This window comes from Haemophilus parahaemolyticus (assembly GCF_018373095.1).
Lineage (GTDB): Bacteria > Pseudomonadota > Gammaproteobacteria > Enterobacterales > Pasteurellaceae > Haemophilus_A > Haemophilus_A parahaemolyticus_A.
The window spans coordinates 1-47,484 of sequence record NZ_JAHAHT010000004.1; the positions used below are offsets into that span (position 1 = coordinate 1).

The 47,484-nt window shown below is 38.9% G+C and carries 42 protein-coding genes and 1 pseudogene; 26 read left to right on the top strand and 17 right to left on the bottom strand.

Annotation, left to right across the window (positions count from 1 at the left end):
• The 7 genes and pseudogenes from KH943_RS01085 to KH943_RS01115 form a co-directional block, all read left to right on the top strand.
• A pseudogene (locus KH943_RS01085) lies at positions 1-131 on the top strand (zinc metallopeptidase RseP); the annotation flags it as partial.
• 53 nt (positions 132-184) lie between these two features.
• Positions 185-2,614, top strand: a complete 2,430-nt coding sequence (gene bamA, locus KH943_RS01090; protein ID WP_304106468.1) for an outer membrane protein assembly factor BamA — start codon at positions 185-187, stop codon at positions 2,612-2,614.
• A gap of 73 nt (positions 2,615-2,687) precedes the next feature.
• On the top strand, positions 2,688-3,458 hold the full coding sequence (locus tag KH943_RS01095) for an OmpH family outer membrane protein (RefSeq protein WP_304106470.1): 771 nt from the start codon (positions 2,688-2,690) through the stop codon (positions 3,456-3,458).
• Complete coding sequence (gene lpxD, locus KH943_RS01100; RefSeq protein ID WP_304106472.1) at positions 3,458-4,480, top strand: UDP-3-O-(3-hydroxymyristoyl)glucosamine N-acyltransferase; 1,023 nt, start codon at positions 3,458-3,460, stop codon at positions 4,478-4,480. Before KH943_RS01095 ends, lpxD begins: the two co-directional genes overlap by 1 nt.
• 40 nt (positions 4,481-4,520) lie before the next feature.
• On the top strand, positions 4,521-4,985 hold the full coding sequence (gene fabZ / locus KH943_RS01105) for a 3-hydroxyacyl-ACP dehydratase FabZ (protein ID WP_304106474.1): 465 nt from the start codon (positions 4,521-4,523) through the stop codon (positions 4,983-4,985).
• A gap of 26 nt (positions 4,986-5,011) precedes the next feature.
• Complete coding sequence (gene lpxA, locus KH943_RS01110) at positions 5,012-5,806, top strand: acyl-ACP--UDP-N-acetylglucosamine O-acyltransferase (protein ID WP_304106476.1); 795 nt, start codon at positions 5,012-5,014, stop codon at positions 5,804-5,806.
• A 73-nt stretch (positions 5,807-5,879) separates the two neighbouring features.
• Complete coding sequence (locus KH943_RS01115) at positions 5,880-7,235, top strand: sodium-dependent transporter (protein ID WP_304106478.1); 1,356 nt, start codon at positions 5,880-5,882, stop codon at positions 7,233-7,235.
• A gap of 68 nt (positions 7,236-7,303) precedes the next feature.
• Here KH943_RS01115 and rdgC read toward each other — a convergent pair whose 3' ends face one another.
• The 3 genes from rdgC to KH943_RS01130 are packed head-to-tail and all read right to left on the bottom strand — an operon-like array spanning position 7,304 to position 10,329.
• On the bottom strand, positions 7,304-8,209 hold the full coding sequence (gene rdgC, locus KH943_RS01120) for a recombination-associated protein RdgC (protein ID WP_304106480.1): 906 nt from the start codon (positions 8,207-8,209) through the stop codon (positions 7,304-7,306).
• 17 nt (positions 8,210-8,226) lie between these two features.
• Entirely contained in the window at positions 8,227-8,985 is a 759-nt protein-coding gene (locus KH943_RS01125) for a class I SAM-dependent DNA methyltransferase (RefSeq protein WP_304106482.1), read from the bottom strand.
• A gap of 39 nt (positions 8,986-9,024) precedes the next feature.
• Positions 9,025-10,329 carry a cation:proton antiporter gene (locus tag KH943_RS01130; protein ID WP_304106484.1) on the bottom strand — a complete coding sequence of 435 codons (1,305 nt, stop codon included), beginning with the start codon at positions 10,327-10,329 and terminating at the stop codon, positions 9,025-9,027.
• A gap of 154 nt (positions 10,330-10,483) precedes the next feature.
• Here KH943_RS01130 and KH943_RS01135 point away from each other — a divergent pair, with 154 nt between their 5' ends.
• The 4 genes from KH943_RS01135 (at position 10,484) to priA (ending at position 16,692) form a co-directional block, all read left to right on the top strand.
• The gene (locus KH943_RS01135) at positions 10,484-12,358 is read left to right on the top strand and encodes a SurA N-terminal domain-containing protein (protein WP_304106486.1); all 1,875 of its coding nucleotides are present in this window, start codon (positions 10,484-10,486) and stop codon (positions 12,356-12,358) included.
• A 112-nt stretch (positions 12,359-12,470) separates the two neighbouring features.
• The gene (locus KH943_RS01140; RefSeq protein ID WP_304106488.1) at positions 12,471-13,220 is read left to right on the top strand and encodes an ABC transporter substrate-binding protein; all 750 of its coding nucleotides are present in this window, start codon (positions 12,471-12,473) and stop codon (positions 13,218-13,220) included.
• Between the two features lie 73 nt (positions 13,221-13,293).
• A complete protein-coding gene (apbC, locus tag KH943_RS01145) occupies positions 13,294-14,391 on the top strand; it encodes an iron-sulfur cluster carrier protein ApbC (RefSeq protein ID WP_304106490.1) in 1,098 nt (365 codons plus the stop codon).
• 87 nt (positions 14,392-14,478) lie between these two features.
• Entirely contained in the window at positions 14,479-16,692 is a 2,214-nt protein-coding gene (gene priA / locus KH943_RS01150; RefSeq protein ID WP_304106492.1) for a primosomal protein N', read from the top strand.
• On the opposite strand, the gene pyrE is transcribed toward priA, so the two are convergent.
• Both pyrE and KH943_RS01160 read right to left on the bottom strand, forming a co-directional pair.
• Complete coding sequence (gene pyrE, locus KH943_RS01155) at positions 16,689-17,333, bottom strand: orotate phosphoribosyltransferase (protein ID WP_304106494.1); 645 nt, start codon at positions 17,331-17,333, stop codon at positions 16,689-16,691. The genes priA and pyrE overlap by 4 nt on opposite strands.
• Before the next feature lie 100 nt (positions 17,334-17,433).
• On the bottom strand, positions 17,434-19,383 hold the full coding sequence (locus KH943_RS01160) for an ABC transporter ATP-binding protein (protein ID WP_304106496.1): 1,950 nt from the start codon (positions 19,381-19,383) through the stop codon (positions 17,434-17,436).
• Between the two features lie 222 nt (positions 19,384-19,605).
• Here KH943_RS01160 and KH943_RS01165 point away from each other — a divergent pair, with 222 nt between their 5' ends.
• From KH943_RS01165 to KH943_RS01175, 3 genes are all read left to right on the top strand, one after another.
• The gene (locus KH943_RS01165) at positions 19,606-20,193 is read left to right on the top strand and encodes a YajG family lipoprotein (RefSeq protein WP_304106498.1); all 588 of its coding nucleotides are present in this window, start codon (positions 19,606-19,608) and stop codon (positions 20,191-20,193) included.
• A gap of 117 nt (positions 20,194-20,310) precedes the next feature.
• Positions 20,311-21,042, top strand: a complete 732-nt coding sequence (gene rsmE, locus KH943_RS01170) for a 16S rRNA (uracil(1498)-N(3))-methyltransferase (RefSeq protein ID WP_304106499.1) — start codon at positions 20,311-20,313, stop codon at positions 21,040-21,042.
• A gap of 84 nt (positions 21,043-21,126) precedes the next feature.
• On the top strand, positions 21,127-21,690 hold the full coding sequence (locus KH943_RS01175; RefSeq protein ID WP_304106501.1) for a YqgE/AlgH family protein: 564 nt from the start codon (positions 21,127-21,129) through the stop codon (positions 21,688-21,690).
• Between the two features lie 34 nt (positions 21,691-21,724).
• Here KH943_RS01175 and hemA read toward each other — a convergent pair whose 3' ends face one another.
• Complete coding sequence (gene hemA / locus KH943_RS01180) at positions 21,725-23,026, bottom strand: glutamyl-tRNA reductase (protein ID WP_304106503.1); 1,302 nt, start codon at positions 23,024-23,026, stop codon at positions 21,725-21,727.
• Between the two features lie 238 nt (positions 23,027-23,264).
• Between hemA and greA the strand changes: the two genes are divergently transcribed.
• Positions 23,265-23,741, top strand: a complete 477-nt coding sequence (gene greA, locus KH943_RS01185; protein WP_304106505.1) for a transcription elongation factor GreA — start codon at positions 23,265-23,267, stop codon at positions 23,739-23,741.
• Between the two features lie 131 nt (positions 23,742-23,872).
• Here the strand turns inward: greA and KH943_RS01190 are convergent, their stop codons facing one another.
• The 3 genes from KH943_RS01190 to KH943_RS01200 all read right to left on the bottom strand — a co-directional run bounded on the left by KH943_RS01190 (position 23,873) and on the right by KH943_RS01200 (position 25,604).
• Entirely contained in the window at positions 23,873-24,082 is a 210-nt protein-coding gene (locus tag KH943_RS01190; protein WP_304106507.1) for a TOBE domain-containing protein, read from the bottom strand.
• Between the two features lie 98 nt (positions 24,083-24,180).
• Positions 24,181-24,885 (bottom strand): 3-deoxy-D-manno-octulosonic acid kinase, encoded by a 705-nt coding sequence (locus tag KH943_RS01195; protein ID WP_304106509.1) that lies wholly within the window; start codon positions 24,883-24,885, stop codon positions 24,181-24,183.
• 158 nt (positions 24,886-25,043) lie between these two features.
• Entirely contained in the window at positions 25,044-25,604 is a 561-nt protein-coding gene (locus KH943_RS01200; protein WP_304106511.1) for a hypothetical protein, read from the bottom strand.
• An 81-nt stretch (positions 25,605-25,685) separates the two neighbouring features.
• Here KH943_RS01200 and KH943_RS01205 point away from each other — a divergent pair, with 81 nt between their 5' ends.
• The 4 genes from KH943_RS01205 (at position 25,686) to ftsX (ending at position 29,734) form a co-directional block, all read left to right on the top strand.
• Positions 25,686-26,537, top strand: a complete 852-nt coding sequence (locus KH943_RS01205; protein ID WP_304106512.1) for a thymidylate synthase — start codon at positions 25,686-25,688, stop codon at positions 26,535-26,537.
• Between the two features lie 118 nt (positions 26,538-26,655).
• Complete coding sequence (ftsY, locus tag KH943_RS01210) at positions 26,656-28,098, top strand: signal recognition particle-docking protein FtsY (protein WP_304106514.1); 1,443 nt, start codon at positions 26,656-26,658, stop codon at positions 28,096-28,098.
• Positions 28,099-28,132: 34 nt separating this feature from the next.
• The gene (gene ftsE / locus KH943_RS01215; RefSeq protein WP_304106516.1) at positions 28,133-28,789 is read left to right on the top strand and encodes a cell division ATP-binding protein FtsE; all 657 of its coding nucleotides are present in this window, start codon (positions 28,133-28,135) and stop codon (positions 28,787-28,789) included.
• Positions 28,790-28,804: 15 nt separating this feature from the next.
• Positions 28,805-29,734 (top strand): permease-like cell division protein FtsX, encoded by a 930-nt coding sequence (ftsX, locus tag KH943_RS01220; RefSeq protein WP_304106518.1) that lies wholly within the window; start codon positions 28,805-28,807, stop codon positions 29,732-29,734.
• 268 nt (positions 29,735-30,002) lie between these two features.
• Here ftsX and KH943_RS01225 read toward each other — a convergent pair whose 3' ends face one another.
• Positions 30,003-30,530 carry an SRPBCC domain-containing protein gene (locus tag KH943_RS01225; protein WP_304106520.1) on the bottom strand — a complete coding sequence of 176 codons (528 nt, stop codon included), beginning with the start codon at positions 30,528-30,530 and terminating at the stop codon, positions 30,003-30,005.
• Positions 30,531-30,668: 138 nt separating this feature from the next.
• Between KH943_RS01225 and KH943_RS01230 the strand changes: the two genes are divergently transcribed.
• The 4 genes from KH943_RS01230 (at position 30,669) to KH943_RS01245 (ending at position 34,802) form a co-directional block, all read left to right on the top strand.
• Positions 30,669-31,577: a LysR family transcriptional regulator gene (locus KH943_RS01230; protein ID WP_304106522.1), complete on the top strand. Its 909-nt coding sequence runs from the start codon at positions 30,669-30,671 to the stop codon at positions 31,575-31,577.
• A 146-nt stretch (positions 31,578-31,723) separates the two neighbouring features.
• On the top strand, positions 31,724-32,302 hold the full coding sequence (locus KH943_RS01235; RefSeq protein ID WP_304106524.1) for an NAD(P)H-dependent oxidoreductase: 579 nt from the start codon (positions 31,724-31,726) through the stop codon (positions 32,300-32,302).
• A gap of 213 nt (positions 32,303-32,515) precedes the next feature.
• On the top strand, positions 32,516-34,147 hold the full coding sequence (locus tag KH943_RS01240) for an AAA family ATPase (RefSeq protein WP_304106526.1): 1,632 nt from the start codon (positions 32,516-32,518) through the stop codon (positions 34,145-34,147).
• A gap of 199 nt (positions 34,148-34,346) precedes the next feature.
• Entirely contained in the window at positions 34,347-34,802 is a 456-nt protein-coding gene (locus KH943_RS01245; RefSeq protein ID WP_304106529.1) for an NAD(P)H-dependent oxidoreductase, read from the top strand.
• A gap of 223 nt (positions 34,803-35,025) precedes the next feature.
• Here the strand turns inward: KH943_RS01245 and KH943_RS01250 are convergent, their stop codons facing one another.
• The gene (locus KH943_RS01250; protein WP_304106531.1) at positions 35,026-35,337 is read right to left on the bottom strand and encodes a Mu transposase C-terminal domain-containing protein; all 312 of its coding nucleotides are present in this window, start codon (positions 35,335-35,337) and stop codon (positions 35,026-35,028) included.
• A gap of 456 nt (positions 35,338-35,793) precedes the next feature.
• Positions 35,794-38,622, bottom strand: coding sequence for an excinuclease ABC subunit UvrA (uvrA, locus tag KH943_RS01255; RefSeq protein WP_304106533.1), 2,829 nt, complete (start codon positions 38,620-38,622; stop codon positions 35,794-35,796).
• 148 nt (positions 38,623-38,770) lie between these two features.
• Between uvrA and KH943_RS01260 the strand changes: the two genes are divergently transcribed.
• Positions 38,771-39,316: a single-stranded DNA-binding protein gene (locus KH943_RS01260; RefSeq protein ID WP_304106535.1), complete on the top strand. Its 546-nt coding sequence runs from the start codon at positions 38,771-38,773 to the stop codon at positions 39,314-39,316.
• 72 nt (positions 39,317-39,388) lie between these two features.
• Here the strand turns inward: KH943_RS01260 and pmbA are convergent, their stop codons facing one another.
• From pmbA to cysZ, 5 genes are all read right to left on the bottom strand, one after another.
• Entirely contained in the window at positions 39,389-40,738 is a 1,350-nt protein-coding gene (gene pmbA / locus KH943_RS01265; protein WP_304106538.1) for a metalloprotease PmbA, read from the bottom strand.
• Positions 40,739-40,818: 80 nt separating this feature from the next.
• Positions 40,819-42,657, bottom strand: a complete 1,839-nt coding sequence (locus tag KH943_RS01270; protein WP_304106540.1) for an ATP-binding protein — start codon at positions 42,655-42,657, stop codon at positions 40,819-40,821.
• Between the two features lie 6 nt (positions 42,658-42,663).
• Positions 42,664-43,533, bottom strand: a complete 870-nt coding sequence (locus KH943_RS01275) for a DMT family transporter (RefSeq protein ID WP_304106542.1) — start codon at positions 43,531-43,533, stop codon at positions 42,664-42,666.
• A gap of 140 nt (positions 43,534-43,673) precedes the next feature.
• Positions 43,674-44,213, bottom strand: a complete 540-nt coding sequence (gene smrB, locus KH943_RS01280) for an endonuclease SmrB (protein WP_304106544.1) — start codon at positions 44,211-44,213, stop codon at positions 43,674-43,676.
• 90 nt (positions 44,214-44,303) lie between these two features.
• Positions 44,304-45,080 carry a sulfate transporter CysZ gene (gene cysZ / locus KH943_RS01285; RefSeq protein ID WP_304106546.1) on the bottom strand — a complete coding sequence of 259 codons (777 nt, stop codon included), beginning with the start codon at positions 45,078-45,080 and terminating at the stop codon, positions 44,304-44,306.
• A 105-nt stretch (positions 45,081-45,185) separates the two neighbouring features.
• Here cysZ and zipA point away from each other — a divergent pair, with 105 nt between their 5' ends.
• Together zipA and ligA are read left to right on the top strand one after the other, a co-directional pair.
• Complete coding sequence (zipA, locus tag KH943_RS01290; protein WP_304106548.1) at positions 45,186-46,085, top strand: cell division protein ZipA; 900 nt, start codon at positions 45,186-45,188, stop codon at positions 46,083-46,085.
• A gap of 80 nt (positions 46,086-46,165) precedes the next feature.
• A partial coding sequence (gene ligA / locus KH943_RS01295) for an NAD-dependent DNA ligase LigA (protein ID WP_304106550.1) occupies positions 46,166-47,484 on the top strand: 1,319 nt, incomplete at its 3' end.

Below are 47,484 nucleotides of genomic sequence, written 5' to 3' on the forward strand. Positions count from 1 at the left end.
TATTAGCGTTGGAGGCGATAAAACGAAAACCTGTTTCAGAGAAATTTCAGCTACGTTTTCAACAGTTTGGAACGCTCTTTGTATTATCGCTGATGGCATTTGCGTTCATCAATGATGTTATTCATTTTTAAACAAGCGGTGTAAATCGCTTACTCTTTTACAAAACTTTCATAGGATAATTTCAATGAAAAAATTATTGCTTTCTTCTCTTTTAATTGCCAATGGTGTGATGGCGGCTCCATTCGTAGTAAAAGATATTCGTGTTGATGGTGTACAACCTGAAACGGGTAAGGCAATCATCTCTTCTTTGCCTGTTCGCATAGGCCAAACTGCGACAGATGAAGATATTTCTAATGTGGTAAGAAGTTTATTCATTCAAAATCGTTACCAAGATATACGTGCAACTCGTGAAGGCAATACACTTGTCATTAATGTTATTGAGCGTCCTCTTATTAATAAAGTTGATCTTGATGGAAACAGTGCAGTACCTAAAGATGCATTAGAGCAAAATTTAAAAGCTAATTTCATTACGAAAGGTGAAGTTTTTGATCCTCAAAAACTAGAAGCTTTTAAGCAAGGTTTAATTGAGCATTATCACTCTATTGGCCGTTATACGACTACTATAGATACGTTAACAACAAAAGATGATAACGGCGGTATGAATATCAAATTAGAGATTAAAGAAAGTGATGTAGCTTATGTTAAGCATATTACTTTTGAAGGTAATCACGCATTTAATACAAAAGAACTGATTAAACAGCTAAATATTCAGCCTGATGTTTCTTGGTTCAACATTTTTGCAAGTAGTAAATTTGAATCCCAAGAATACTCAAAAGATTTAGAGATTATCCGTGATTTCTATATGAATCGTGGATATGCAAAATTTGCTTTAACGGGAACAGATGTGAAATTTACTAATGATAAAAAAGAGGTAGATTTAATTTATCAGGTCTCAGAAGGCGAGCAATATAAAGTTAGTGATGTGCGTATTATTGGTAATACTGCTAACTTAGGAAGCCAATTAAATAGTTTTCTAAAAGATTATCAAACGGGGGAGCTTTTCCGTAAAGATGATTTACAAAAAATTGAAGAGGCTATTAAACAAAAGCTAGGTGAAAATGGTTTTGGTTCTGCTCAGGTAGAGATATATCCAAAATTTGATGAAGAAGCTAAAACCGTTCAAATAAGCTTTGTTGTTGATGCCGGACCTCGGGTTTATGTACGCAAAATTCGTTTTGAAGGTAATAATATTACAGCTGACTCAACATTGCGTCGTGAAATGCGTCAGCAAGAAGGGGCTTGGTTATCTACAAGTGATGCTTCATTAGGTAAAGTTCGCTTAGAAAGAACAGGGTTCTATGAAAGCGTTGATATGCAGATGCCTCCAGTTCCTAACACTACAGATCAGGTTGATTTGGTATACTCTATTAAAGAGCGCAATACAGGAAGCATCAACTTTGGTGTTGGTTATGGTACGGAAAGTGGTATCAGTTACCAAGCTGGTATCAAACAAGATAATTTCTTGGGAATGGGCTCTACGATTAGCTTAAACGGTACGCGTAATGACTATGGCACGAGTGTTGCTTTGGGTTATACCGAACCGTATATAACAAAAGATGGTATAAGCTTAGGAGGAAATGTTTTCTTTGAAGATTATGATAACTCTAAAAATGATAATGTATCCTCTTACAAACGTCGTAGTTATGGTACTAATTTAAACTTGAGTTTTCCCGTTAATGAATATAATTCATACTATATCGGAGCAGGTTATACACATGATAGTTTAAGTAATGTGCAACGTGAGTTTACACGTGAAAAATATGCAACTTCAATGAAATTCCCTATTTCAACCGTCGATCCAACACGCTATGGTAAGATGAAAGCTGATGATTATGACTTCTCATTTGGATGGAACTACAACAGCTTAAACCGTGGTTATTTTCCAACAGATGGCGCCTCAGCTAATTTAGGTGGAAAAATCACGATACCTGGTTCAGATAATAAATACTATCGTTTGAATGTTGATTTTGCGAAATATATTCCATTAAATCGTGAGCATAAATGGGTTATATCAACACGTGCGAATTTAGGTTATGCGAATGGATTTAGTGGTAAAGAAGTACCTTTCTACCAGCTTTATACTGCTGGTGGTATTGGTTCTATTCGAGGATTTTCTTATGGGGCAATAGGTCCAAAAGCATTGTATTATAATCGTAGTAGTGGGGTATTTAACTCTCCGAGTAATGATGTTATTGGCGGAGATGCAATGGCATCAGCAAGCCTTGAGTTAATTACACCAACACCATTTATTGCTGATAAATTTCAGCATAATGTAAGAACATCATTATTTGTAGATGTGGCTACTGTATGGAATACAAAATGGAAGCAAGACACGGTGATTGGTTATAATTCAAGTACTCATACCACCGTTACATTGAAAGATTTAGGTTTAGCTGATGCTAAAGATTGGAAACGTTATCGTGCTTCTGCGGGTCTTTCATTCCAATGGATGTCGCCAATTGGACCTCTTACATTCTCATATGCGAAACCTCTTAAAAAATATGAGAATGATGATGTTGAGCAATTCCAATTTAACATCGGTAGCACGTTCTAATTTTTTAAGCAGTTGATTTTGTAAAAAACTTATAAAAGAAGCTGCTTTAATTTGTTTAATTTAAGGATAAAAAATGAAAAAACTATTTAAAATCAGTGCATTAAGCACTTTACTTGCCACTTCCGCTGTAGCGAATTCAGCAGATACTATCGGTTTTGTTGATCCAAACTACCTAATGCAGAACAATCCTGTAATTATTGATGCTTCACTCAAATTTGAAAATTTTATGAAAGAAAATCAGGTTAAATTTGCAGATGAAGAGAAAAAATTAACAGAAGAAAATAAACAGCTCACTGAAGAACGTAATCAGCTTAATGTTGATACTCAGAATATTCAAAAAGAGCAAGCAACACTTGAGGCTACTTTGAAAAAAGATGTTGCTCAATTAGAGAAAGATGCACCGCGTTTACGTGCTAAAGAGATCCAAGCTCGCCAAGCGAAAATTGAAAGTAAAGCAAAAGCTTTTGAAAATAAAGTGGCTACTATCCAAAAACGCGAACAAGAGTTTTTGAAAAAAGCCGAAGATTTCCAAAAACGCGCCGATGCTTTTCAGAAAAAAATTGAAGAAGCGAATAAAAATAATGGTGGCTTAAATCCTCAAGAAGCACAAAAATTAGCGATTGATGAAGTGAATGCAACCATAAAAGAAGTAGCGAAAGCAAAAGGCTATACCCTAATTCTTCAACCACAAGTTGCACTTTATGCTGAAGATGAAAGCAAAGATATCACTGAAGCTGTGTTAGATGCAATTAAAGCAAAACATCCAGAAATTAAATTGCCAGAAACACCTAAAGCAAATGCAACAAAAACTGAGCAAACTAAACTAGAAGAAGCGAAAAAATAATGGCTACTTTCCGTTTAATTGAATTAGCGGAGCATATTGGTGGTACTGTCAGAGGTAGCACCGATTTGCCTATTCAAAGCATTGGCACTTTAGATAAGGCAAATGGCTCGCAAATTACCTTTATTTCTAATGCAAAATATCGCGAAAATTTAACCGCTTGCCAAGCGGGAGCGATTATTGTAACAGAAGATGATGTTCCGTTTTGTCGAGAAGATCAAAATATTGTGATCGTCGTGAATCCTTATTTAGCTTACGCCTTACTCGCTCAATATATGGATAGCACACCAAAAGCCGCAACCGATATTCATCCAAGTGCAGTTATTTCGCCTGAAGCAAAATTAGGGCAAAATGTGTCGATTGGTGCGAATACGGTCATTGAAGCTGGTGCGGAGCTTGATGATGATGTGGTTATCGGTGCAGGTTGTTTTATTGGTCAAAATAGTCAGATTGGTAAAGGTACACAGCTTTGGGCAAATGTTTCTGTTTATCATCAAGTTAAAATTGGTGAGCATTGCCTAATTCAGTCTTCAGCTGTGATTGGCTCAGATGGTTTCGGTTATGCTAATGATAAAGGGCAATGGATAAAGATCCCACAAACTGGTGGTGTCATTATTGGTAACCGTGTGGAAATAGGGGCTTGTACTTGTATTGACCGTGGTGCTCTCGATCCAACGGTAATTGAAGATAATGTCATTATTGACAATCTCTGCCAAATTGCTCATAACGTTCATATTGGTTATGGCACTGCGGTTGCAGGTGGTGTTATTATGGCAGGAAGTTTGAGGGTTGGGCGTTTCTGCCAAATTGGCGGTGCAAGCGTATTGAATGGGCATATGGAAATCTGTGATGGTGCAATTATCACAGGGATGAGTATGATTATGAAGCCAATTACTGAAAAAGGCATTTATTCATCAGGTATTCCAGCTCAAGCTAACAAGCAGTGGCGTAAAACAGCAGCTTTAACGATGAATATTGATAAGATCAATGAGCGTGTTAAAGAATTAGAAAAAAAACTAGCGTAATAAACTGAATTTAATCAAATTGATAGAGGTCTTTTAAATAATGACAATTGAAATTCAAGAAAATATAGAACCCAAGGTAATTGAAGTTACGGAAATTATGGATATGCTACCGCATCGCTATCCATTCCTTTTAGTGGATCGTGTAACAGACTATAAAGAAGGCAAATGGTTAAGAGCGGTAAAAAATGTGAGCGTAAATGAACCTTGCTTTACGGGGCATTTCCCACAAAAACCCATTTTCCCTGGCGTATTAATTTTAGAAGCAATGGCCCAAGCTACAGGTATTCTTGCTGTTGCAAGCTATGGTAAAATGAAAGAGGGCGAACTTTATTATTTTGCAGCAATTGACAATGCTCGCTTTAAACGCCCTGTTGTGCCAGGCGATCAATTAGTTTTAGAAGTTGAATTTCTAACAGAAAAACGTGGTATTACCAAATTCACAGGTAAAGCCTATGTAGATGGTAAGCTAGTTTGCGAAGCAGACTTAATGTGTGCCAGAAAATAACCCAAATTAGGAAGGGGAAGTGTATTATGCGTTTTATTGATTCAACCGCAAAAATCAGCCCATTAGCGATTGTAGAAGAAGGGGCTCAAATTGGAGCTCACGTTGAAATTGGTCCATTTTCTGTTCTCGGTAAAGACGTGAAAATTGGAGCGAGAACTAAAATTCATTCGCACGTGGTTATTAATGGTATTACTGAAATTGGTGAAGATAACCATATTTTCCAATTCGCAAGCATTGGTGAAATCAACCAAGATTTAAAATATCAGGGTGAACCAACGAAAACGATTATTGGTGATCGTAATCGTATTCGTGAGAGTGTGACTATTCACCGTGGCACAGTACAAGGTGGTGGAGTGACTCGTGTAGGAAATGATAATTTATTTATGATTAACTGCCACATTGCACACGATTGTAGCATTGGTAACCGCTGCATTATCGCAAATAACGGTACACTTGCAGGTCATGTGACTTTAGATGATTTTGTGATTGTTGGTGGGATGTCGGCTATTCATCAATTTGCTGTGATTGGTTCGCACGTAATGCTTGGTGGTGGTTCTATGGTGAGCCAAGATGTACCCCCTTATGTGATGGCACAAGGCAATCACGCTCGCCCATTCGGTATTAACTTTGAGGGCTTAAAGCGTCGCGGCTTTGATAAACCTGCAATGCACGCTATTCGTGCTGCTTATAAGTTAATCTACACTTCAAATAAGACAGTAGAAGAAATTTTACCAGAATTAGAAGAAATGGCGTTAAAAGAGCCAGTGGTTGCGGTTTATCTTGATTTCTTTAAGCGTTCAACGCGCGGTATTATTCGTTAATTTTTAGTGTGTTTTATCAGGTTTACCCTGTTGTTTAACAGGGTAAACTTGTTTTAGGAGATTTTATTTTTTTATGTCTAATCACGAAGAACGACAGTCTTGGTCGAGCCGATTAGCTTATGTAATGACCGTTGCAGGAGCAACTGTCGGTTTCGGTGCTACGTGGCGTTTTCCCTATCTAGTAGGTGAAAATGGCGGTGGTGCTTATGTTTTCTTATTCTGTGTTGCAATGATTGTGATCGGTATTCCGATGATCTTGGTTGAGAATATTATTGGTCGCCGAATGAAAGTGAATGCGATAGATGCGTTTAGCGGTTATGCAAATGGTAAAAAAATTGCCGCAGGTTGGAAAATTTTAGGTTACACTGGTTTGCTCGGGGCTTTCGGGATTCTTGCTTATTATATGGTGCTTGGTGGCTGGGTGATAGAATATATCAGCAGTCTTTTAACAGGTAAACTAGATTTTTCTCAGCCACTTAATGTGGAATACACTTCATCTTTTTTGAAAGAGAATATCCATGACAATCCGTGGGGAATTATTGCCTACACATTTCTTTTCGTTATCGTAAACTACTTTATTCTAGTGAAAGGGATCGTAGATGGTATTGAACGTTCTGTTAAATATTTAATGCCAATTCTCTTTTTATTCTTGCTTGTGATGGTGATTCGTAACGTAACCTTGCCTGGTGCAATGGAAGGGATTTCATTCTACTTAATGCCAGATTTTTCTAAAATCACCCCACAACTATTTGTTTTTGTGCTAGGTCAAGTATTCTTTGCATTAAGTCTAGGTTTCGGTGTGTTAATTACACTTTCAAGCTACTTAGACAAAAATGAAAACCTAGTAAAAACTGCCGCCATTACAGGTGTTATGAATACCATCATTGCAGTACTTGCAGGCTTTATGATTTTCCCATCGCTATTTAGCTTTGGCGTGCCGACTAATTCTGGTCCAACCCTTGTGTTCCAAAGCTTACCTATCGTATTCTCAAATATGTGGGGTGGAACGCTCTTTGCGATTATTTTTTTTGGTTTGTTAGTGGTTGCTGCATTAACTACATCATTAACAATTTATGAAGTGATTATTACCGCTTTACAAGAAAAAACGAAAATGGGACGTAAAAAAGCGATTGCAGTTACATTAGCCGTTATTTTCATCTTAGGAAATATTCCATCTGTATTAGGCGATAATCTTTGGAACGACGTCACCATTATGGGTAAAAGCATTTTTGATGCTTTTGACTACATTAGCGGTAATATTCTCTTTATTTTAACCGCATTAGGTAGTGCTATTTTCGTTGGTTTTGTCTTAAAAGAAGAGGCTAAAGAAGAATTAGGGGCAGGAAAAATGTTTACCGATCTTTGGTTTAATTACGTAAGATTTGTGATCCCAGTGATTATTCTTGTAATTTTCTTTAATTCGCTATAATTATGAATTTCTGGGGCTAATGGCTAAGTATTTTGGTATTAAGCCCCTTAATTATTTCCTAAGCTTGATTAAATCCGCTCTTCAATGCCACCGAATTCTTTAATGATTTTTTGGGTAAAGTGTTTTAATTCTTCGGTCATCAACAAGAAATCAGCATCGAAACGCTGAGCAATATCTTCTTTTAAAATATCATCATTTTTCTCATGAATTTCATCAGCAAATTTAAGGCGAGAAATAACCGCTTCTTCATTCAACACGCAAGAAAAATGATTTTCCCAGTCGATTGCAATTTTGGTCACAAATTTACCCGCTTGTAAGTGTGGGGTAATTTCCTCGCTTTCAAGCAGCTGATTTTTACAACGAATTATGCTACCACTTTCAAAAGATTTTAACTCGGCTTCTTCCAACAAATTTAACCATGCAGGCGTATAACCTTTTGCTACCCAGTCAGTCATGGCTTTATAAGGCGGAATAACAAAAGAAATTGGCACAACTGGCAACGAACCTAAGGTTTTACGCAGCAATGCAAGCGTATCTTCCGCTCGTTTACTTGAGCCCGTATTAACGTAAATTAATTGAGCATCTAAATCCAACCAAATTGCAATGAATTGATGTTTGCTAAAGGCTCGCGGTAACAATATGGAAATAACCTGATCTTTAACCGCTTGCTTCTCTGTTTTTTTGAGTTTACGAGCCTCTTTTTCCTCTAATTCTACGATGCGTTTTTCCGTCTCTTGTTTCACTACATTTGCAGGCAAAAGTTTGTTTTCCTGATGAGAAACTAGCAGAAATTGCTTACTTTGTGAAAAGAAAAGTTGATCAGAACTTGCAAGCGGTTGGCTCCAGCCAAATTTGCTTATATCGTGTGCCTCGCAAGGTGTGAAGCGATTTTCAGTTAATTGCTCATTAAGTGTTTGTTCATCTAGCATTAACTTGCTAGTGAGACGATAAATCATCACATTTTTAAACCACATAGATTATCCTTAATAAATTATTTCAATTTTTTAACCGCTTTCACAAACAATAGTGGTGGTCGGTGTTGTAAATCTTTAAATTCATTATGCCATTCGGGCTTGTTGGCAAGCATCGGTTCTTCCACTTGAGTAATTTCAAAATCTGCTTGAATAAGTTGATTAAAAATCGTTGCCATCGTACGGTGAAAGGTTTTGAATGATTGCTGAAACCAGCTGCGATCTCGTTCACCTTCATCGCGATAATAATTCAAGCGATAAGCCACTTGCTTCTTTTGCTCATTCTTTTCCCATCGATAGCCATTACGATAGCAGGTCACAATCGGATGCTCTTGCGAAAAAATTAGTGTGCCACAAGCGGTCATTTTTGAAGATATTTTTACGAGTAAATCGGCAAAATCTTCAATATAATGAAATGCGAAAGAGCTTACAACCACATTGAAATCCTGTTCAGGCATTTGATCAAGTGCTTCCATTGGTGAGCAGAAAAGGACAAAATCCCGCCCTTTTTGCCAATGCTTAGTAAGATCTTCTTCCGCTTTTTTAAGCATCAACTCCGATAAATCTAAGCCAACAACTTTACTCGCACCTTGTGCTAAATAATAGGTAAGATGTTCACCCATTCCACAACCTAAATCGAGCACTTTTTTGCCTTTGAGTTCAGGTAGCATTGCAAACATCGTTGGTTTCTCTACCATTTCATTCATACTGATGGGATTGTGCCGAAGCTGTTGGTAGCGTTTAAAAAATATGGGGGTATCATAAATGCTTTTTTTCAAATTTGCCTCATCTCTAGAACCGCTTATACCATAATAAAATTAAGGCTTACTCGGCTGTAAATATTCCTCACGATTTGGATCAATCGTTTTCGATTTTCTGATCATCGGTTCTATGGTTGAACCTTGCACGAGAATGGAGAACATTACGACTGCATAGGTCATCACAAGGATCAAATCTTTCACATCGATTGAGCCTGCGTATGCGGTTTTGCTTGGAATAGAAAGTGCCATCGCAAGTGCTAAACCGCCACGTAAGCCTCCCCATGTCATAATTTTCAGCGTATAAGGGTTGTAAGTTCTAAATTGTTGCATTCCTTTAAATGGAATCCAGAGGCTGAGATAACGCGAAACTAAACAAACTGGAATCGCAATAATCATCAACAGAATGCCGTAAAATTCAAAGTCTACCAACAACAACGCAAAGCCAATAAGGAAGAAGAGCAGTGAGTTTAAAAAGTGGTCGATCATCTCCCAGAAATGGTCTAAATAACGTTGGCTCTGTTCAGAGAAACCTGAACAGCGCGTCCAGTTACCGATCATAATCCCTGAAACAACCATTGCAAGTGCACCTGAAACGTGTAGCACATTAGAGGCAAACATAAAGCCTGCGGTTGGAATAGTAAGTGTGATGAGAATTTCCATCGAACCATCATCGGTTGAAGAAATCAGGATGTGGGCGATAAAACCAAGTAAGAAACCCAATAAAATCCCGCCAATAGCTTCGTGCATAAAGAGGCTAAAAATATTGCCTAGTGAAGCCTCTTGACCGCCAAAAGCGACCGTAAAAACCGTCACAAAAATAACTAAGCCTACGCCATCATTAAATAGTGACTCGCCTTCAACTTGCATCGATAAACGTTTTGGAGCACGTAAGTTTTTTATAATGGCTAACACAGCGATAGGGTCGGTAGGTGAAATTAATGCACCGAAAACCACGCAGTAAATAAAATTAATTGGTAAGCCGATAAGGTTTGCGGGTGCCCAAATTAATAAGGCAATCAGGAAGGTAGAAATTAGCGTTGAAATGAGAGCGAATGCGGTGATTTCCCATTTTTGATCTTTCAACATAGGCAATTTTACGCCTAAAGAGCCCGCAAAAAGTAAGAAGCCTAAAATGCCGTTGAGTAAGAAACTTTTGAAGTCGATTTGCTCCATCACATTTTTAGCAATAACGTCAATTTTGAACCAGCCGAAAGAACCTAAAACCCAGACTAATAGAGAGCAAATCATTGCAGCTGCAGTAATGGCGATAGTTGATTGCACGCGAGCAGAAATTTTGCTCGTGATAAATCCAAGTAAGATAGAAAGTGCTGCCAGAAAGCAAATATAGGCATAAATATTCATCAAGAAAATCCTGTATGTTTCTGAATAGAGAAATGAAAAGAGCGTGCATTCTATCATAAATCAATTGATAAAGAATGGAAAAATCAGATTTGAGAAAAGCTGACTTTACAGTATAATTCACAACATTTTCTGATTTTAAACCTAGGAAACTTCTATGATTGAAAAATGGCATGAAAAAAGCAATGGGATTACTTTCAAAATTATTTTTGCCCTTGTCTCGCTTTCGTTTGTATTAGCGGGCGTGGGCACAGGATTTATTGGAGTGAATACTTCAGCGGTGAAAGTGAATGGTAAAGAGATCTCTCAGCGTGAATTTAGTGATGCAAAAAATCGTCAGCAACAAACTATGGCGAATCAAATGGGATCGCAATTCTGGGATTTAATGGATAATCCGAAATTTGCTGCAGAGTTTGATCAATCTGTTCTTAATAACCTGATTAATGATGAATTACTTCGCCAATATATTGATGAATTAAAATTAGGCGTGAGCGTTGATCAAATTAAATCAGAAATTGTGCACAGTCCTTATTTCCAAAATAATGGTAAGTTTGATAATAATTTATATCAACAAACTTTACGTAATGCAGGTTTAAATGCTGATGGCTACGCTCAAATTGTGGGACAAGGTATTCTTTTTTCTCAAATGGAAGAAGGCGTTTTAGGAACGAATTTTAATGTGCCTGCTCAAGAAGAGTTGTTGGCAAAATTGTTATTCCAAAAACGCCAAGTGCGTTTAGCGTCTTACTCTTTAGCAAATGAAGTGCAAAAACAGACCGCTTCACAAGAGGAGTTGCAGGCTTTCTATGATAAGCATAAGACACAATTAGTGATGCCAGAGCAGTTTGTGGTGGAATATGTAACTTTATCTCCAAAACAAGTAGAAAATAAGGTGCAGGTTACGGATGAGCAAATTGCTACTTATTATGAAGCGAATAAAGCACAATATGTCACCAAAGGCGAATCTCAATTTGCACATATTCAAGTAACAAATGAAGCAGAAGCGCAGGCTATTGAGCAGCAATTAAAGTCAGGTGCTGATTTTGTAACCCTTGCAAAAGAAAAATCGTTAGATAAATTATCGGCAACCAAAGGCGGTGATTTAGGTTGGGCAAAAGCGGGCACATTTCCAGCTGAGTTTGAAAAGGCTGCGAACGCATTGCAAATAGGGCAAGTTAGTCAACCAGTCAAAATGGGCAATGAATATCACATTATTAAAGTGTTAGATCGTAAACCAGAAACAGCGTTACCGCTAGAGAAAGTGAAAGAAAACATTGTGAATACCTTGCGTCACGAATTAGTTGGTGCTGAATATTCAACTGTCACTCGCGATATGGCAACTAGGGCAAATGAAAATATTAGTTCATTAGAAGAAGTTGCAAAAGTAGCTGGTGTTGAGGTGCAAACAACGCCAATGTTCTCTCGTGAAACATTACCAGAAGCATTAAAATCTGATGCGGTAACTAAAGTGCTTTTTGAAGGTGATTTAGCACAATCAGGTCAAAACTCAGAGGCATTAGAAGTGGGCAATGAAAATGCCTCTCGCACGATGTTTCTCCGTGTAAAACAACACGAACCACAACGTGAGAAAACGTTTGATGAAGCGAAATCAGACGTGGAAGCGATGGTGAAACGTGAGAAAGCGGAAACAGTATTACTAGCTCAAGCGAATGCTCAGGTAAAAGCATTAAGCGAAGGTAAAAATGAGGTTACTTTCGGCGGAGTTCAAACACTTGTTTATGTTCAAGCACAAGCAGAACAACCTGCATTTGCCAAAGCGGTATTTGCAATGCCAAAACCAGCGGACAAACCAACTTTCAGTGTCACTCGTAATACTCAAGGCGATGTGCTATTAGTGGCATTAGATAAAGTAGAAGATGGTTCATTAAATGAATTTAAACCACTTCAAGCTCAATTTGATGACGCAAATCGCACCACCTTACGTGCCGATTTAATCAACAATTTACGTGAGCGTGCGTCAATTGATGTGAATGAAGAGTTTATGCAACAGCTAAATTCGACAGCACAGTAATCATCTATTACGTTATGTTAGGGCAGAGATTATGATCTCTGTCCTTTTCTTTATTAATTTCTCCAAATTAGCGTATAATAGCCATAGTTTAGAAATATACTCAGGTATTTGTATGGCTTATTCTCTTTTTCAATCTCAAGCGGTGAAATTTGCAAAAAATTTTGCAATATTTACCGCTTGTTTTTGTTTCTTTTTGCCAGCGAATGCCAAAACGGTAGAGAAAGCCGCTTCGTCAGCTAAACTTTGCACTTATTTTTACGATTTTAATTTTCACGATCCGCAGTTAAAAAAGTCTGAAGTTCGCCAAGCTATTAAAGCGATGGTCTTTTCAAATCGGATCAAATATGAAAATGGTGAAACCAATCACCATATTTTGCCGAAATCGTTACAAGTAGAAACGGAAAGTTATTGGTCGCCCATTGCGGTTGAACAGTTGCTGATGCAGAGCGGCATACGTCCCAAGTCGCCATTACATTTGAATATTCTATTTGAAAATCAAAAGCCACATAACGTTATTGGAAGACAAATCAGCCGAGCATTGGCACAATCAGATCTGATTCGTGTTAATCCGCAAGCGGTCAAAAAATCAGAGTTGATTGCACAAAGGAATAAAGGTAAATACCATATTATTCGCAATGAGCAATGTGTTGAAAAAACTAATCCAATGCTTTTTTTAGCTCGCTTTGCTTCAAAAAGCCCTGAAAATTACAACGGATACGCTAATGCTGATGTGGATAAGTTATTAGCAAAATTACAGACTAAAAAGCTAAATAGAACGAAACGTGCTACGTTAATTCAACAACTTGTTGAGATTTTAGAGCAAGATGTCGCGATCTTACCATTATACGAATTTTCTAAATAACCTCTTTTTAGGGATTGATTTCATTGTTTAAATCTCCTATTTTTTAGCGATTACCTACTAATTAAGGATAATTATGAACCAACTTACCGAACAACAACTGAACGAAATCAAGTTCGTGCTTCAAAATTTTACGCACGAAACTTTACATAAAGATTTAATTGCATTGAATGCACTGAAAAAAGCAGAGCTAGGTGCAGGTATTTTACGCCTTGAATTTACTATGCCATTTGCGTGGAATAGTGGCTTTGAAGCCTTAAAACAAGCAACGGAAGTAAAGTTAAAAGAAGTTACTGGAGCGAGCGAAATTAAATGGATTTTGCATTACAACATCGCGACCTTAAAGCGTGCAAATCATCATCCTGCAGTGAATGGAGTGAAAAATATTATTGCTGTTACTTCAGGCAAAGGTGGTGTAGGGAAATCAACCACGTCGGTAAATTTAGCGTTAGCCTTAAAAGCACAAGGGGCTAAAGTGGGTATTTTGGATGCTGATATTTACGGTCCTTCTATTCCACATATGCTAGGTGCGAAAGATCAGCGTCCAACTTCGCCAGATAACAAACATATCACGCCAATTGAAACTTACGGTATTCAATCAAACTCAATCGGCTATTTGATGGCGGAAGATAATGCAACCATTTGGCGTGGACCAATGGCAAGCAGTGCATTAAGCCAATTACTTAACGAAACTTGGTGGAATGAATTAGATTATTTGGTCATCGATATGCCACCAGGCACGGGCGATATTCAACTTACCCTTTCTCAACAAATTCCTGTGACAGGTGCGGTTGTAGTGACTACCCCGCAAGACATAGCATTGCTAGATGCGATTAAAGGGATTTCAATGTTCCAAAAAGTGTCAGTGCCAGTGTTGGGAATCATCGAAAATATGAGCGTGCACATCTGCCAAAATTGTGGACACCACGAAGATATTTTTGGCACAGGTGGAGCAGAAAAAATTGCGAAACGCTACGGCACGCAAGTATTAGGGCAAATGCCGTTGCACATTCGTTTGCGTCAAGATTTAGATGCGGGAATACCAACTGTTGAGGCAGATCCAACCCACGAAATCAGCCAAGCCTATATTGAGTTAGCGGGCAAAGTGGCTTCTGAATTATACTGGCAAGGTCAGGTTATTCCGTCTGAAATTATGATTCGTGAAGTGAAATAATTATTTTCAAAATCTTTTGAAAATTCTAAAAGGGCAATAGATAATAACGCTATTGCCTTTTCCCTTTTGAGCCGATGAAATCAGCTTATGAAACTAATCCGCGTTGCTTTACCCGTACCGTTAAATCGCTATTTCGACTACCTTTTGCCTGATTTTTTCTCTGCAGTAAAAGGGGCAAGAGTATCTGTGCCTTTTGGTTCACAAACCAAAGTCGGCATTGTGATTGATTTTCCTGAAACAAGTGACATTCCCTTCGAAAAACTCAAACCCATCAAAGCAGTGTTAGATTTAGAACCAATTTTTGATGAAGAGATATTTAAACTGCTCAACTGGGCTTCAAGCTATTACCATGCCCCAATCGGCGAAGTATTGACTAGTGCGTTACCTGTAAAACTTCGTCAAGGTGATTCAACCGAGCGTGCTCAGCCAGACTATTTTATTGTGTCTAAACTCGGACATTCCGCCCTTGAATTGGGTGAACTCAAGCGGGCGAAAAAGCAACAGGATTTACTTAATGAATTAGTTCAATTCGCAAACTTTTTCGAAAAACCGACCGCTTGCAGCTCGTCTGCGTGGAAAGGATTGATTGAAAAAGGCTTCATCGAAAAAATCAATATTCCCTTTACATCGCAATCTTGGCGAGAAAGATTGGGAAATCGACCGCTTGTAAATAATCAAAATCGCTTGGTGCTAAACAAACAGCAAACCTTGGTGGTGAGCCGTTTGAGCGTTCGCAACGGTTTTGAGGCGTTTTTACTCAATGGTGTAACAGGCTCGGGTAAGACTGAAGTTTATTTGCAAGCGATTGAACGTTCGCTCAATCGTGGCGAGCAGGTGCTTGTGCTTGTGCCTGAAATTGGTTTAACACCGCAAACTATCCAGCGTTTTAAAGCCCGTTTTAATGTGGAAATGGATGTGCTGCATTCCAATATGAATGAAACTGAACGCCTGAATGCGTGGCTTCGTGCAAGAAATGGTGAGAGTGCAATTGTGATTGGCACGCGCTCGGCACTTTTTACCCAATTCGAAAATTTAGGCTTGATTATTATTGATGAAGAGCACGATAGTTCATTCAAACAGCAAGAAGGCTGGCGTTATCACGCTCGTGATTTAGCGGTCATTCGAGCAAAAAATCTTGCGATTCCAATCATTTTAGGTTCAGCCACACCAAGTTTAGAAAGCGTGCAAAATGTACAGAAAGGCAAGTTTACTGAGCTTACTTTAACCGCTCGGGCGGGCAATTCACAGCAGGTCAAACAACAGATAATTGATTTGAAAACACAACGTGTTACTGCAGGGCTTTCTGAGCAGCTGCTTGCTAAAATGAAATCGCAGTTAGCTAAAGGCAACCAAGTGATGCTATTTTTGAACCGCCGCGGTTTCGCCCCTGTGTTGCTCTGCCACGAATGTGGTTGGGTGTGTGAATGTGAGGCCTGCGATAAACCCTACACGTACCATCAAAAACAGCGTGTGTTGCGTTGTCATCACTGCTCTTCGCAACGGATTATTCCTCGCCAATGTGGTCATTGCGGTTCAACCAATTTAGTAACAACTGGCTTAGGCACGGAACAACTTGAACAAGTACTTAGCGAACAATTCCCTGATTATAAAATTAGCCGTATTGACCGCGACTCGACTGCCCGCAGAGGCTCGTTAGAAGCTCATCTTAACGAGATTCGCGAAGGTAAAAGCCAGATTTTGATTGGTACGCAAATGCTTGCTAAAGGACACCACTTCCCGAATGTCACTTTGGTGGCGATTATCAACGTGGATTCAGCACTGTTTTCAACTGATTTTAGAGCCGAAGAGCGTTTAGCTCAACTTTATTTACAAGTTGCAGGGAGGGCTGGGCGAGCTGAAAAACAGGGGGAAGTTGTACTGCAAACTCACTATCCAGACAATCCTTTGCTAAAAAGTCTGGTTGAAAAAGGCTACACTGAATTTGCTCAAGAAGCACTCAAAATGCGTCAATTGATGATGCTTCCGCCTTTTTCATCACAAGTGCTCTTTAAAGCAACGAGCAAAAACAGTGAACAAGCGGTGCAGTTTTTACAAGAGTTAGCGAATTTCTTTGCCATAAAATCCAATGAATTGGGCTTACAGGGATTACAAATCCGTCAGCCATTTTCTGCACCGCTCGCGAAAAAAGCAGGTTATTACCGTTGGTTATTGCTTATTCAACATCCATCCCGAATGGTTTTGCAAAAATTGTTGGATTTGTTTGATGTTGAACAAGAGCGGGGGACGATGCCAAGTTCTATTAAGCTTGCAATAGATATCGATCCGCAAGATATTGGTTAACAAACTCCATATTGTTCCCGATAAGCTTTCATTGCAGGTAGAAATGGCGCATATTCAGGTGATTTCTCAATAAATTGTACAAGATCATCAAAATCTACAATAGAAAATACTTGGCAAGCGTAATCACGTTCTACTTCTTGAATTGCTGAAAGCTCACCTTTGCCTTTTTCTTTTCGATTTAATGCAATTAATACGCCCGCTAATTTTGCTTGATTTGCTTGGATAATTTCCATTGATTCGCGAATGGCTGTACCTGCAGTAATAACATCATCCACTAATAAAATGTTACCTTTTAATGGTGCACCTATTAAATTTCCACCCTCACCGTGATCTTTTGCTTCTTTGCGATTAAAGCAGCAAGGTTTATCAATATTAAAATGGTTAGCGAGTGCAACAGCGACTGTTGTTGCAATCGGAATACCTTTATAAGCAGGTCCAAATAAAACATCATAGTCTAATTGGGAAAACTGGATTGCTTGAGCATAAAACTCACCTAATTTTGCCAAGTCATAACCTGTATTAAATAAGCCTGCATTGAAAAAATATGGACTTTTTCTACCTGATTTTAAGGTAAATTCACCAAATTTAAGTACCTGACGGCTGAGAGCAAATTTAATAAAGTTGTGTTTATATTGTTCCATTTTAGTTTCCTTAAATACGCTAATAAGCGGTTGATTTTACGATGAAAAACAAAAGTTATTTAGTATATATTTTGATTGATTTTATCAAAGCAATCTTATGTTAGTTATTCAATATTCCTTCCAACGCTTCCTGCATCTCTAGCCATTCTAGCTCAATCTCTTCTACTTTCTGTTTTGCAGAGATCTGTTTGGCAAGCGTTTCTGTCAGTTGTGCTTTATTTTCCGCTTCGTAAATTTCACTGGTTGCGAGTAGCTCTTCGAGCTTATTTAACATTACTGTTGCCTTTTCTAGCTCTTTCTCAAGTTGAGTAATTTTCTTGCGAAGTGGGGCGGTTTGTTGACGAAGTTCTGCCTCTAAGCGTTTTTGCTCTTTGCGATCTTGTGCTGAAAGATTACCGCTTGCATTCACAGTTTCATTTGACGTTTCTTCGCTGCTAGCGGTCAAATTTTCCTCTTTTTTTGCAGAAGCCAATGCAAGAGCATTTTGTTCGTTTAGCCATTTTTGATAATCTTCTAAATCGCCTTTAAACTCCGCCACTTTATGGTCGTGCACTAAATAAAATTCGTTCACGGTGCTACGTAATAAGTGGCGATCGTGCGAAACTACCACGAGCGAGCCTTCATAATAGGTTAATGCATCAGTGAGGGCTTGTCGCATTTCTAAATCAAGGTGGTTGGTCGGTTCGTCCAATAAGAGTAAATTCGGGCGTTGCCACACAATCAAGGCAAGTACAAGGCGGGCTTTTTCACCGCCTGAGAAAGATCCGACCGCTTGTTTCACTTTATCACCTTTGAAATCAAATCCCCCCAAATAATTGCGTAACTCCTGTTCCGTTTTTTCAGGAGCCAACTTTTCCAGATGCCAGAGAGGGCTTTCATCAAAACGTAGCGTATCGACTTGATGCTGTGCGAAGTAGCCTAACTGCACGCCTTTTGCGAGTTGCACTTGCCCTGACTGAGCTACGATTTCCCCCGCCAGCAGTTTAATCAGTGTGGATTTACCCGCACCGTTTCGCCCCAAAAGCCCGATGCGAGAACCTGGTACAAGGTTAAGTTTAACTGATTTCAGCACTGTTTTATCGCCATAACCCGCCTCAACATTTTCCATCATCAATAGCGGGCTTGGTAAGCTCAATGGTGGACGGAACTCAAATTCAAACGGGGAATCCGCATAGGCTGGAGCAATCAGTTCCATTTTTTCCAAGGCTTTAATACGGCTTTGAGCCTGTTTGGCTTTGGTTGCTTTTGCTTTGAAGCGGTCGATAAAACTTTGTAAATGAGCTACCTTGCGTTGCTGTTGCTGATAAGCCGCATTTTGTTGACTGATTTTAGTCGCACGCTGAATTTCAAACGAGGTGTAATTACCTGTGTATTCATTCAATTTTTGGTGCTCAATATGAATAACGCGGTCGATGATTGGATCAAGAAAATCTCGGTCATGGGAAATGAGTATGAGCGTGCCACGGTAATTGGCGAGCCAGCGTTCTAGCCAAATGACGGCATCCAAATCTAAGTGGTTAGTCGGTTCATCGAGAAGGAGTAAATCTGAACGACAAATCAACGCTTGTGCTAAGTTTAAACGCATACGCCAACCGCCCGAAAAAGATTTCACAGGAAAATTGAGTTGTTCGGTGCTAAAACCTAGGCCATTTAATAATGTTGCTGCACGAGATTGAATTGTCCACGCATCAATAGTATCTAATTGGGCGTGTGTGGTAGCGATTAAATGACCATCGTTATCGTGGTTGGCTTGTTCAAGCTGTACCATTAATTGTGTGTATTCGCGATCACCTTGAATGACATAATCGATTGCGGAAATATCTAACGCAGGCGTTTCTTGGTTTACCCATGAAATTGCCCAGTTTTTCGGCAAGCTAACTTCACCGCCTTCTGGTTGTAATTCATTTTTTAAAAGGGCAAAAAGTGAAGATTTACCGCAACCATTTTTTCCCACAAGCCCAACTTTTTGACCCGTGTGGATAGTGGCGGAAGTGTTTTCTAAAAGAGTATTTAAACCGCGTTTTAAAATTAAATCTGTAAAAAAAATCATAATAAATTGTCTAAATATGCTAAAATTACTAGTATATTTTAGCATAACCAAAGAAGAGATGTTTGATTCATTCGTTTTACAATTTGTTCTATATTGAGCAGTCATATGGTTGTGTAATAGACTTGACTTTAGCCTTCGTTGCAATTAATAATCTATATCTCAAATTGAGATTTTTACACAACAAACAACACCTCTTAGTTAATTTAATTTTAAGGAAACACTATGAAATTCTCTAAAAAAGCTCTCTTTTTAGTAACAGCATTAACCTCAGCTGTGCTTGTAGGCTGCCAAGCACAATCTAATGTCTTGGTATTTAATACGCCATCTCCAACGTCAACTTTTAATACCAATAACCAAACCGCTGCAGTGAGCGTAAATACGCGCGATTTACGTACTTCACGCGAAGTTTCTTCTTACACCAAAAATGGCGAGGTGATCCGTTTAACTTCAAGCCCTGAAGTAGTGCAACTTTTACAACAAGCGGTACAGCAAGATTTAAATGCAAAAGGTTTCCAATTAGTGCAAGGTGCTGCTAATGCGAACGTAACTGTGAATGTAAAACGTTTCTTCGCAACGGTTGAACAAGGCAATCTTCGCCATAAAACTAATGCGGAAGTAAATGTTGATATTACCGTGCAAGGTGCAAAAGGTAACTTCAATAAATCCTTTAATGCTACCCGTGGTTATGAAGGTGCGTTGGGAGCAGACAATAAAGACATTCAAAAAATCTTAAACCAAGCCTATCAAGATGTGATCAACGCCATTTATAACGATAACGAAGTGGCGAATGCGATTCATCAATATAAATAATATTGTTTTTATGTGGCAACTATGTTGCTCCCATGTAGGGGCGAATTACACTCGCCCTATAGCTTCATACCAGATTATCTTCACAATAGGGCAAATATTATTTGCCTCTACAAAATTATGCGAATCCCAAGAATTTATCATCCTTCATCATTAGCTGACCAAGCAAGCTGTATTCTAAGCGAAGATGCCACCAACCACGTTGGGCGTGTATTGAGAATGAATGAGGGCGATGCCATTATTTTATTTGATGGATCTAACCATATCTTTCACGCCACGTTACAAGCGGTCGAAAAAAAACAAATTATTGCAAAAATTCACTCTAGCGAATTAGATGATCGCGAATCGCCTTTGCATATTCATTTAGGGCAAGTGATTTCACGTGGTGATCGAATGGAATTTACCATTCAGAAATCCGTAGAATTAGGCGTGAAAACCATTACTCCACTTTGGTCGGAGCGTTGTGGTGTAAAATTAAACGAAGAACGCCAAGATAAAAAATTACAACAATGGCAGAAAATTGCGATTGCGGCTTGTGAGCAGTGCGGACGTAATGAGATTCCAGAAATTCGCCCGATGATGAAACTTACTGATTGGTGCAAAGAGCAAGATGGAATGCTTAAGTTGAATTTACATCCAAGAGCTCAATATAACATTCGTCAATTGCCGAATATGCCGAAAGAGGGCGTGCGATTGCTGATTGGTTCTGAAGGCGGGCTTTCTTCCGAAGAGATCGTAATGACTGAACAGAAAGGCTTTACCGAAGTGCTGTTAGGCAAACGAATATTACGTACAGAAACAGCATCCCTTGCGGCAATTACCGCTTTGCAAGTCTGCTTTGGTGATATTTAAACAAATACAACAGAGACGGTTCCTGAGCCTGTCGAAGGACTTGAGGAGGGATTAGTCTAAGAATTTAATCGATTGAAGAATAAAATGTTAGAAAACTTACAAGGTAAATTTTTAATTGCAACCCCAGATATGGACGATCCTTATTTTGATCGTGCCGTTGTTTATATTTGTGAACACAATAACAACGGAGCCATGGGATTAATCATCAATATGCCAACCGATTTATCTGTATTGGAATTGCTCACTAGAATGGATTTCCAAATGGCAAATCAGCGTGATTATAAAAAAGATCAGATGGTCTTAAGTGGTGGTCCTGTAAGTCAAGAGCGTGGTTTTATTATCCATACTAAAACCGCCCAATCTTTCTTGCACTCTTACAAAGTAACTGATGATATTATGCTCACGACATCAGGTGATGTGCTAGATACTTTGGGTACGCCTGATGCCCCTGAACACTTTATTGTTTGCTTAGGTTGTTCTACTTGGAATAGCGAACAGTTACAACAAGAAATTTTACAGAATATGTGGATTTATTCCGATGCTAACAACAAAACTTTATTCAAAACAGGTTATCTTGACCGCTGGTTAGAAGCGAATGAGATGATGGGTATTTCATCTGGCGTGTTGGGGCGGGCAGGAAGAGCATAATATATGTCTACTAGGTTTTGTTTTTCAGTATGACTTATGATAACTTCAACGCTCTCGAAAAACTCTGTAACCCTTGTGAATTACCTTTTTTCGCCATCTCTTGTAAGGCTTGTGTTGGGGCGTGAAGGAGGTGATTAGTTAATTTATAGCTTAAATCGTGAAGCACTTTTTCGCTGTCTCGCCCTAAAGTTAAATCTTGAATCGCTTTTGCAAGTAGCTCTTGGCGTAATGCTTCCGCATCTTGGCGATAACGTTTGATTAAGTCACTTGATTGTTGTTGTTTTAACCATTCAAAAAAGGCTTTGCACTCTTCATCGACAATTTTAGCCGCTTGCTCTGCCGCTTGTTGGCGTTGGGCAAGATTGCGTTGAATAATATTTTGTAAATCATCTACGCTATAAGAATAAACAGCATCTACATCGCCCGCTTTTTCATCAATATCACGCGGCACGGCAATATCAATCAAAAGCATTGGATCGAACTGGCGATTTTTTTGTGCCTCTTTTACCATCGATTGTGTAATTAGTGTATCTGGGCTACCCGTTGAGCTAATGACCACATCAGCCTGATTCAAACCAATTTGCAATGCACTTAGCGATAAAATCTGCATCGGCGTTTCAAGCTTCTCTGAAAGCTGTTCTGCACGTTGAGCCGTACGGTTGGCAATCATTATATTTTTTGCACCGTGCTGGATTAAATAACGCGCAACAAGTTCAATTGTTTCTCCCGCTCCGACTAATAAAAAACGTAATTTGCCGAAATTATCGAAAATTTGGCGAGCCAAACCACAGGCAGCATAAGCAACAGAAACGGCACTTGCACCAATATCCGTCTCAGTTCGCACGCGTTTTGCTGTTGCAAATGTACGTTGGAACAATCGGGAAAGTTTTGTGGAAATCCCACCGCTTGTTTGATAAAAATCTTCGCTAGCGTGATAGGCTTGTTTTACTTGCCCCAAAATTTGCGGCTCACCTAAAATGAGCGAGTCTAAGCCACAAGCGACTCGCATTAAATGCTGTGCGGCTTGCATATTTTGTTTGAAATACAGACATTCGCGAAGTTCGGTATGTTCAAGCTGATGAATGTTAGCAAACCATTCAAAGCAACGTTCACGCCACGCTTGGTTCTCTTTGCTCTCTTCTTGAGGGGTAATTTCAGAATTGTGGAAATAGAGTTCGGTTCGGTTACAAGTGGAAAGAATAACTACGCTCTCAGCCAAATTCTGTTGTTGAACCTGCATTAAAGCAAGTTGGCGTTTTTGTTCATCAAACGCTACCTTTCCACGCAAATTCACTGAAGCAGTTTTATGGTTAATACCTAATGCTAGAATAGTCATTCTTATCTACAATGTGTCCCACAATAAAAAATAAAAGAAAATTCTGTGCATTCTAGCGAATAGGCGGAAGCGGCGCAAATAATTACAGAGATTGGTTTGATTTACTACAAGTCAATTACCTCTTAATAAGTAGTAGGCAAGGGCAAAAATTTGACCGCTTGCAATCACCTATTGCTATTTTTGCCAAGAAATTGAATAATAACGCCTTTATTTTATGAGAAATGCTAAGAGGTAGAGCATGAAACAAATTCCAATGACGGTACGTGGTGCAGAGCAATTACGAGAAGAGTTAGATTTCCTCAAAAATGTACGCCGTCCACAAATTATTGCTGCCATTGCTGAAGCTCGTGAACACGGTGATTTAAAAGAAAATGCGGAATATCACGCTGCTCGCGAACAGCAAGGTTTCTGTGAAGGTCGTATTCAAGAAATTGAAGGTAAATTAGGCAGTGCCCAAATTATTGATGTGACCAAAATGCAAAATAATGGTAAAGTCATTTTTGGTGCAACGGTAACATTAACTAATATTGAAACCGATGAAGAGGTGACTTATCGTATTGTAGGTGATGATGAAGCGAATATTAAAGAAGGCTTAATTTCAGTTAATTCGCCTATCGCTCGTGGTTTAGTAGGCAAAGAGGTTGATGATTCTGTAACCATTACTACCCCAGGTGGTAAGGTTGAGTTTGATATTATTGATGTGGAATATATCTAATCATCATATAATTTTACATTACAAAAATGTGAGTAAAATTAGATAGAATAAAAAAGCTGGTAAGGATTATTTAACTATAATTCTTACCAACTATTTTGTCCTATATGCCAGTTTTTTTATACGAAAACAATTTATTCTATACCAACCATTACTGAAGTTGCTTTAATAATTGCATACGCTTCTTTGCCTACTTCTAAACCCAATTCTTTTACTGCAGAGATAGAGATAGTTGAAGTAATTACATTACTACCACCTATATCAATGTGTACAATTGCGTTTACAGAACCAGTTTCGATTGAAACGATTTTTCCTTTTAATTGATTTCTTGCACTAATTTTCATTAAATATCCTTATTTGAAAAAAGATTAAAAGAATCTACCTATTAGGTAGAGTTTGAGAATAGCACAAAAAAATTATTATTTCTAATGATCTTTTCAGGTTATTTATTTTGATATCCATTCATCAAAGCTTGCCAATTTTGTTCACTAAAGCGAATATTTAGCCGACTTTTCTCTTTGTTAAATGATCTTAACAAGCGGTTTAAATTGCTTTGTTTCCAGCTATCTCTTTGCTGAATATAGCATTTGTCGAAATCTATTAACCAAAATTGACCGCTTGTATCTTGTAGAATATTGTGAATATTAAGATCAGTATGGTGTACTTGGTGATCGTGTAAGTGGCGAATCAATTTTCCTATTTGCTGATATTGTGCTTCACTTAGCATTTGTTTTTGTAAAATTTGACTTAAATCGTGAGTATTTTCAATTTTTTCAATCATAATATCAGCACGATAACAGAGAAATTTTTTCTCAATTTGAATAGAAATTGGACGAGGAACTGGTAGTCCCCATGCGTGCATTTTTTCTAGTAAGCTAAATTCTTGAAAAGCCCTAGTATGTTCAATACCACTGAAAAAGTAGTGATCTTTGATTATTTTTCCAAATAAGCCACCTCTTCGATAATGGCGTAACACGCTGTTTACACCTAATTCTGATTGAGTATGCAAAAACCATGTGATGCCTCGACCTTTTGAGAACCCAAGTAAGCGGTCAGATTTTTCAAAATTTTTACAAGTGAAAAGTTGTTCAATCAAATTTTGATAATTTTTGTGTACAAGAGTGGCATTAAAATAGTAATAAAACATAAGAATAATCAAGTTTCTATACTTAGAATTATTTTAGGGCTGTGCTAGAAATAAACAGTTCAATAAGTTTATTTTGTTTATGCTGGCTTAAGCGACTTTTTTCCATTGGGTTATTTTAACTAAAATGGGATTTTTAGTCGTTATTGAGTACAGCTCTATTACTTTTTATCTTGATTTTTTTCATTTTTAATCTCTACTTTCGGCTGTTTTTCATCATAAACAATGGTTTTTACACATAATTGAATAATTTGATCTGAACCATTGCGGATATATTCATCATCACGAACTTGATTTCTTTTTTGTAAATCGTGCATTGCATCATTAATTCCTTGGATCATACTTGGCTTATGCAGCAAGCCCCAACAACTTGGATCAAGATAATTCACTTTTTGTTGGAAAGCATCGGCAAAAAGCACACCGCTATTATAGGCATATTCTTTGTGATCGACTAAACGGTTGATGGTTAAGGCTTGAATTTGCTCAATCGGCATTGGCACACGGTTGTAATACCAATTCGTTACGCCTTGAGTAAATTGTGGGATATTGTAATCTTTAGTCACGCGGTCTTTGTAGGTTTGACCCGTTACGCTATAAGCAATGGCATAAGATTTTTGGTCTAGTTCAGTTTCACTTAAACGTGGTAATGTCGTATTTTGATTGGAACAAGCGGCAAGGAAACCAACTGTGCAAATTAAAAAGATTTTTATAAGGTTTTTCATTTTTACTCCTGATTTCTTTTTTGGAAATATTAAAACTGATACAATTCTACCCGAAATAAAATATTTTTGCTTGAGGATTGAATGAAACAGTATCTTGATTTGTGTAATCGTATCGTGAATGAAGGCAAATGGGTAGCCAATGAACGTACTGGTAAGCGTTGTTTAACAGTAATTAATGCTGATTTAACCTACAATGTTGAAAATGGCGAATTTCCTCTTGTCACTACTCGCCGTAGCTTCTGGAAAGCGGCTATTGCTGAGCTATTAGGCTATATTCGTGGTTACAGTAATGCTGCTGATTTCCGAGCCTTAGGCACAAAATCTTGGGATGCCAATGCTAACGAAAATACAGCTTGGCTTAATAACCCGTATCGAAAAGGCGAAGATGATATGGGATTAGTTTATGGAGCAATTGGACGTAACTTCCCAAAACCTAATGGCGGTTCTGTCGATCTGCTTCATCAAATTGTCGATGATTTAAAACGCGGTATTGATAATCGTGGCGAAATTTATACTTTCTATCATCCTGGTGCGTTTGAGTTAGGTTGCCTACGTCCTTGCCTACATAGCCATCACTTCTCACTTTTAGATGGCAAACTCTACTTAAATAGTACACAACGTTCTGCTGACGTGCCACTTGGATTAAACTGGAATATGATCCAATGCTACACTTTCCTTGCATTGATGGCACAAATTACAGGACATGAAGCAGGACAAGCATTCCACAAAATTGTGAATGCACATATTTACGAAGATCAGCTCGAATTAATGCGTGATGTGCAACTTAAACGAGAACCACTTTCTGCACCGAAGTTGATTATTAATCCAGATATTAAATCACTCGAAGATTTAGAAACGTGGGTTACGCTTGATGATTTCAACGTAGAAGGCTATGAATACCACCCGAGTATTCAGTATCCATTTTCGGTGTAAATAAAATCAGAGGCTTGAGCGATATCAAAGGTTCTAGCCTCTTTTATCTTTTTCATACTCATAAAATCATTTTTTTGGTACACTTAACGTACTTTTAGTATTTATTTTGGAATAGATTATGTCGGAAAAGAAAAAAGGTTTTTGGTCTTGGCTGGGCTTTGGTAAAAAAGAAAATATTGAAGAGCAAACTCAGCAAGGACAAGCTGTTGAGTTAGATTCGCAAAACATGGAAAAAAATGCACCGCTTGTAGAAGAAAAACAAGAGCGTGAAGAAACACCAGTAGAAAAATACGAAACAGTCAGCGAATTTATCGAGCAGAAATTAGATGAAGCGAAACATTTTGTTGAAGAGAAACTGGATGTTGCTGAGCATATCATTGATGAGTTAGAAGAGAAAATCGAACAATCTTTTGAAGAAGAAAAAGAAGAGAGCGTGGCGATTGTAGATACAGCTCATCACAAGATTCGTAAAGAACCACAAGCGGTTGAAATTTCAGAGAAAATTGCAGAGCCTATTGCTGAAGAAGTCGTAGAGTCAGTCGAGGAGGCTTGTGAGACCGTTGAAAATATTGAAGAAGCGGAAGATGTTAAAGAAGAAATCCAAGATGAATATCAAGAAAAGCCCACTAATAAAACAGGCTTTTTTAGTCGTTTAATTCAAGGGCTGATTAAAACGAAACAAAATATTGGTTCTGGTTTTTTAAACTTCTTCCGCGGCAAAAAAATTGATGATGATCTGTTTGAAGAGTTAGAAGAACAGCTGTTGATAGCGGATCTTGGTATGCCTACCACAACCAAAATTATCAATAGCTTAACTCAACACGCGACCAAACAACAACTTAAAGATGCTGAATTACTTTATCAGCAATTAAAACTTGAGCTTGCCGATGTGCTAAAGCCAGTGGCTCAACCACTTGAAATTGATACAACTAAAAAACCATATGTGATTTTGATGGTTGGGGTGAATGGAGTAGGTAAAACGACTACGATCGGTAAATTAGCGAAAAAATTCCAAGAGGAAGGAAAATCTGTAATGCTTGCTGCGGGCGATACTTTCCGAGCTGCAGCGGTTGAACAACTTCAAGTTTGGGGTGAGCGTAACCATATTCCTGTGATTGCACAATCTAGTGGTTCAGATTCAGCGTCGGTGATTTTTGATGCGATGCAATCTGCTTCTGCAAGAAATATTGATGTGTTGATTGCTGATACTGCGGGGCGTTTACAAAATAAAAATCACTTGATGGATGAATTGAAAAAAATTGTACGTGTGATAAAAAAATATGATGAAACTGCGCCGCACGAAATTATGCTAACGTTAGATGCGAGCACGGGGCAAAATGCGATTAGCCAAGCAAAACTCTTTAATGAAGCGGTGGGCTTAACAGGTATTACGCTTACTAAATTAGATGGAACAGCAAAAGGAGGCGTTATTTTTGCTATTGCGGATCAATTTAATATTCCAATTCGTTTTATCGGGGTAGGTGAGAAAATTGACGATTTGCGTCCGTTTAATTCGGAAGAGTTTATCGAAGCCCTGTTTAGTCACGAAGAAGAAAAATAGTTGCACAATATAAAAACGAAATAAAGGCAAAACAATGATCAAATTTAGTAATGTCAATAAAGTTTATAAAGGAAATAAAGCGGCACTGCAAGGTATCAGCTTTCATATTCCAAAAGGCGGAATGGCGTATCTCACGGGGCATTCTGGTGCAGGGAAAAGTACGTTATTGAAACTAATTATGGGCATTGAGCGTGTTAATGGAGGTAATATTGAGTTTAACGGCTACGATATTACCCGCCTTGCCTCGCACGAATTGCCGTTTTTACGTCGTCAAATTGGAATGGTGCATCAAGATTATCGCCTCCTAACAGATAGACGCATTTTAGATAACGTGGCATTACCTTTGATTATTCAAGGAATGAATCAACAAATTGTTGAGCGAGAAGCAAGATTAGCTCTTGCTCGTGTGGGATTAGCAGGAAAGGAAAACTATTTTCCCCACCACCTTTCTGGTGGGGAACAACAACGAGTAGATATTGCTCGCGCAATTGTACATCGTCCAATCTTACTACTTGCTGATGAACCAACGGGGAATTTAGATGAAAAGCTCTCATTTGAGATTTTCCGTCTGTTTGAAGAGTTTAATCAGCAAGGCACAACGGTAATTATTGCGACTCACGATACTAGCATCATTGTAAAACGTCCCAAACCTTGCCTTGTGTTAGAACAAGGGCATCTACAAACGCATTAAGCAAAAGGATTGGAAATGGCTTCTTTATTGAATACGCGATTAGGTGCACAAACTCGTTATATTTTGCGAACGGTTTGGCAGGATTTAATACAACGAAAACTGAGCACGTTCTTAACCGTGTTGGTCATTGCAGCTTCGCTTACTATTCCAACAGTCAGCTATCTTTTATGGAAAAATGTCAATCACGCTGCAACGGAATTTTACCCCGAGCCTGAATTGACTATTTATCTCAATAAAAATCTATCGGATAACGAAGCCAATATTGTGGTGGAAAAAATTCGTCAATTTGAAACAGATAAAATTGAACATCTGAATTTTATCTCACGCCAACAGAGCTTAGATGATTTCCAAACGTGGTCTGGTTTTACTGAAGCTTTGGATATTATCGAAGATAACCCGCTCCCTGCAGTGGTGGTACTTAAACCGAAAAAAAACTTTGCTAATAACGATGAAATGCTAGCACTACGCAGCGGTTTGCAAAACATCAAAGGGGTACAGGAAGTACGTTTAGATAATGGCTGGTTAGAAAAATTAACCGCTTTAACATGGCTTTTCGCACGCATTAGCACGCTTTGCACTTTATTGATGATGATTGCTGTCTTTTTAGTGATTGGCAATATGGTACGTACTGATGTTGCTAACAACCGAGCTTCCATTGAAGTGCAACAGCTTTTAGGTGCAACCGACCATTTCATTGCCCGCCCATTTTTATACAAGGGAATGATTTACGGCTTTTTAGGCAGTTTATTAGCAATCTTATTTAGCTCAGCCATTATTAGCTATTTAGTGGGTATCGTAAAATATGTGACAGATATGTTCACCGTGAAATTTGAGCTAACAGGCTTGGATTTTAGTGAAATCTTTTTGATTATCGTGATATGTATTTTTATTGGTTGGGTTTCAGCGAATATTGCAACAAATAAGCATATTATTCGGTTAAAGTAATCTAAAGTAAATTGGCATTGATAGAGGTGTAATAGATAAAACTGTCTAAATGATAGCTAACAACCTTATCTATTTTAGAATCTATCAGGACTAAAACACCTGAATAGCGATGAAAAAGGTTGTATCCATTGATGTTCAGATATCTATTTTTAAGTGGCTTTAAGGCTAAAACTCAATGACTTGTTGTTTGAAAAGAAAATTGTATTTGGTCATAAAAATCTACACCTTAGTTGGTTATTTAGTCCAACTTTTGGGGTGCAGATCACTTTTAATAAGCCGCTTTATTTTTCGCTGCTTTTGTTAAACCGTCCAACCATGCTTGATGGCCGTTGACCATTGGATTGGGCACGGTTTCTGCTAATCCTTTGGCGAGTTTGCCGATTTGGCTTTCTTCGGTTAATACACGCACGCGGTTATTCGGTAGGTTTTCTAAAATCCAAGCGTGATACACATCGCTGAAATCTTCGCCTTTACCAAAGGTGCCAGACCATGCAAGGCGAACGAGATTGTCATCTTTGCTGATATCAAATTCTTCTACTTTACAAGTCACGTGGAAACCAAACGTATCAAAAACAAAGTTAGCACCTGCTGAAAGTTGAGTGGTTGAACCATCGCCTACCACTATATTTTCCGCATTGTGATAATAAGTGCCCCATGCTTTGGTATCCGCTAAATAAGGCAGCACATTCGCCACGCTTAAGCCTTTTACAATCACTTCATTAGAAACGTAGTTGTCGGTTTCGCCCGGCGTATATTTTTCTGGCCAAATGATTGCTGGTTGTGAATAAGTTTTCATAATAAAGTCCTCTTAGTTAATGGTTAGTCGCATTTTGCTATGGAGGCATTATAGGGATGAATAAGATATAAGTTAAATCACTGTTATAAATGGTTGATATCAGATAAAATGATATTAGAAGAATAAAGCGAGCTAAAAATGAAATCCTTACAAACTCTTGATTTGAACTTATTGAAAGCCTTTTCGGTATTGATGGACGAGCGTAACGTGAGTAAAGCCGCCGAGCGTTTGGCGATTACGCAGCCGGCAATGAGTGGTATATTGACAAGATTGCGCGACAGTTTTGATGATCCGTTGTTTGTGCGAGTGCAACGGGGCGTAGTGCCAACCAATCGGGCATTGGAACTTGCTCCGCAAGTGAAAAAGGTACTGCATGAAGTAGAACAGTTATTACAGCCGCTACAGTTTGATCCGACCACAGCGGAATTAACCGTATGCATCGCCTGTACCGATTACGCAATGCGCGCCGTGATTGTACCGTTTCTGCATTTGCTGAAAATCCAAGCACCAAAAATCAAAGTAGCGGTGCTGGCGATTAACGAAAGCCTCGTACAAAATCAGCTGGAACAGCGACAAATTGACTTTGCGTTAGTCACGCCGGACTTCCAAGCACCAGATATTCACGCAAAAAATTTGTATGATGAACGCTATATCTGTGCCGTTCGACACGATCACCCCATAGCCCAACAATCCCAACTGACCCTTGAGCAGTTTTGCCAGTTAGAGCAAGCCTTGATTTCCTATCATGGCGGCAGCTTCAGCGGTGTTACCGACAATGCCCTGCAAGCGATGGGACTACAAAGAAATGTCAGCCTGTCGGTGCAAAACTTTATTGTTTTGCCTGAATTGTTGGAGCAAAGCGATTTACTGGCGGTTGTGCCTGAGCGCTTGATTACTCACTTAGATAATCTCAAACGCTTTGAGCCCCCTCTTAAAATTCAAGGTTTCACCAAAACATTGATTTGGCACGAACGGACACATAAAGATCCTGCGTATTGCTGGATCAGGGAGCTGATTGAAAAGGCTTGTTTGGTTGAAGGAAAATAATGAATATTGATGCTACGGCTTAGTTGCAATAGTTAGCATACCTTATAGTCTCAAATAGCATGGCAAGCAAATATACTTTTAAAAATTAACGTAAAAAGGCATAATTGCAGCCCCATTTTTATAATTATTTGTTTTAGGAGCAAAAGATGAATATTTTATTATTAGACGGTGGTAAGGCGTTTGGTCATTCTCACGGCGAGTTAAACCACACGCTTCATAAAAAAGCAAAAGAAGTTTTGACCGCACTTGGACACAATGTAAAAGAAACTGTGATCGATGCTGGCTATGATGTTGAAGCAGAAATCGAAAAATTCTTGTGGATGGATGCCGTAATTTGGCAGATGCCAGGTTGGTGGATGCACGAGCCTTGGACAGTAAAAAAATACATAGACGAAGTATTAACCAGCGGACACGGCAAGTTATATCACAGCGATGGCAGACACAGCGTCAGTCCGACTGAAGGCTATGGCACAGGCGGTTTGTTACAAGGCAAAAAACATATGCTTTCATTGACTTGGAATGCACCGATTGAAGCGTTCACCCGCGAAGGTGACTTCTTCGAAGGCAAAGGCGTGGATGCGTTGTATATGCACTTCCACAAACTCAACGAATTCATCGGCTTGACCCGTCTGCCGACATTCTTATGTAACGATGTGATTAAAAATCCGCAAGTGGAACAATACTTAGCGGACTACCAAGCACATTTAGAAAAAGTATTTGGTTAATTGATAATTGAGAAATATTCGTTTAGAAGGTGAGCATTTTGGCTCACCTTTTTTATATTGAGTATATTATGTAGAATAGTTTGTACTTGAATAAGCAATGACTTTCAATGGCGAATTATTGGGAACAGGATTGGCTGGTGAATGTGCCGTTGTATGCTTGTTCTATTTAAACAAATCTAATTACAGATTCCATCTTAGTTTAAAAAAGGAAAAATGATGTGTAATGTAAATATCCCCAGAAAAGACAATTCAAATTTAGAATTAACTCTAGAAGCTGGAAAAACAACAATTATTATTGGTGCAAACGGTTCAGGAAAAACTCGTCTCGCCGTATTTTTAGAAGAACAGTTAGGCGAAAAAGCGCATCGAATTGCAGCGCATAGAGCGTTAAACTTAAATCCTGATGTAAATAAAATCCCAGAATCAAAAGCTAAGAAAGCATTAATCTATGGTGCCACATGGGATACAGTCTCCATTTCTACTAGAAAAAGTGAAAGATGGGGAAATAAAGCTCCTACTAGTTTACTTAATGATTTTGACCGTCTTCTGCAATATTTATTTGCTCAACAAAATAATCTTGCTGTTGAAAATCACCAAAAACGCAATCGTGGTGAAGAAATTACCAATAGCAAAACTAAATTAGACATTTTACAAGAAGTATGGGAACGATTATTACCGCTTAAAAAATTACATATAACGGCAGATAATATAAGAGTGTCTTCTACCAGTATTGAAAGCGCTGATTATTCTGCTTCAGAGATGAGCGATGGGGAGCGAGCGGTTTTTTATATTTTAGGGCAAGTACTTTCCGCAAATGAAGATTCTATCTTAATTTTTGATGAACCAGAATTACATATTCATAAATCAATCATTTCTAATTTATGGGATGAAATTGAAAAATTACGTCCTGATTGCTCTTTTTTGATGATTACGCATGATATTGAATTTGCAGCAACGAGAGTCGCGAAAAAATATGTGGTTCGTAATTATTATTCTGATCCTGCTTGGGATATTTCAGAAATTCCAGATAGCGAACTTGATGAGCAAACGATCACTTTGATTTTAGGTAGCAGAAAACCCATTCTATTTGTAGAAGGAGACAAAACAAGTTTAGATATGGAAACCTATCGCCTTTGTTATCCTGAATGGACAGTTATACCTAAAGGATCTTGCAAAGATGTTATTCAGGCTGTTTCATCATTACGAAAATTAAATGAAGATATGCCTATATTAAATATAAAGTGTGCAGGGATTGTAGATCGAGATACACGCGACAGCTCTCAAATACAAGAGTTGGAAGAACAAGGTATCAAAGTACTACCATGTTCTGAAATTGAAAATATATTTAGTCTTTCATCTGTAGCACATAAAGTATTGGAAATAGAAGGTTTTGCTGGTGATGAATTAATTAATAAAAAAGAACAATTTAAAGCTAGTTTGCTTGATTATATAAAAAAAGAGTTATCTGATGATAAACTTGAGGAGTTTGTTGTTAAGAGAATTCATAGACGAATTGATAATTTTCTGAAAAAAATTGATTTATCAGATGTGCAGAATAGTAATAAAATGAAAGATAAACTCATTTCAGAGTTATCAAATTTAACCAATTCTAAAATCAATGAATGGATTTCTGAAATGAGAAATGAAATTCAAGCATGTATTAATAATGAAGATATAGATGGATTGCTATGTATTTATGAAAATAAAGGTTTACTGGCAAAAACGGCTTCAATATTAGCGGGTACTAGTAAATCTAATTTTAAAGACTGGTTAATGCGTCAGATGAGATCTACCAATAATAGTCTATTACAAGTTATTAAATCTATTTTGCCTGAATTGAATTAGTAACATACAGGTCGTCTGAACCTAAATCTTTCAGATGACCTTTCTACTTTCAAATATCCATTAAAAAAGTATAGTCTACGATTGTGTTTTTGTTAGATAAAACCGCTGAGTTTAGATAAAAACAAGCAGGCAGATTTTGAAGGGGATTTGCAAAAAACTTTGAAATTTAACCGCACTTGGACACAATGTACAAGAAACCGTGATTGATGCCGGCTACGATGTTGAAGCAGAAATTGAAAAATTTTTGTGGATGGATGCTGTGATTTGGCAAATGCCGAGCTGGTGGATGCACGAGCCTTGGACAGTAAAAAAATACATAGACGAAGTATTAACCAGCGGACACGGCAAGTTGTATCACAGCGATGGCAGACACAGCGTCAATCCAACTGAAGGCTATGGTACAGGCGGTTTGTTGCAAGGCAAAAAACACATGCTTTCACTGACTTGGAATGCACCGATTGAAGCCTTTACCCGCGAAGGCGATTTCTTTGAAGGCAAAGGTGTGGATGCTGTGTATATGCCTTTCCACAAACTCAATGAGTTCATCGGCTTGACCCGTCTGCCGACATTCTTATGTAACGATGTGGTTAAAAATCCACAAGTAGAACAATATTTATCAGACTACCAAGCACATTTGGAAAAAGTGTTTGGTTAATTGGGGAATTTTAGTTTAGAAGGTGGGTATTTTGGCTCACCTTTTTTATTTCAAACGCTTATCAAACTTTCTGATAGGGAGGGAAGAATAATAGACTGAGTTTAGATAAAACAAGCGGTCAAGTTTCAAGGAAAATTTGCAAAAAATAAACCCGCGCAACATAACCGCAACAAAAAAGCGAGATAAATTATTCATCTCGCTTTTTTCATATAGTGAAATAATGTTACAGTTTCTTAGAATTTAAAGACCATATTGTCACCCAGTTACGCATTGCTTTGTTGTGTTCGCGTCCTGCCATTTGGTCGCCATAGCCTGCTTTTTCGGTGATTTCCGTTTCCGCCAAGTATTCACCCAAGGCATAAACCCACACTTTGTTGTGCAGATTGGCTGGGTCGTAGCGCACCACAACTCTTTTGTGTGACGTACCGATAAGCTCCAAAGACTCGTAACAGTTTTTGTTGCTACTAATTTTGCCTGCATTGAGGTGGAAGGTGCCGTCTTGGTTGAGGCAAACTTCCTCATGCAGGGTAAGCAATAATTAGTGATAATAAGACATTCTACGACCCCGTAGATTTAACTTTTGATGATGCTTTAGATTTAGAAGTGTGGGCGTGTGGTTCATATTGGACATAGCCTGATTTAAAGATTTAAATGCCATTTAAACGTGATTTATTGGTTCGTTTAATTTTCTTAATTTTTCTGGTTCATTCTGGCAGTTTCCATCCAATTCATTATTTTTTCTTAGTTTTCCTTTCTTAGACATAAAAAAGGGCAATGCACCGCAAAGCCCCTGTTTTTAATAGTTTTAACTCAGTTAATTTCGTTATTACAACAAAATTCCGCCAATTCATTGTTTCTTTTTGTTTCTTAGTTTTAGTGGTTTTTAACACTGGCTTAAATTAGAAATTAGCTTTTGTATCTCATTTAGCACCTACCGTTGATATAAAAATGCTAATACTATTTTTGCTGAATATGAGATAAGGGATAAAATCTACCCTTTCTCTAAAATCTCTTTTAAAAATCTTGCTGTATGAGATTTTTTATCTTTAGCTATTTGCTCTGGCGTGCCTGTGGCAATAATTTGCCCACCACCAGCCCCCCCTTCAGGGCCTAAATCTACAATCCAGTCTGCAGTTTTGATCACATCTAAATTATGCTCAATCACCACAATGGTATTACCTTGATCACGCAGTTTATGTAGAACAGAAAGAAGCTGTTTAATATCGGCAAAATGCAAGCCTGTGGTGGGTTCATCTAAAATATAAAGCGTTTTGCCTGTATCGCGTTTGGAAAGTTCAGTTGCTAATTTTACACGCTGAGCTTCACCGCCCGAAAGCGAGGTTGAAGATTGCCCTAAGCGGATATAAGAGAGCCCCACATCCATTAAGGTTTGTAATTTACGTGCAATAGCTGGAATTGCATCAAAGAACTTACGGGCTTCTTCTACCGTCATATCCAAAACTTGATGGATCGTTTTGCCTTTATAACGAATTTCTAGCGTTTCACGATTATAGCGTTTTCCTTTACAATGGTCGCAAGGCACATACACATCAGGCAAAAAATGCATTTCCACTTTGATCACGCCATCGCCTTGGCACGCCTCACAGCGCCCGCCACGCACGTTAAAGCTAAAACGCCCTACGTTATAACCACGTGCACGTGCCTCTTGCGTGCCCGCAAAAAGCTCACGAATTGGGGTGAATAAGCCCGTGTAAGTCGCAGGGTTTGAACGCGGAGTTCGCCCAATCGGGCTTTGGTCAATATCGATGACTTTATCGAAATGTGCCAAGCCTTCAATGCTGTCGTAAGGGGCAACATCAGTACGTTCCGCTCGGTTTAACGCATTTTGAGCTAACGGAAATAGGGTGTCGTTAATCAAGGTTGATTTGCCTGAACCTGAAACACCTGTAATACAAGTAAATAAGCCTACAGGTACATCTAACTGCACACCTTTGAGGTTGTTGCCTCTCGCCCCTTTTAATGTGAGCACCCTGCTCTTATCGTAAGGAACACGTTTGGCAGGAATTTCAATTTTCTGTTTGCCTGATAAGAATTGCCCCGTAAGCGACTCTTCCACCTGCATAATTTCTTCTGCTGTTCCCTGTGCGATCACATTACCGCCGTGTACGCCTGCACCCGGCCCAATATCCACGATATGATCAGCAGCACGAATTGCATCTTCATCATGTTCAACTACAATCACCGTATTGCCTAAATTACGCAGATGAATCAATGTGTTTAACAAACGTTCATTGTCGCGTTGGTGCAAACCGATAGAAGGTTCATCCAACACATACATCACGCCCACTAAGCCTGCACCAATTTGGCTTGCTAAACGGATACGCTGTGCCTCACCACCCGAAAGCGTTTCTGCCGAACGAGAAAGGGAGAGATAATTCAAGCCTACATTGACAAGGAAGGATAAACGCTCACGAATTTCTTTCAGAATTTTCTCCGCAATTTTGGCTCGCTGACCTGAAAGTTCAAGCGTTTCAAAAAATTCTAATGCCTCACCAATTGATTTCTCTGCCACCATTGGCAAATTAGTGTTATCTAAGAAAACGTAGCGAGCCTCACGGCGTAAGCGTGAACCATTACAGTCCAAACAGGGGCGATTGTTGATATATTTCGCCAACTCTTCCCGCACCGCATTCGATTCGGTCTCTTTATAACGGCGAGCCATATTGTTTAACACGCCCTCAAACGCATGCTTGCGTTTAATCTTATCGCCTCTATCGTTCACATAAACAAACTCAATTTCCTCTTTCGAGCCGTTCAAAATGATATTTTGGAATTTCTTGCTTAACTGGCTAAACGGAGCTTCTATATCAAAACCGTAATGATCCGCTACCGATTTCAATAAGCCAAAATAGTAGAAACTTCTACGATCCCAGCCCTTAATTGCACCACTTGCAAGCGATACATCAGGGTTTTGCACCACTTTTTTGGGGTCAAAAAACTGCTCTACGCCCAAGCCATCACAAGTTGGACATGCACCCGCAGGGTTGTTGAATGAGAACAAGCGAGGCTCTAGCTCGTGCAACGAATAACCACAATGTGGACAAGCAAAGGAAGAAGAGAACATCAACTCTTCCGCATTAGGATCGTCCATATCCGCAATCACGGCCGTTGAGCCAGATAAATCTAATGCCGTTTCAAAGGACTCCGCCAAACGCGTTTTAATATCTTCACGCACCTTGAAACGATCTACCACCACTTCAATGGTGTGCTTTTTCTGTAATTCTAACTTCGGTGGATCAGACAAATCGCAAATTTCGCCATCAATACGGGCTCGAATGTAACCATTAGCGGTCAAATTTTCTAAAAGTTTTACATGTTCGCCTTTGCGATCTTTCACCACTGGTGCAAGCAACATCAAGCGTTTACCTTCGGGCTCTTCCAAGACACGATCGACCATTTGTGAAATGGTTTGAGCTGTAAGCGGAATATCGTGATCAGGGCAACGTGGTTCGCCCACACGAGCAAATAATAAACGCAGATAATCGTGAATTTCAGTGACCGTACCCACTGTTGAACGAGGGTTGTGAGAAGTCGATTTCTGCTCAATAGAAATCGCAGGCGAAAGCCCTTCAATATGATCCACATCGGGCTTTTCCATCAAAGAAAGAAATTGGCGAGCATAAGCAGAAAGGCTCTCTACATAGCGACGTTGCCCTTCAGCATAGAGCGTATCAAATGCCAAAGAAGACTTGCCCGAACCAGACAAGCCAGTAATAACGATAAATTTATCTCGCGGTAAAATCAGGTTGATATTTTTTAGGTTATGGGTTCTCGCCCCACGAATGTCGATTTGCTTCATACGATCCCTTAAAAGTATGGATGGGAATGTTTCCACATTATATACTAAAAATAACGCTGTACAAAATATCAGTTTATTCTAGCTTTTTTCTTTTAAAGCGGTTAAAATGCTACTCAATTTTACTAATATGAAAAGCTTAGAGGATTTTATGGCTGGAGTAAATAAAGTAATTATCGTGGGCAATTTAGGCAACGATCCTGAAATGCGCACCATGCCAAATGGTGAAGCAGTAGCAAACATTAACGTCGCAACTAGTGAAAGCTGGACAGATAAAAACACAGGCGAACGCCGTGAAGTGACTGAATGGCACCGTATTGTGCTCTATCGTCGCCCAGCAGAAGTAGCAGGTCAATACCTTCGTAAAGGTTCGAAAGTGTATGTAGAAGGTCGTTTACGTACCCGTAAATGGCAAGACCAAAATGGTCAAGATCGCTACACAACTGAAATCCAAGGTGATGTGCTACAAATGTTAGACAGCCGTAATAGTCAAGGTGGTGATTTTGGTGGTAACACTGGTGGCTGGAATCAATCTAACAACCAAAGTGGTAACTGGAACCAAGCACCAGCATCAAATAACTACAGCCAAGGTAATAGTTACAATAACAACTATTCACAAACATCACCAAAACCTGCAGCGAAACCAGTACAAGCTGAACCGCCAATGGATAATTTTGATGATGATATTCCGTTTTAATCTATATTTACCCCAGCTTTAGCTGGGGGTATTTTTATCAACATTCTAACTTATCTTTTCATTTTTAGGTATTTATTCCCCTGAAATCTTCATTTTCTCAATCAAAATCGAACCTGTTTGAATATTGGAACGATGCTCTACATCATCCGCCACCGCAACGATTTGGTTGAACATCTCTTGCAATTGTCCTGCGACAGTGATTTCTGCCACAGGGTATTGGATTTCACCCTTCTCAACCCAGAAACCTGCTGCCCCGCGCGAATATTCGCCAGTAACGGGGTTAATTGCCGAGCCTAAAAATTCAGTTAAAAGCAAGCCTGCATCCATTTCTTTTAAAAGAGTATCCAAACCACCTGTACGGTTTGGTTTAACAAGCCAGTTGTGTATACCGCCTGCGTGCCCTGTGCTTTTTAAACCCATTTTACGAGCTGAATAGCTGGTCATTAAATAGGTTTGTAACACACCATCAGTAATAATTTCACGGTCTTGCGTTATCACACCTTCGCTGTCAAATGCAGTTGAAGCAAGCTGACGTAAAAGATGCGGGCGTTCAGAAATTTCAAACCAATCTGGCAACACTTGTTTGCCTAAATGATCAAGCAAAAAGCTTGATTTTCGATACAACGCACCACCACTAATTGCTCCTGCCAAATGGCCGATTAACCCTGTTGCTACATCGTTGTAATAGATAACGGGCACTTCGCACGTTTTGATCTTTTGGGGGTTGAGACGGTCAATCGCCTTAAATGCCGCTTGCTGCCCTACCCATTGTGCTGCTTGTAACTTATCAAACTCACGCGAAATCGTGTATTCATAATCACGTTCTAGCTGTTCGCCGTGGGCTGAAATGACACTACACGAAAGTGAATAACGGCTGGAAAGGTTACTTTGCAACATTCCATATGTATTGCCATACACTCGCACACCACTATGTGAATTGAACGTTGCTCCTTCGCTATTAACGATTTTTTTATCAGCATTCAGGGCAGAATGTTCCGCTTCAATCGCCAGTGCTAACGCTTGGTCTACCGATAAATCCGCTTGATGATAGAGCTCTAAATCAGGCGCATCAAATGCCATCAACTCTTTATCTGCCAAGCCTGCACAATCATCTTCTGAGGTATGTTTTGCAATTGCTAAAGCGGATTCGACCGCTTGTTGAATTGATTTTGATTGTAAATCTGATGTGGAAGCGTTGCCCTTACGTTTGCCTAAATAGACCGAAATACCGAGTGAGCCGTCATTGTTAAATTCGATATTTTCAACCTGTTCCAAACGGCTAGAAACTGAAAGCCCTGCCACTTTTGTCACGCCCACTTCCGCTTCTGCCCCTGCTTTTTTAGCAAAATTTAACGCAAATTCAACCGCTTGGCGGAGTTCTTGTTCTTGGATTTGTAATTCTTGTTTAGTGATAAAAGACATAATTACCTTATAGCTATCCTATATAGCTGATTTACATAATTTAATTCGTGAAAATACTGCCGAGTGAATTCGGAACTTCCTTAATTCTCTATAAAATATTTTAACATCTGCAAATTTCTTTTCCATTCCTGCTGCATCTGAAAAACCCAACTAGAAATCTGACTTTCCCAATACTCCCCATCATCAGTTTGTGCTAACTGGGCAATCTCTTGTAAGCGATTTAGTCCCACAGAAGCAAATGCCCCTTTGATTTTATGAGCTTGATCTGCCACTTTTTTACGATTTTCTGATGAATTATCTTGTTGCCAACGAGAAAAATCATCATTCAGTTCTTTCAAATAGTTAGGCATCAATTGCTCGAATAGCACAAGATTGGCTAAAACACCTTGTTTTCCCATTACACTTAACAACTCCTGAACCATTTGTGGGTTATAAGGTAAAGAAGGGTCATCAACAAGCGGTGGATTTTCGGCAGTAATTGGCAAAATCATATCGCCAAAATGTTCGTGCAAGCAGGTTGAAAGTGATTCCAATGAAAGGGGCTTGCGGAGTACATCATCCATGCCTTGCCGTTGGTAATCGGCTTTGGTCTGCATAATATTGGCAGTTAAAGCGATCATCAGAGGCAAGTAATCGATCTCTTCAGCTTTATAGCGACGAAGTAACTCTTGTGCAATTGCAGTGCCTGTTGTGTCTGGGAGTTGAATATCAAGTAAAATTAAATCATAGCTATTGTGCTCAAATTTTTGGAAAGCTTCCACGCCTGTCATTGCGACATCTACTTTACATCCAAATTTTTCAAGCATCGTTTTAGCAACGATAACATTCACTTCCACATCTTCAACTAGCAAGACTTCTAAGCCTAAATAGGAAGTTTGAATTTGCTGATCGTTTACCACTTCTTCTGCTTTGATCGTCAGTGTGAAGGTTGAACCTTTGCCTAATTCACTTTGAACGGTAAGATCGCCTTGCATTAACTGGGCAATTTGTTTTGAAACTGCTAAGCCAATCCCACTGCCTTGTGCTTTGTGTCCGTTAGAATTTTCCGATTGGTAGAACATCTGGAAGATCTTTTCTTGCTCACTCGCTGCAATGCCAAATCCCGTATCTTGCACGCTAAATTGCAAATATTCGGGCGAGTGGTTTTCAATATTTAAGCGAATTGAGCCACCTTCAGGGGTAAATTTCACTGCATTGCTGAGCAAATTCCAAAGAATTTGGCTGAGGCGAGCGTTATCGGTCAGAATAAATTCAGGCAGATTTTGTGCATAATTCAGCTCAAATTTAATCGCTTTTTTGCTCGCCATTAGCTGGGCAAAATGGTTGATATCGTGGATGATTTGCATCACTTCGACTGGCTTGTTAAACAACTCAATGCGTTTACTGTCGATTTTTTCGAGGTCAATAATATCGCTAAAAATATTGCTCAGCGACATCGCACTGATATTGATCGTTTTTAGATACTCCCGCTGTTGCTCAGCGTTCAATCCACCATCAAGTAAAATACGGCTGAGCCCAATGATGCCGTTTAGCGGTGTGCGAAGCTCGTGGCTAATAGTTGCCATCAACTGCGTTTTATCTTGGCTATTCTTTTCAAGACGTTTATTTAGTACAAAATCTTGCTCACGTAAACGCCCTAATTCGAACACATTTTGTTCTAATTTAATCCGTGATTTTTCTAATTTTTCAACAATTACATTAAAAAAGTAGATTACAAATGGGGCTGAAATCAGCCCAAAAAGTACTGAGCGAAGAATATCAATGGCGAGTACTTCGCCCAGAAACAGATAATCCAGAAAAAATTGTAGCAAAATCGCTGAAACTGCAAGCACGACAAAACCCAAAATAGCCGAACGGATTTTGCCAAGTTTGATAACCCAGTTTACGTAGTTTTCGCTACACTTTTTAAAAATACCCATTATGTATTAACCAAACAATTTCTCTGCGTACATACATAAAATTGCAATCACACCCAAGCCAATACCAACAGCATTCAACTTACTGATTTTCTCTTTAAAGATAAATGCCCCTGTGAGTGCACCTAAGCAGATTACACCGAGATCCATTCCTGCAAATACGATGGTTGGGCTGTCGCTCATATGTTGGTGTGCTTTGATGTAGAAAAGAATATTAAAGAAGTTCAATACGCCTAGCAAAATGCCGCCTAAGAAACTTGGCACGTTCCATTGTGTGCGTTTAAGCATGAGGTAGATAAACATAATCGCACCTGCTAGTACAAACGAGATAAAGAGCGTAGTTGGGAATGCCCCACCCATTTTCGCGATCTGTTTGAATAAAATGCCGATTGTGCCGTAACCAAGCCAAACTAACCCTAAGAAAAGTACCGCTTTGCCTGCGTTGTCCATCTCTTTAGTTGGTTTAGAAAGTAAGCAGAATAACGCAAGGAAAGAAATGACCACGCCCACAATGCGTAAATGGCTTAACTCTTCATGAAAGAGGAAAACGGCAGCAATGATTTGCAAGAATAGTGCTAAACGTTGTGCAGCATCTGCTCGAACAATCCCAGCGTATTCGACTGCCTTGGACATAAACACAAACACAGAAGGTAACAATATACCCAATGAAAGGAAAATCGGTTGGGCTTCACTTTCAAGGAAAAATTCTGTGAATCCTAAGCCTTTGAAATCAGGTTGAAGTAAGAAATAGCAAAGTGAAATTGCCGTGACATAGTTGAAAGCGATCGCCTGCTCAATCACAATTTGCTTAGCACGAGCTACTTTTAATAGCACTGAAACTGCAACGCTACAAAAGACAGCAAGAATAAGAAATAACATAAAATCTCCTTTTTCGTTAATTTCTGGATAATTAGAATTTGGCGATTTTAATCTATTTTTTATGAAAAAAGTGAGTTAAGCGGTCGGATCTGTCATATTTTTTACAAAATGTAGTCTATTTTCAACCGCTTATTTTTGGTTTAACGCTCAAACAACCTACGCTCTAAACTCTCTTGTTGTTCAACTAAAATCAGAATGGCGGCATCACCACCCCACTCTCTTGGTGCCTGATGCAAAGCCAATACTTTAGGATGTTGCACTAACCAGCGAGGAATTTGATCTTTGAGCGTGCGTGTACCAAAACCCGTCATAATGCTGGCACAATAAACGTGCTCACGTTCGCAGGCTAAAATTAAAGCAGCTAATTCTTTTTTCGCTTTTTCTTTGGTTAAACCATGCAGATCTAAAAACAATTCAGGCTGAAAATCACCTCGGCGAAGTTGTTTTAAAATATAAGGATCAACATCCTCACGTAAATAGCGAACTCTCTCATTTTCTTCTTTCAAAAGCGGCTCATATTCGTCCGAAAAGAAAAACTCAGTATCTTTTTGCTCTTGCATTTCGCGCAATTCGTTAATTTTTTTGCGTGGTGGTTGGCTTGGAATAAAGGTATCTTGCTTGATTTTTTTTGTGCCTTTAATTGCTTCTTGAAATAAGGCTAATTCATCATTTTCAATCATAATGCTCTCCCAAATTATTCAATTTACGGTTATAAAGCTTATCCTCAATACACATTAACATCAAATTTTTTTCGGAAAAGCCACTCCCGATTATTTAAACTTATCCGTCGGATTACCTAAAAATAAATATCGATATTTTTCCACCCACATGGCGGTTGCCCCACAAACCGCAATAGGCATAACCACCAGATTCACAAAGGGAATCATGGTAAATAAACTTACTAAAGCTCCGAAGGTATAATTCATCCATTTATTCTGATTTAGTGCATTACGCATATGAGGAAAGCTTATTTTATGATTATCAAACGGGTAGTCACAATATTGAATAGCAATCATCCAAGCACCAAAAATAAAAGCAAGCACGGGCACGGCAGTTTGTCCTAAAACAGGAATAAAGCTAAGGAAAAAGAGCGCTATTAAGCGTGGCAGGCTATAAACCATTTTCTGCCATTCACGTTTTAGCATTCTCGGAATATCTTTGAGTAGCCCTAATAATGAGGTGTCGCCAAGTGGTTGGTTAGTAAGCTGTAATTCTACCTTTTCGGATAATAATGCATTAAATGGAGCAGCAATAAAATTTGCTAGCGTAGTAAATGCAAAATAAAAACCGACTAGTAATAATAGAAAAATCATAGGAATAAGAATAAATGAAAGCCAATCTAGCCAATATGGAAGTAAGAGCTCAAACCATACATTTAGCTGATTAATAAAAAACCAAGTTAGACCAATAATTAATAACATATTGATAATTAAAGGAAATATAACAAATGGCAAAAACTGACGTTGTGTTAATAAACGCCAGCCATAAATAAAATAATAACACCCCAATCCTACTTGTGTTTGTGAAGATGAAAATAGTAAATACATAACGTTCCTAAATGCTCAAAATTTTGTGCGAAATATGGTAAGCTATGCAGACTAATTTCGCAAACTGCGAACCTCATATTTTCAGATGATTTTCTTAGAGGACTTATGGAACTTCATATTATTTTCTTTATTTTGGCAGGATTATTGATTGCCGTACTCATTGGTTCTAGCTTTCTGTCTAATCGCCGTGAAAAATCACGTATTTTTTCGAACACTTTTTCTCAACGTCCTCCATCAACACCAATAAACACCATAACGTCAGACAATTACACCTCGTTTGAAGCAAAGACACAAATATACTCTCACTCTGAAACAATGCCTTCATCTGAGATAAATATGCAATCACCTGCTGAAATTCAACGTGATGTGGAAAATTCATTAAGTGAAATTAAGATTCGTATTCCAACACAAGAGCCAGAAAATCGAACAGAAGAAACCTCGCCTTCAGGAAATAGCCATATTTATGAACACACTGTAGATTTATATACTCAATCGGTAGAATCCACGATTATCAGTGCTCATCAAGAGTCTAACTCTCAACCAACTTACTTTGAAGAATCTCTACCGCAAGCTGAAGAACCCGAACAAATTGAGTCAGAAGTACACACGGATATGATTACACTTTATGTCGTTGCAGCTGAAGGAGAACAATTTCATGGAGCATATATCCTGCAGTGTTTAGAAGCTCTCGGTTTTGAATATGGGGAATATCAAATTTTCCATCGTCATCAACACTTGGGAAATAATAATTCTCCTGTTATTTTCAGTATCGCAAATATGATGCAGCCAGGTGTGTTTGATCTATCGCAGATTCAAGATCTTTCAACAATCGGTCTAGTAATATTCATGCACCTACCGACTGAAGGTAATCCGCAAACAAATTTAAGATTGATGTTGCAAAGCACAGAGCGTTTAGCCAATGCATTAAATGGTTTCGTACTCAACGAAAACCGTGAAATCTTTGATGAGACCTCTCGCATTGAATATTTAAAACGCGTGAGCTAATCATCTGCAAACTTTTTTGGAAAATGGACCGCTTGCAAGCGGTCTTTTTTATCGAGCCTTTTACTAAATTCGAGTTTACTATGCCTTTATTTGCAAACACTTTAAATCAACAAGCAATTTCATTATTAGAGTTGGAACAACTTCGCCAAACATTGCGTAAATATGAATATCACTACCACGTGTTAGATAATCCGCTCGTGCCTGATGCGGAATATGACCGCTTAATGAATGAGCTCAAAGCGATTGAAAAAGCCCATCCAGAACTGATTACCGCAGATTCGCCAACGCAACGAGTAGGTGCGAAACCGCTATCGGGCTTTACGCAAATTACCCACGAGTTGCCGATGCTTTCGCTTGATAATGCTTTTTCAAATGAAGAGTTATTAGGTTTTTTGCGTCGCATTGAAGGGCAAATTCATCGTAATCCTGAAACGATGGTATTTTGTTGTGAGCCTAAATTAGATGGTTTAGCAGTCAGTATTTTGTATGTGAATGGTGTTCTTACCCAAGCTGCAACCCGTGGCGATGGTACAACGGGCGAAGATATTACTGCCAACGTCCGTACTATTCGCAATGTGCCGTTGCGTTTAAATACGGATAATCCGCCAGCTCGCCTTGAAGTGCGTGGTGAGGTATTTATGCCTCAAAAGGGATTTAATGCGTTAAATGAAAGAGCATTAGAGCATGGCGAGAAAACATTTGCGAACCCACGTAATGCGGCGGCGGGGTCGCTTCGTCAGTTAGATCCCCAAATTACCGCACAACGCCCGCTTACACTGAATGCATACGGTATCGGTATTTATGAGGCTGAGCAGCCTTTACCAAACACGCATTTCGATCGTTTGCAGTGGTTAAAATCAATTGGTATTCCTGTTAATAACGAAATTCGCCTTGCCAAAGGTGTAGAAGAATTAGCTGAATTTTATGCGGATATTCAAGCCAAACGCCCCAAATTAGGTTATGACATTGATGGCACGGTGTTAAAAGTTAACGACATCGCTTTACAAGAGCAGCTTGGCTTTATCTCTCGTTCGCCGCGTTGGGCGATTGCCTATAAATTCCCTGCACAAGAAGAGATGACCGTGCTTAATGATGTGGAATTTCAAGTGGGGCGAACGGGGGCGATTACGCCTGTAGCGAAGCTTGAACCTGTATTTGTGGCAGGGGTTACGGTCAGCAATGCAACTTTACATAATGGCGATGAAATTGAGCGTCTTGGTATTGCGATTGGGGATACCGTAATTATTCGTCGTGCGGGAGATGTGATTCCGCAAATTATTGGTGTGGTAACAGAACGTCGCCCTATTAATGCAAAAAAAATCGTATTTCCGACCGCTTGTCCCGTGTGTGAATCGGCAGTGGTTCGCGTAGATGGCGAAGCGGTAGCACGTTGTACAGG

What these genes read in the sequence shown, in the direction of transcription:
- bamA (WP_304106468.1), top strand. Translation starts at nt 185, where the DNA reads ATGAAAAAATTATTGCTTTCTTCTCTTTTAATTGCCAATGGTGTGATG.
- KH943_RS01095 (WP_304106470.1), top strand. Translation starts at nt 2,688, where the DNA reads ATGAAAAAACTATTTAAAATCAGTGCATTAAGCACTTTACTTGCCACT.
- lpxD (WP_304106472.1), top strand. Translation starts at nt 3,458, where the DNA reads ATGGCTACTTTCCGTTTAATTGAATTAGCGGAGCATATTGGTGGTACT.
- fabZ (WP_304106474.1), top strand. Translation starts at nt 4,521, where the DNA reads ATGACAATTGAAATTCAAGAAAATATAGAACCCAAGGTAATTGAAGTT.
- lpxA (WP_304106476.1), top strand. Translation starts at nt 5,012, where the DNA reads ATGCGTTTTATTGATTCAACCGCAAAAATCAGCCCATTAGCGATTGTA.
- KH943_RS01115 (WP_304106478.1), top strand. Translation starts at nt 5,880, where the DNA reads ATGTCTAATCACGAAGAACGACAGTCTTGGTCGAGCCGATTAGCTTAT.
- rdgC (WP_304106480.1), bottom strand. Translation starts at nt 8,209, where the DNA reads ATGTGGTTTAAAAATGTGATGATTTATCGTCTCACTAGCAAGTTAATG.
- KH943_RS01130 (WP_304106484.1), bottom strand. Translation starts at nt 10,329, where the DNA reads ATGAATATTTATGCCTATATTTGCTTTCTGGCAGCACTTTCTATCTTA.
- KH943_RS01135 (WP_304106486.1), top strand. Translation starts at nt 10,484, where the DNA reads ATGATTGAAAAATGGCATGAAAAAAGCAATGGGATTACTTTCAAAATT.
- KH943_RS01140 (WP_304106488.1), top strand. Translation starts at nt 12,471, where the DNA reads ATGGCTTATTCTCTTTTTCAATCTCAAGCGGTGAAATTTGCAAAAAAT.
- apbC (WP_304106490.1), top strand. Translation starts at nt 13,294, where the DNA reads ATGAACCAACTTACCGAACAACAACTGAACGAAATCAAGTTCGTGCTT.
- priA (WP_304106492.1), top strand. Translation starts at nt 14,479, where the DNA reads ATGAAACTAATCCGCGTTGCTTTACCCGTACCGTTAAATCGCTATTTC.
- pyrE (WP_304106494.1), bottom strand. Translation starts at nt 17,333, where the DNA reads ATGGAACAATATAAACACAACTTTATTAAATTTGCTCTCAGCCGTCAG.
- KH943_RS01160 (WP_304106496.1), bottom strand. Translation starts at nt 19,383, where the DNA reads ATGATTTTTTTTACAGATTTAATTTTAAAACGCGGTTTAAATACTCTT.
- KH943_RS01165 (WP_304106498.1), top strand. Translation starts at nt 19,606, where the DNA reads ATGAAATTCTCTAAAAAAGCTCTCTTTTTAGTAACAGCATTAACCTCA.
- rsmE (WP_304106499.1), top strand. Translation starts at nt 20,311, where the DNA reads ATGCGAATCCCAAGAATTTATCATCCTTCATCATTAGCTGACCAAGCA.
- KH943_RS01175 (WP_304106501.1), top strand. Translation starts at nt 21,127, where the DNA reads ATGTTAGAAAACTTACAAGGTAAATTTTTAATTGCAACCCCAGATATG.
- hemA (WP_304106503.1), bottom strand. Translation starts at nt 23,026, where the DNA reads ATGACTATTCTAGCATTAGGTATTAACCATAAAACTGCTTCAGTGAAT.
- greA (WP_304106505.1), top strand. Translation starts at nt 23,265, where the DNA reads ATGAAACAAATTCCAATGACGGTACGTGGTGCAGAGCAATTACGAGAA.
- KH943_RS01190 (WP_304106507.1), bottom strand. Translation starts at nt 24,082, where the DNA reads ATGAAAATTAGTGCAAGAAATCAATTAAAAGGAAAAATCGTTTCAATC.
- KH943_RS01195 (WP_304106509.1), bottom strand. Translation starts at nt 24,885, where the DNA reads ATGTTTTATTACTATTTTAATGCCACTCTTGTACACAAAAATTATCAA.
- KH943_RS01200 (WP_304106511.1), bottom strand. Translation starts at nt 25,604, where the DNA reads ATGAAAAACCTTATAAAAATCTTTTTAATTTGCACAGTTGGTTTCCTT.
- KH943_RS01205 (WP_304106512.1), top strand. Translation starts at nt 25,686, where the DNA reads ATGAAACAGTATCTTGATTTGTGTAATCGTATCGTGAATGAAGGCAAA.
- ftsY (WP_304106514.1), top strand. Translation starts at nt 26,656, where the DNA reads ATGTCGGAAAAGAAAAAAGGTTTTTGGTCTTGGCTGGGCTTTGGTAAA.
- ftsE (WP_304106516.1), top strand. Translation starts at nt 28,133, where the DNA reads ATGATCAAATTTAGTAATGTCAATAAAGTTTATAAAGGAAATAAAGCG.
- ftsX (WP_304106518.1), top strand. Translation starts at nt 28,805, where the DNA reads ATGGCTTCTTTATTGAATACGCGATTAGGTGCACAAACTCGTTATATT.
- KH943_RS01225 (WP_304106520.1), bottom strand. Translation starts at nt 30,530, where the DNA reads ATGAAAACTTATTCACAACCAGCAATCATTTGGCCAGAAAAATATACG.
- KH943_RS01230 (WP_304106522.1), top strand. Translation starts at nt 30,669, where the DNA reads ATGAAATCCTTACAAACTCTTGATTTGAACTTATTGAAAGCCTTTTCG.
- KH943_RS01235 (WP_304106524.1), top strand. Translation starts at nt 31,724, where the DNA reads ATGAATATTTTATTATTAGACGGTGGTAAGGCGTTTGGTCATTCTCAC.
- KH943_RS01240 (WP_304106526.1), top strand. Translation starts at nt 32,516, where the DNA reads ATGATGTGTAATGTAAATATCCCCAGAAAAGACAATTCAAATTTAGAA.
- uvrA (WP_304106533.1), bottom strand. Translation starts at nt 38,622, where the DNA reads ATGAAGCAAATCGACATTCGTGGGGCGAGAACCCATAACCTAAAAAAT.
- KH943_RS01260 (WP_304106535.1), top strand. Translation starts at nt 38,771, where the DNA reads ATGGCTGGAGTAAATAAAGTAATTATCGTGGGCAATTTAGGCAACGAT.
- pmbA (WP_304106538.1), bottom strand. Translation starts at nt 40,738, where the DNA reads ATGTCTTTTATCACTAAACAAGAATTACAAATCCAAGAACAAGAACTC.
- KH943_RS01270 (WP_304106540.1), bottom strand. Translation starts at nt 42,657, where the DNA reads ATGGGTATTTTTAAAAAGTGTAGCGAAAACTACGTAAACTGGGTTATC.
- KH943_RS01275 (WP_304106542.1), bottom strand. Translation starts at nt 43,533, where the DNA reads ATGTTATTTCTTATTCTTGCTGTCTTTTGTAGCGTTGCAGTTTCAGTG.
- smrB (WP_304106544.1), bottom strand. Translation starts at nt 44,213, where the DNA reads ATGATTGAAAATGATGAATTAGCCTTATTTCAAGAAGCAATTAAAGGC.
- cysZ (WP_304106546.1), bottom strand. Translation starts at nt 45,080, where the DNA reads ATGTATTTACTATTTTCATCTTCACAAACACAAGTAGGATTGGGGTGT.
- zipA (WP_304106548.1), top strand. Translation starts at nt 45,186, where the DNA reads ATGGAACTTCATATTATTTTCTTTATTTTGGCAGGATTATTGATTGCC.